Below are 56,882 nucleotides of genomic sequence, written 5' to 3'. Positions count from 1 at the left end.
ATCTGCGCCGGGGGACGGTCGAAGGTGGTCAGGCGTGCCACGCTGGCATTGAGTGCCGACAGCGCATTGCCCTGCTCGTTTTCGGTACAGAGATCCATGGCCTGGCGGCAGGCCAGCAGGATGTGCTCGGCACTCGCCAGATCGCTCTGCTCCTGTTCAAGCGCCTGCAGCTCGCCTTCGGCCAGAGCGAGGTTGTCGAGTTCTTCGAGCTGATAGCTGAGCAGCTGATGACGGGCGCGTTGCTCGTCGCCATTGCGGGTCAGGCGCTCCAGGGTCTGCCGCACCTGGCGCCAGCGCTGGGCGGCGAGCTGCACCTGGCGGACCAGCTCGCCCGCGCCTGCGTATTCGTCCAGCAGGCGGCGGTGGGTGTCGAGGCCGAGCAGCGACTGGTGCTCGTGCTGGTTGTGAATGTCGATCAGCAGACCGCCGAGGGTCTTGAGATCCCCCAGCGGGCAGGGCGAGCCATTGATATAGCCACGCGAACGCCCTTCGCGGGTGATGACGCGGCGCAGCAGACAGGGACCGTCCTGCTCCAGGTCGCGCTCGGCGAGCCACTGGCGGGCCTCAGGGATGTCGGTGGTGTCGAAGCTGGCCAGGACATCGGCCTTGTCGGCACCGGGCCGGACCGCATCGCTGTCGGCGCGATCGCCCAGGGTGAGGCCAAGGGCATCGAGCATGATGGACTTGCCGGCGCCGGTTTCGCCGGTGATCACGGTCATGCCGCGCTCGAGGTCGAGGTCGAGGTGTTCGACGATGGCGTAGTTGCGGACGGACAGATGCACCAGCATGCGACGATCTCCGAAAGCGGTTTCTGGTTGTTTATACAGTGCCTCTCGGGCACTGGCAATCCATACAGCTCTTGAAGCGCCGGCCGGCGGCCCCATATAGGCGCCATCGATCAAGGCGTCGTCCATTGGCGGGCGCGCCTACCGGCATTATTACAGGAGGACTCCATGGCCGACGAACAGAACTCCCAGACCCCCGAGCACGAAGCCACCCAGGGCGACGTCCAGCACGAGGATCTCGCCGCCCGCGTTGCCACGCTCGAAGAGCAGCTTGCCGCCGCCCAGGACCAGTCCCTGCGCAGCGTCGCCGAGCTGCAGAACGTGCGTCGTCGCGCCGAGCAGGATGTGGAGAAGGCGCACAAGTTCGCGCTGGAAAAATTCGCCGGCGATCTCCTGCCGGTGCTCGACAGCCTGGAGCGTGGCCTGGAACTGTCCAACGCTACCGACGAGACCCTCAAGCCCATGCGTGAAGGCATGGAGCTGACCCTGAAGATGCTGCAGGACACCCTCAAGCGCTATCAGGTCGAGGCCGTCGACCCCTACGGCGCGCCCTTCAATCCGGAGCACCACCAGGCCATGGCCATGGAGGAGAGCGCTACCGCCGAGCCGGGCAGCGTGCTCAAGGTGTTTCAAAAGGGCTATCTGCTCAATGGTCGCCTGCTGCGGCCGGCGATGGTGGTAGTCAGCAAGGCACCTGCGGCGCAGCAGCCGAGCATCGACGAAAAGGCTTGAAATTCTTTCGCTCGGCCCCATCTGGTAGGCAAGCGAACATCAAAGGCCCCCTGAGCGGGCCGCGCGGAATCTGAGATTTCTGGAGAAGACTACATGGGCAAGATCATCGGTATCGACCTGGGGACGACCAACTCCTGCGTCGCGATCCTCGAAAATGGTAACGTCAAGGTACTGGAAAACGCCGAAGGCACCCGTACCACGCCGTCCATCATCGCCTACACCAACGATGGCGAGACCCTGGTCGGCCAGCCGGCCAAGCGCCAGGCGGTGACCAATCCGCAGAACACCCTGTACGCGGTCAAGCGTCTGATCGGTCGGCGTTACGAAGAAAACGTCGTGCAGAAAGACATCGAGATGGTCCCCTACAAGATCGTCAAGGCCGACAACGGGGACGCCTGGGTCGAGGCCAAGGGCCAGAAGATGGCTCCGCCGCAGGTGTCTGCCGAAGTTCTGAAGAAGATGAAGAAGACCGCTGAGGACTATCTGGGCGAAGCCGTGACCGAGGCGGTCATCACCGTGCCGGCCTACTTCAACGACAGCCAGCGCCAGGCTACCAAGGATGCCGGTCGCATCGCCGGTCTGGACGTCAAGCGCATCATCAACGAGCCCACCGCGGCTGCCCTGGCCTATGGCCTGGACAAGGCGAAGGGCGACCACACCGTGATCGTCTATGACCTGGGCGGCGGCACCTTCGACGTCTCGGTCATCGAGATCGCCGAGGTCGACGGTGAGCATCAGTTCGAGGTGCTGGCCACCAATGGCGACACCTTCCTGGGTGGCGAAGACTTCGACATCCGCCTGATCGACTATCTCGTCGAGGAGTTCAAGAAAGAAAGCGGCATGAACCTCAAGGGTGATCCGCTGGCCATGCAGCGCCTGAAGGAAGCTGCCGAGAAGGCCAAGATCGAGTTGTCCTCGGCTACCCAGACCGACGTCAACCTGCCGTACATCACCGCCGATGCCAGCGGTCCCAAGCACCTGAACGTCAAGGTCTCCCGCGCCAAGCTGGAGTCCCTGGTGGAAGAACTGGTCGAGCGCACCATCGAGCCGTGCCGCACTGCGCTGAAGGACTCCGGTCTGGACGTGTCCGACATCCACGAGGTCATCCTGGTGGGCGGTCAGACCCGCATGCCGCTGGTGCAGAAGCGTGTGGCCGATTTCTTCGGCAAGGAAGCGCGTAAGGACGTCAACCCGGACGAAGCCGTCGCCATCGGTGCTGCCATCCAGGGCGCCGTGCTGGCCGGTGACGTCAAGGACGTGCTGCTGCTGGACGTCACCCCGCTGACCCTAGGCATCGAGACCATGGGTGGCGTGATGACCGCGCTGATCGAGAAGAACACCACCATCCCGACCAAGAAGTCGCAGGTGTTCTCCACCGCCGACGACAACCAGGGCGCCGTGACCATCCACGTGCTGCAGGGCGAGCGCAAGCAGGCCGCGCAGAACAAGTCGCTGGGCAAGTTCGACCTGGCCGAGATCCCGCCGGCGCCGCGTGGCGTGCCGCAGATCGAGGTGACCTTCGACATCGACGCCAACGGTATCCTCAACGTGTCCGCCAAGGACAAGGCCACCGGCAAGCAGCAGTCCATCGTCATCAAGGCGTCCTCCGGTCTGTCCGAGGACGAGATTCAGCAGATGGTGCGTGACGCCGAGGCCAATGCCGACGAGGATCGCAGGTTCGAAGAGCTGGCTGCGGCCCGCAACCAGGGTGATGCCCTGGTGCACGGCACCCGCAAGATGCTGACCGAGGCCGGCGACAAGGCCACCGCCGAAGAGAAGAGCACCATCGAAAAGGCCATTGGCGAACTGGAAACCGCGGTACGTGGCGACGACAAGGATGCCATCGAAGCCAAGATGAATGCCCTGTCCCAGGCCTCCGCGCCGCTGGCCCAGAAGCTCTACTCCGAGCAGGGCGCTGCCGCGGGTGCCGAAGGCGCCTCGGCCAAGGCGGACGGTGATGCCAAGAAGCCTGGCGACGATGTGGTCGATGCCGAGTTCGAGGAAGTGAAGGACAACAAGTAAGCCGCGTGCTTACCGCACCTGACGGGCTTCGGCTCGTCGGATCCGCCACGCGGGAGCCTGCTCCCGCGTTGGCGTGTCTGGAGGGTGAGAAAATTTAAGGTGCAGAAAGTCTATGGCCAAACGTGATTACTATGAGGTGCTCGGGGTCGAGCGCGGCGCCAGCGAAGCCGAGCTCAAGAAGGCCTACCGACGCCTGGCGATGAAATACCACCCGGATCGCAATCCGGGTGACGCGGCTGCCGAAGAGCAGTTCAAGGAGGCCGCCGAGGCCTACGAAGTGCTGTCCGATGCGGGCAAGCGCTCGGCCTACGACCAGTACGGCCATGCTGGCGTCGATCCGAGCATGGGCGGCGGCGGTTTCGGTGGCGCGGCCGGCGGCGCGAGCTTCTCCGACATCTTCGGCGACGTCTTCAGCGACTTCTTCGGCGGGCGCGGTGGCGCCGGTGGCCGAGGCGGTCCACAGCGCGGCGCCGACCTGCGCTACACCCTGGATCTGGATCTGGAAGAGGCGGTGCGCGGGACCACGGTCACCATTCGCGTGCCCACCCTGGTCGAATGCAAGATCTGCGACGGCAATGGCGCCAAGCCGGGTACCTCGGCTTCCACCTGTCCCACCTGCGGTGGCATCGGTCAGGTGCGCATGCAGCAGGGCTTCTTCTCGGTGCAGCAGACCTGCCCGCGTTGCCACGGCAGCGGCAAGATCATTCCCGAGCCCTGCACGGCCTGTCATGGCCAGGGGCGTGTGGAAGAGCAGAAGACCCTGTCGGTCAAGGTGCCGGCGGGAGTCGACACCGGCGACCGCATCCGCCTGACCGGCGAGGGCGAGGCCGGGACCCTGGGTGGTCCGGGCGGTGATCTCTACGTGGTGGTCAATGTGCGCGAGCACTCGATCTTCCAGCGTGACGGCAAGCATCTTTATTGCGAGGTGCCGATCAACTTCACCGACGCCGCCCTGGGTGGCGAGCTGGAAGTGCCGACCCTGGATGGCCGCGTCAAGCTGAAGATCCCCGAGGGCACCCAGACCGGCAAGATGTTCCGCCTGCGTGGCAAGGGTGTGACGCCCGTGCGTGGTGGTGGTGCCGGCGACCTGATGTGCAAGGTAGTGGTGGAGACCCCGGTCAACCTGAGCCGGCGGCAGCGCGAGCTGCTCGAGGAATTCCGCAACACCCTGCAGAGCGACAGCTCCCATTCGCCCCGGGCCAGTGGCTGGTTCGACGGCATGAAGCGCTTCTTCGACGACCTCTAAACCGGCAGGGGCGTCGTCGCGAGGCGGCGCCCGGCCAGCAGCCTGGAGCTGATGATGCGACGTATAGCTGTAATGGGCGCCGCGGGGCGCATGGGCAAGACCCTGATCGAAGCGGTCCAACAGACCCAGGGCGCTGCCGGCCTGACTGCCGCTGTGGATCGTCCCGAGAGCAGCCTGGTGGGTGCCGACGCGGGCGAGCTCGCCGGCATCGGCCGTAATGGGGTGATGTTGTCGGGTGACCTGGCGCGGGTGCTGGATGATTTCGATGTCGTCATCGACTTCACCCATCCCAGCGTGACCCTGCAGAATCTGGCGCTCTGCCGCAAGGCGAAGAAGGCCATGGTGATCGGCACCACCGGCTTCACCGCCGAGCAGAAGCTGACCCTGCTGGAGGCGGGCAAGGAAATCCCCATCGTCTTCGCGGCCAATTTCAGCGTCGGCGTCAATCTTTGCCTCAAGCTGCTGGATACCGCTGCCCGGGTGCTGGGTGACGAGGTCGATATCGAGATCATCGAGGCGCACCACAGACACAAGGTCGATGCGCCCTCGGGTACCGCCCTGCGCATGGGCGAGGTCGTGGCCCAGGCGCTGGGTCGTGACCTTGAAGAGGTAGCCGTCTATGGCCGGGAAGGCCAGACCGGTGCCCGCGATCGCCAGACCATCGGCTTCGCCACCGTGCGTGCCGGCGATGTGGTGGGCGACCACACGGTGCTGTTCGCCAGTGAAGGCGAGCGGGTCGAGATCACCCACAAGGCGTCCAGTCGCATGACTTTCGCCAAGGGCGCCGTGCGCGCCGCCCTCTGGCTCAAGGACAAACAGCCGGCGCTATATGACATGCAGGACGTACTGGAGTTGCGCTGACCCGCTCGCGGGGGTGCCAGTCGTGATCAATTCGTGTACAATGCAGCTTTAGTGTATCCACTAAAAGCTAGCGCAGAATGAAATCACAACATTAAAACGGGATGACTCTTCGAGATGTCATCCCGTTTTTTTGCACCCTGCGTTTGCCCGCCAAGGCTTGATTTTCGGAGGTCTTCTTGACTAAGCCAGCCATACTCGCACTTGCCGATGGCAGCATCTTTCGCGGTGAATCCATCGGTGCCGACGGCCACACGGTCGGCGAAGTGGTGTTCAACACCGCCATGACCGGCTACCAGGAAATCCTGACCGATCCTTCCTATGCGAAGCAGATCGTCACCCTGACCTATCCGCACATCGGCAACACCGGTACCACGCCACAGGATGGCGAGGCTGCCCAGGTATGGGCTGCCGGGCTGATCATCCGTGATCTGCCGTTGCTGGCCAGCAACTGGCGCAACAAGCAGTCGCTGGCGGACTATCTCAAGGAAAACGGCACCATCGCCATCGCGGGCATCGACACCCGTCGCCTGACCCGCATCCTCCGCGAGAAAGGTGCCCAGGATGGCTGCATCCTCACCGGCGAAGACGCCACCGAAGAGCGCGCCCTGGAACTGGCCCGCGCCTTCCCCGGCCTCAAGGGCATGGACCTGGCCAAGGAAGTCAGCGTCAAGCAGCGCTACGAATGGCGCTCCAGCGTCTGGTCGCTGGAAAGCGACAGCCACGCCGAGATCCCGGCCGAGCAGCTGCCTTACCATGTGGTGGCCTTCGACTACGGCGTCAAGCTGAACATCCTGCGCATGCTGGTGGCCCGCGGCTGCCGCATCACCGTGCTGCCGGCCCAGACCCCGGCCAGCGAAGCCCTGGCGCTGCAGCCCGACGGCATCTTCCTGGCCAACGGGCCGGGCGATCCCGAACCCTGCGACTACGCCATCAAGGCGATCCAGGATGTCCTGGAGACCGAGATTCCGGTATTCGGCATCTGCCTGGGCCATCAACTGCTGGCCCTGGCCTCCGGCGCCAAGACGGTGAAGATGCCCAACGGTCACCACGGCGCCAACCATCCGGTGCAGGATCTCGACAGCGGCGTGGTGATGATCACCAGCCAGAACCACGGTTTCGCCGTGGACGAGGCCAGTCTGCCGGCCACTGTGCGGGCCACCCACAAGTCGCTGTTCGACGGCACCCTGCAGGGCATCGAGCGTACCGACAAGGTCGCCTTCAGCTTCCAGGGTCACCCCGAGGCGAGCCCTGGTCCGCATGATGTGGCACCGCTGTTCGACAAGTTCATCCAGGCCATGGCGGCACGCCGCTAAGACGGAAGGAGGGTAAGGCTCATGCTGGCGAATCTGGGTGTCATCGACTTCTGGACCTACGTGGTCGGGACCCTGTTCGTCATCCTGCTGCCTGGCCCCAACTCCTTCTTCGTGCTCGCCACCAGCGCCCAGCGCGGTATCCGCAGCGGTTACCAGGCGGCTTCCGCGGTGTTCCTCGGTGACGCCGTGCTGATGCTGCTCTCCGCCCTGGGCGTCGCCTCGCTGCTCAAGGCCGAGCCGCTGTTCTTCCAGATCCTCAAGTATCTGGGCGCGGCGTACCTGTTCTACCTCGGCTGGGGCATGTTGCGCGGCGGACTCAAGTCCTGGCGCAGCCCGGCCCAGGGCCAGGCCGAGGCCACCCTGCGTGAGGACGTCCACCAGCCGTTCCGCAAGGCGCTGCTGCTGAGCCTGTCGAACCCGAAGGCGATCCTGTTCTTCGTCTCCTTCTTCATCCAGTTCGTGGACCCCGGTTACGCCCATCCGGCGCTGTCCTTTCTGGTGCTGGGCGCGGTGCTGGAAGCCATCAGCTTCTGCTACCTGTCGTTCCTGATTTTCTGCGGCGTTCGCCTGGCGGCCTGGTTCCGTCAGCGGCGTCGCCTCAGCGCGGGCGCCACCGGTGGCGTCGGCGCCCTGTTCGTGGGGTTCGGTGTGAAGCTGGCCACCGCGACCCTGACCTGATTACCTGCATTCGAGAAGCCCATGCCTAAGCGTACAGACATCAAGAGCATCCTGATCCTCGGGGCCGGCCCCATCGTCATCGGCCAGGCCTGCGAGTTCGACTATTCCGGCGCCCAGGCCTGCAAGGCCCTGCGCGAGGAAGGCTTCCGCGTCATCCTGGTGAACTCCAATCCGGCCACCATCATGACCGACCCGTCGATGGCCGACGCCACCTACATCGAGCCGATCAAGTGGGCCACCGTGGCCAAGATCATCGAGAAGGAGCGCCCCGACGCCCTGCTGCCGACCATGGGTGGCCAGACCGCGCTGAATTGCGCCCTGGATCTGGAGCGTCATGGCGTGCTGGCGAAGTTCGGCGTCGAGATGATCGGCGCCAACGCCGACACCATCGACAAGGCCGAGGATCGCTCGCGCTTCGACAAGGCCATGAAGGACATCGGCCTGGCCTGCCCGGTCTCGGGTATCGCCCACAGCATGGAAGAAGCCTACGGCGTGCTCGAGAAGGTCGGCTTCCCCTGCATCATCCGCCCGTCCTTCACCATGGGCGGCACCGGTGGCGGCATCGCCTACAACCGGGAAGAATTCGAGGAGATCTGCAACCGCGGTCTGGACTTGTCGCCGACCAACGAACTGCTGATCGACGAATCCCTGATCGGCTGGAAGGAATACGAGATGGAGGTGGTCCGTGACAAGAAGGACAACTGCATCATCGTCTGCTCCATCGAGAACTTCGATCCCATGGGCGTGCACACCGGTGACTCCATCACCGTGGCCCCGGCCCAGACGCTGACCGACAAGGAATACCAGATCATGCGCAACGCCTCCCTGGCGGTCCTGCGCGAGATCGGTGTCGAGACCGGCGGCTCCAACGTCCAGTTCGGCATCTGCCCCGATACCGGGCGCATGGTGGTGATCGAGATGAACCCGCGGGTGTCGCGTTCCTCGGCGCTGGCCTCCAAGGCCACCGGCTTCCCCATCGCCAAGATCGCCGCCAAGTTGGCGGTCGGCTACACCCTGGACGAGCTGCAGAACGACATCACCGGCGGTCGTACCCCGGCGTCCTTCGAGCCGGCCATCGACTACGTGGTCACCAAGATCCCGCGCTTCGCCTTCGAGAAATTCCCCAAGGCCGACGCCCGTCTGACCACCCAGATGAAATCCGTGGGCGAGGTCATGTCCATCGGCCGTACCTTCCAGGAATCCCTGCAGAAAGCCCTGCGTGGCTTGGAAGTGGGCGTGGTCGGCTTCGATCCCAAGCTTGACCCGACCGATCCCGAGGCCGACAGCACCCTCAAGCGCGAGCTGACCGTGCCGGGTGCCGATCGTATCTGGTACATCGGCGATGCCTTCCGCCAGGGCTATAGCCTGGACAAGGTCTTCGAGCTGACCCGCATCGATCCCTGGTTCCTGGTGCAGATCGAAGACCTGATCAAGGACGAGGAGCGCATCAAGACCCTGGGTCTGGCCGATCTCGACTACGACCTGATGCGCAAGCTCAAGCGCAAGGGCTTCTCCGATGCGCGCCTGGCCAAGCTGCTGGGCGTCACCGAGAAGAACCTGCGTGCCCATCGCCACAAGCTCAAGGTGCTGCCGGTGTACAAGCGGGTGGACACCTGCGCCGCGGAATTCGCCACCGACACCGCCTACCTCTACTCCACCTACGAGGAGGAGTGCGAGGCCAAGCCCAGCGGTCGCGACAAGATCATGATCCTCGGCGGTGGTCCCAACCGCATCGGTCAGGGCATCGAGTTCGACTACTGCTGCGTGCACGCGGCCCTGGCCATGCGTGAAGACGGCTACGAGACCATCATGGTCAACTGCAATCCGGAAACCGTCTCCACCGACTACGACACCTCCGACCGCCTGTTCTTCGAGCCGGTGACCCTGGAGGACGTGCTGGAGATCGTCCGCGTCGAGCAGCCCAAGGGCGTCATCGTCCAGTACGGCGGCCAGACCCCGCTCAAGCTCTGCCGCGCCCTGGAAGAGGCCGGCGTGCCCATCATCGGCACCAGCCCCGACGCCATCGACCGCGCCGAAGACCGCGAGCGCTTCCAGCAGATGGTGCAGCGTCTGAATCTGCGCCAGCCGGCCAACGCCACCGCGCGCAGCGAAGACGAGGCCCTGGCCCTGTCCAAGAACATCGGCTATCCGATGGTGGTCCGTCCCTCCTACGTGCTGGGCGGCCGGGCGATGGAGATCGTCTACCAGGAGGAAGAGCTCAAGCGCTACATGCGCGAAGCGGTGAAGGTGTCCAACGACAGCCCCGTGCTGCTCGACCACTTCCTCAACTGCGCCATCGAGGTGGACGTGGATGCGGTGTGCGACGGCAAGGCCGTGGTGATCGGCGCCATCATGCAGCACATCGAACAGGCCGGCGTGCACTCCGGTGACTCCGCCTGCTCGCTGCCGCCCTATTCGCTGCCCAAGCACATCCAGGACGAGATCCGCGAGCAGGTCAAGAAGATGGCCCTGGAACTCGGCGTGGTCGGTCTGATGAACGTGCAGATGGCCGTACAGGGCGAAGACATCTACGTGATCGAGGTCAACCCGCGCGCCTCCCGTACCGTGCCCTTCGTCTCCAAGTGCATCGGCGAGTCCCTGGCCAAGGTGGCCGCCCGGGTCATGGCCGGCAAGACCCTGGCCGAGGTGGGCTTCACCGAGGAGATCATCCCGCCGTTCTTCAGCGTCAAGGAAGCGGTGTTCCCCTTCAACAAGTTCCCCGGCGTCGACCCCATCCTCGGCCCGGAGATGAAGTCCACCGGCGAGGTGATGGGTGTCGGCGACAGCTTCGGCGAAGCCTTCGCCAAGGCCCAGCTGGGTGCCAACGAAATCCTGCCGAACTCCGGGTGCGCCTTCATCAGCGTACGTGACGACGACAAGCCCGAAGCCGTGCAGGTCGCCCGCGATCTGGTCGGCCTCGGCTTCGAGGTCGTGGCCACCGCCGGTACCGCACGGGTGATCGAGGCGGCCGGTCTGCCGGTGCGCCGCGTGAACAAGGTGACCGAAGGCCGTCCCCATGTGGTCGACATGATCAAGAACGACGAAGTCACCCTGATCATCAACACCACCGAAGGCCGGCAGTCCATCGCCGATTCCTATTCGATCCGCCGCAACGCGCTACAGCACAAGCTCTGCTGCACCACCACCATTGCCGGCGGCCAGGCCATTTGCGAAGCTTTGAAATTCGGCGCCGAGAAGACTGTGCGTCGTCTGCAAGATCTGCATGCAGGAGTTAAGGCATGACCAAGTACCCGATGACCGTCCAGGGCGCTCGCGCCCTGGAAGACGAACTCAAGCATCTCAAGACCGAGCTGCGCCCGCAGATCACCCAGGCCATCGCCGAAGCGCGTGAACTGGGTGATCTCAAGGAGAACGCCGAATACCATGCCGCCCGCGAACAGCAGGGCATGGTCGAGGCGCGTATCCGCGATATCGAAGGTCGCCTGCAGAACGCCCAGGTGATCGACGTGGCCGCCTTGCCGCACACTGGCAAGGTGATCTTCGGCACCACCGTGGAGATCGCCAACACCGAGACCGACGAGACAGTGACCTACCAGATCGTTGGTGACGACGAGGCGGATATCAAGCAGAGCAAGCTGTCGGTGGGTTCGCCCATCGCGCGCGCGCTGATCGGCAAGGAAGAAGGGGACGTGGTGCTGGTGAAGACCCCGGGTGGCAATGTCGAATACGAAATTGTCGCCGTCCGTCACGTCTGACCACCGCGCTGGCGGCTGGCTCGCCAGGCTGCTCGCCGCCGCCTGGCAGCTGGCCCAGGTGTTCTGGGTCGGCCCGCTGGTCGCCCTGCACCTGTGCATCCCCGTGGCGCTGGCCCAGGCGGGCTGGGCGCCGCTGCTGATCCAGTCAGGACGCGAAGAATTGCTGCGCATGATGCTTAGCGCCGCCGGCGGTGGGGTCTTTACCCAGATCGTGGTGCTGGTGTGGTGGGCAGGTGTGGGCGCCTTGTGGCGTGACCTGCGTGGCCAGTTGCTGCTGGCCAGTGCGCTGGCGGTGCTGCTGCAGAACGAGCTGGCGCGCTTCTGGACCGGGCCGACCGCCTTGGCCGGCTACCTGGTCCTGCTGCTCTGCGGACTGATCCTGGTGCTGCAGCCCGTTCCCGGGCGCGCGCCGGGCAATCAGGCGGTGTAGCGCACCACGTTGGACAGATTGCGATTCTGCTCGCGGGCCTTGCGATAGATCAGCGCCATCTTGCCGATCACCTGCACCAACTCCGCCTTGCTCGACGCGCACAGCTCGTCGATCAGGGCCCGGCGGTCATCACGCTCGGTGACGGCCAGCTTGATCTTGATCAGTTCGTGATCGTTCAGCGCGCGGTCGAGTTCACCCAGCACGCCTTCGCTCAGGCCGTTCTCGCTGATGGTGACCACCGGCTTGAGTTGATGACCGATCGCCTTGAACCGCTTTTTGAGCTCGTTGTTGAGCGCCATAATTCACCCCGGATAAAAGCCGAACAGTTTATCCCAGCTGCCCGGTGCCGCCCAGCGATACGCGACAACTTGACGGTTGCCCCGACAGGACCGGCCCCGCCGGTTCAAGGAACACCGCGACGAGCGTAGGCGTCAAGTCACTGTGAGAAATGGCTGTGGCGGAGGGGCTGGCGGTCGGGAGCAAGCCAGCGGGGGTGACCTGCCCAGGCAGTTCGTTGGGCGAGATGCCGGGTGACCGCCGGGAGGCCTTGTTATTTCCGTCCTGGCCCCCATATGAGCGAGCGGAGTACGGCGAGCTGATCCACGGCTCTCCGTGTCGCGGGACGGGATCGCGCCAGCAATAGCTATTGGGTCGCGGTTTTAGGGGCAATTGAGAGAATTGATGGCCGCAACGTCTGCCTTGCCCTAGAGTCAAAGGCAGAAGACTCATATAGCGTTACAGACGATGTCTGCCGTGGGCCAGGCTTTGTGTAGTAACTTACCGGTCACTGCCGGTTTCGCTTCGAACGGTTTACCCACGAAACCGGCGCAGAGGGTAGTCAATTGAACGACATGGCAAAGAATCTGATCCTGTGGCTGATCATCGCCGCGGTGCTCGTCACCGTGATGAACAATTTCTCCAGCCCCAACGAACCCCAGACGCTCAACTACTCCGACTTCATCCAGCAGGTGAAGGACGGGCAGATCGAGAGCGTGACCGTGGATGGCTATGTCATTACCGGCAAGCATCGTGATGGCGACCCCTTCAAGACCATCCGTCCGGCGATCCAGGACAATGGCCTGATCGGCGACCTGGTCAACAACAGCGTTACCATCACTGGCAAGCAGCCCGAACAGCAGAGCATCTGGACTCAGCTGCTGGTGGCCAGCTTCCCGATCCTGGTGATCATCGCCGTCTTCATGTTCTTCATGCGCCAGATGCAGGGAGGCGCCGGTGGTCGTGGCGGCCCGATGAGCTTTGGCAAGAGCAAGGCACGGCTGTTGTCGGAAGACCAGGTCAAGACCACCTTTGCTGACGTCGCCGGTTGCGACGAAGCCAAGGAAGAGGTCACCGAGCTGGTTGAATTCCTTCGCGACCCGGGCAAGTTCCAGCGCCTGGGTGGCCGCATTCCCCGCGGTGTACTGATGGTCGGCTCGCCGGGTACCGGCAAGACGCTGCTGGCCAAGGCCGTGGCGGGTGAGGCCAAGGTGCCTTTCTTCACCATCTCCGGTTCGGATTTCGTCGAGATGTTCGTCGGTGTTGGCGCCAGCCGTGTCCGTGACATGTTCGACCAGGCCAAGAAGCACGCTCCCTGCATCATCTTCATCGACGAGATCGATGCGGTGGGTCGCCATCGTGGCAACGGCATGGGCGGTGGTCACGACGAGCGCGAGCAGACCCTGAACCAGTTGCTGGTCGAGATGGATGGCTTCGAGATGAACGATGGCATCATCGTCATCGCCGCCACCAACCGCCCTGACGTGCTGGACCCGGCCCTGCTGCGTCCCGGTCGCTTCGACCGCCAGGTGGTGGTCGGCCTGCCGGACATCCGTGGTCGCGAGCAGATTCTCAAGGTGCACATGCGCAAGGTGCCGGTCGGCGAGCGCGTCGACGCCAGCGTGATTGCTCGCGGTACTCCGGGTTTCTCCGGTGCTGACCTTGCCAACCTAGTCAACGAAGCGTCCCTGTTCGCTGCCCGTGCCAACAAGCGCATGGTCGACATGCGTGAGTTCGAGCTGGCTAAGGACAAGATCATGATGGGCGCCGAGCGCAAGACCATGGTCATGTCCGAGAAGGAGAAGCGCAACACCGCTTATCACGAGGCGGGTCATGCCATCGTCGGTCGCCTGGTACCCGAGCACGATCCGGTCTACAAGGTCTCCATCATTCCCCGAGGTCGCGCTTTGGGCGTGACCATGTTCCTGCCCGAGGAGGATCGCTACAGCCTGTCCAAGCGGGCCCTGGAAAGCCAGATCTGTTCGCTGTTCGGCGGCCGTATCGCCGAGGAGATGACCCTGGGCTTCGAAGGCGTGACCACGGGTGCCTCCAACGACATCATGCGAGCGACCTCCCTGGCGCGGAACATGGTGACCAAGTGGGGCCTGTCCGAGAAGCTCGGTCCGCTGCTGTATGGCGAGGAAGAGAACGAAGGCTACCTGGGTCGTTCGGGCGGTGGTGGCGCCGGCAACATGTCGGGCGAGACCGCCAAGCAGATCGATCTGGAGATTCGCCGGATCATCGACGACTGCTATAACACCGCCAAGCGGCTGCTGGACGAGAATCGCGACAAGCTCGAACTCATGGCCGATGCCCTGATGAAGTACGAGACCATCGATTCGGACCAGATCGACGACATCATGGCCGGCAAGGTTCCGCGTGAACCGCGCGATTGGCATGACCGGGGCGGTCCTACCGGTGATTCGCCGGCACCGCAAAGCGGCAGCGATCGTCCTGAAACGCCCATCGGTGGTCCAGCCGGAGAACACTGAAACACCCATGTTCAATCCGTTTCCTCCGACCCGATTGCCTTGCGGCAATCGGGTTCTTGTTTTTGACGCTCCCAAAGTCATGGGTATCCTTAACGTCACGCCCGATTCCTTCTCCGACGGCGGTCGCTATACGGCTGTCGACAGCGCGCTACGCCATGCCGCGGGAATGGTAGCCGCCGGTGCGACCATCATCGACGTGGGTGGAGAGTCCACGCGGCCAGGGGCGCCAGTGGTGTCCGAGGCGGAAGAGCTCGATCGCGTCGTGCCGGTGATCGAGGCGCTCGCCCGAGAGCTGGATGTCGTCATTTCCATGGATACCTCAACGCCCGCGGTCATGCGCGAGGGTGCCAGAGCGGGAGCCGGTCTGATCAATGACGTCCGCTCGCTGCGTCGGCCTGGCGCCCTCGAAGCTGCCGCCACGACCGATCTGGCAGTCTGCCTGATGCACATGCGTGGCGAGCCCAGCACCATGCAGCGGGCGCCCATCTATGCCGATGTCGCAGGCGAGGTCAGTGCCTTTCTCGCTGAGCAGATTGCCCGTTGCGAAGCGGCTGGTATCTCTCGCGAGCGGCTGGTGCTGGACCCGGGGTACGGCTTTGCCAAGACCCTCGAGCACAACCTCGAACTGTTCAAGCGACAAGCTGAACTGCTTACCTTTGGGCTACCCTTGCTGGTGGGCGTCTCGCGCAAGAGCATGATCGGCGCGGTCACCGGGCGACCTGTGGAGGGGCGTCTGGCGGGCGGTCTGGCCCTGGCGGCGCTGGCGCTGGTCAAGGGTGCGCACATCCTCAGGGTCCATGATGTGGCGGAAACGGTGGACGTGGTGAAGATGATCACCGCAGTCGAAGGCTTCAGGCAGGAACAGAACTGATGGCAAGAAAGTATTTTGGAACCGATGGCATTCGCGGCAAGGTCGGGACTTATCCCATCACCCCGGATTTCATGCTCAAGCTGGGCTGGGCGGCAGGCATCGCCTTTCGCAGTCGCGGCGGTTGTCGGGTGCTGGTGGGCAAGGACACGCGCAACTCCGGCTACATGTTCGAATCGGCACTGGAAGCAGGTCTTTCCGCCGCAGGTGCCGACGTCATGCTGCTGGGTCCCATGCCAACACCCGGTATCGCCTATCTGACGCGGACCTTCCAGGCCAGCGCCGGTATCGTCATCAGTGCTTCGCACAATCCCTACTACGACAATGGCATCAAGTTCTTTTCCGGTGCCGGCACCAAGCTGCCCGATGAACTGGAAACCATGATCGAGGAGCTGCTCGACACGCCCATGACCGTGGTCGATTCGGCGCGTATCGGCAAGGTCTCGCGCATCAACGATGCCGCGGGTCGTTACATCGAATTCTGCAAGAGCAGCGTGCCGACCGGGACCAGTTTCGCCGGCATGAAGATCGTGCTGGACTGCGCCAACGGTGCTACCTACAAGATCGCGCCCAGCGTCTTCCGTGAACTCGGGGCGGACGTCAGCCTGCTCGGGGTGCAGCCGGACGGTCTCAATATCAACAAGGATTGCGGTTCCACCCATCTGGAGGGGCTGCAGCAGGCGGTGCTCGACCAGCACGCCGACATCGGCATCGCCTTCGATGGCGACGGTGATCGGGTGCTGATGGTGGATCACACCGGAGCGGCAGTGGATGGCGATGAGCTGCTCTATCTGATCGCCCGTGATCTCAAGCGTCGTGGTCGCCTCGAGGGTGGGGTGGTCGGTACCCTGATGAGCAATCTCGGTCTCGAGCTGGGGCTGGCCGAACTGGATATTCCCTTCGTGCGCGCCAAGGTAGGCGATCGCTATGTGATGGCCGAGCTGCTGGAGCGCAACTGGGTGCTGGGCGGCGAGAATTCCGGGCATGTGGTCTGCTGCCAGTACACCACCACCGGCGACGCCACCATCGCCGCGCTGCAGGTGCTCATCGCCCTGCGCAATGCCGGCCAGACCCTGGCCCAGGCGCGCATGGCACTGCGCAAGTGCCCGCAGGTGCTGATAAACGTAAGGTTCGGTGGCGGCCAGGATCCCTTGGAGAACCCGCGGGTCAAGCAGGCCAGTGCCGAGGTCACCGAGAAGATGGCCGGCAAGGGGCGTGTACTGCTGCGTAAATCCGGTACCGAGCCGCTGCTGCGCGTCATGGTCGAAGGCGAGAACGAGCGCGAGGTGCGGGCCCATGCCGAGGTCCTCGCTGAGCTGATAAGCGAGGTATGTGCTTGATTTGCTTGCATGCCTGTTTTCGATTGAGTAACATCTGCGCCCACTTCGCTCCCTGAGGTAAAACGCATGCGTCGTTCCCTGGTTGCCGGTAACTGGAAAATGCATGGCTCGCTGCAAAGCGTGTCGGCGCTGGTCGCAGGCTTGAAAGGGTTGGATGGCGCAGCGGGTGTCGATGTCGTGGTGATTCCGACGTTGGTGCATCTGCCGGGGGTGGCTGAAGCGTTGGCAGCAACGTCGCTGATGGTGGGGGCTCAGACTTGTGCCTCCGTCGCGGGCGAGAAGGCTCTGACTGGCGAGGTGTCCTCGACCCAGTTGGCAGAATTCGGTTGCCGTTACGTACTGGTGGGGCACTCCGAGCGGCGTGCGCTGCTGGGCGAGGATAATGCGGTGGTGGCGAAGAAATTCGCGGCCATTCAGGAGGGCGGGATGATTCCCGTACTCTGCGTCGGCGAAACCCGTGAAGAGCGGGAGGCCGAGCGCACTTTGGACGTGGTAGGTGGCCAGCTGAAGGCGGTCATCGAGGCGGTTGGAGTGGCGGCTTTTGCCAATGCCGTCGTGGCCTACGAGCCGGTCTGGGCGATAGGTACGGGGCTCACGGCAACGCCGGAGCAGGCGCAAGAGGTTCATGCGGCGATTCGTGCCCTGGTGCGCGAAGCCGATGCTGGGGTCGCTGAAGGCCTTCAGCTGTTGTATGGCGGCAGTGTCAAGGCTGCCAGTGCTGCCGAGTTGTTCGGCATGCCGGATATTGATGGGGGGCTGGTGGGTGGAGCCTCCCTGAATGCTGAAGAGTTCAGTGCGATTTGCCGCGCTGCAGGACGTGGATAATGTTGGAAACTGCAGTAGTTGTGATCCACTTGCTGATGGCGCTTGGCCTGATCGTGCTGGTATTGATGCAGCAGGGCAAGGGTGCCGAAGCCGGTGCATCCTTTGGTGCGGGCGCCTCGGGTACCGTGTTTGGTAGTCAAGGTTCTGCTACCTTTCTGAGTCGTTTTACTGCTATACTGGCCGCGGTTTTTTTCGCGACTAGTTTGGGTCTGGGGTATTACGCCAAAGACCGTGCGCTGGGTCTGCGTGAGGTGGGTTTGCCCACTCAGCCAGTCCAGCAGGCTCCTCAGCCGAAGCAGGATGGTAACGATGTTCCCCTGACTCAGCCACGCGCTGCCCAGGGTGGTACTTCCGGGGACCTGCCCCAGGAGTCCAAGTAGGTTTAAAGGGTTTCATGCCGAAGTGGTGGAATTGGTAGACACGCTATCTTGAGGGGGTAGTGGCCATAGGCTGTATGGGTTCGAGTCCCATCTTCGGCACCAAATAGCAAAGACGTCCTGCAGGACGCGGCGAGAGATAGAGTAGGTTGACTCCTAGAGTTCAGTTGAATATAATCTCGCTCCAGCTTTGACGCGGGGTGGAGCAGTCTGGTAGCTCGTCGGGCTCATAACCCGAAGGTCGTTGGTTCAAATCCAGCCCCCGCAACCAGTTATTTAAAGCCCCTTTTTAGGGGCTTTTTGTTGGCTGGACAGTTCGGGTCGCGCTTTCTTGCGCAGACCTCTTAGGGATGGGCGTAATGCCCATTTTTTATTCTCAAAAAACGCGAGGCAACCAGGTGTCGAGCAAGCTAGAACAGTTGCAGGCCTTGCTGGCCCCCGTCGTCGAGGCGCTTGGCTATGTCTGCTGGGGTGTCGAGTACATCTCCCAAGGGCGGCATTCGCTACTGCGTGTCTACATCGATCATCCCAACGGCATTCTCGTCGAAGACTGCGAGGCTGTCAGTCGCCAGGTAAGTGGCGTACTCGATGTGGAAGATCCGATCACCAATGAATACACCCTTGAGGTGTCTTCCCCCGGTATGGATAGACCGCTGTTCACTCTGGAGCAATTCGCTGCCCACGTCGGTGAACAGGTCAAGGTCAAACTTCGGTCGCCTTTCGAAGGGCGACGTAATTTCCAGGGTTTGCTGCGCGGTGTGGAAGACCAGGACGTCGTGGTGCAGGTGGACGAGCATGAGTATCTGCTGCCCATCGAGATGATCGACAAGGCCAACGTCGTTCCCCGTTTCGAGTGATTTGAGCGCGAGACCGCGGATCCCAAGGATTGCGAATACGAGGCGTAAGATGAGCAAAGAAGTTCTGCTGGTAGTGGAATCTGTTTCGAACGAGAAGGGTGTTCCACCCGGCGTCATCTTCGAGGCACTGGAGTTGGCTCTCGCCACGGCTACCAAGAAACGCTACGAAGAAGATGTGGATCTGCGGGTGTCGATCAACAGACACAACGGCAGCTACGAAACCTTCCGCCGCTGGACCGTGGTGGAAGACGAAGACTATCAGCTGCCCGATTCGCATCTGACGGTGGAAGACGCCCAGGAAGAGCATCCCGGCGTCAAGGCCGGTGAAGTGATCGAAGAGAAGATCGAATCCATCGAGTTCGGTCGGATCGCCGCCCAGACCGCCAAGCAGGTGATCGTGCAGAAGGTGCGCGAGGCCGAGCGGGCTCAGGTGGTGGACGCCTATCGCGAGAAGGTCGGTGAGATCATCTCGGGTACCGTCAAGAAGGTCACCCGTGACAGCGTGATCGTCGACCTCGGCAACAATGCCGAGGCGCTGCTGCCGCGCGAGCACATCATTCCCCGCGAGACCTTCCGCATGGGCGTGCGTCTGCGTGCCCTGCTCAAGGAAATCCGCACGGAAAACCGCGGTCCGCAGCTGATGCTGTCGCGCACCGATCCGCAGATGCTGATCGAGCTGTTCCGCATCGAAGTACCGGAGATTTCCGAACAACTGATCGATGTCATGGCGGCTGCCCGGGATCCGGGTTCGCGGGCCAAGATCGCCGTCCGTTCCAAGGACAAGCGCATCGATCCCCAGGGTGCCTGCATCGGCATGCGCGGTTCGCGTGTCCAGGCGGTATCCGGTGAACTGGGTGGCGAGCGGGTCGACATCGTCCTCTGGGACGACAATCCGGCGCAGTTCGTCATCAATGCCATGGCCCCGGCCGAAGTCGCTTCGATCATCGTCGACGAAGACAGCCGTACCATGGACATCGCCGTCGCCGAGGACAACCTGGCCCAGGCCATCGGTCGTGGCGGTCAGAACGTGCGCCTGGCCAGTCAGTTGACCGGCTGGACGCTCAACGTGATGACCGAGGCGGACATCAACGCCAAGCAGCAGGCGGAGACCGGCGACATCATCCAGCGCTTCATCGACGAGCTGGATGTCGACGAGGAGCTGGCGCAGGTGCTGGTGGAAGAAGGCTTCACCTCCCTCGAGGAAGTGGCCTACGTGCCCATGGAAGAGATGCTCAACATCGATGGCTTCGACGAAGACATCGTCAACGAGCTGCGTACCCGGGCCAAGGATCGCCTGCTGACCCGGGCCATCGCGACCGAAGAACAGAAGAGCCCCAGCGAAGATCTGCTGACCCTCGACGGCATGGATCCCCAGCTCGCCAGCGCGCTGGCCCAGCGTGGCGTGGTCAATCGCGAAGAGCTCGCCGAGCAGTCGATCGACGACCTGCTCGACATCAACGGCATGACCGAAGAGCGTGCCGGCAAGCTGATCATGGCTGCCCGTGCCCATTGGTTCGAGTAAGCGGCGCAGTCTGAGGAGAGAAGTGCATGACGCAAGTCACGGTGAAAGAACTGGCCCAAACGGTCAACACGCCGGTGGAACGTCTGCTACAGCAGATGCGCGAGGCAGGTCTGACGCACAGCAGTGCTGAGCAGTTGGTGAGCGATGCGGAAAAGCAGGCCCTGCTGACGCACCTGAAGGGGACGGCGCAGCTCGACGAGCCCAGCAAGATCACCCTGCAGCGCAAGACCCAGACCACGCTGAAGGTGGCCGGCAGCAAGACAGTCAGCGTCGAAGTGCGCAAGAAGAAGACCTTCGTCAAGCGCAGCACCGCTGAGCTCGAGGCCGAACAGCGCCGCGAGCAGGAAGCCCAGCGTGCCGCCGAAGAGGCCGCTGTCCAGGCACGTGCCGAGGAAGAAGCCCAGCGTGCTGCCGAGGCCGCTGCTCAGCAGCAGGCCGAAGCCGCGACTCTGGCCGCGCAGCAGGCGGTCCCCGCCGAGGCTGTAGCCCCTGCCGCGCCGGAAGCCCCGGCCGTGGTGGCCGAGCAGCAACCCGCTGCCGCGCCGGCCGCCGAGGTCAAGAAGGCCGATCCGGCTGGTGAGCGCAAGCGCGAAGAACCGCGTCGTCCCGTGCATCCTGCCCCGAGCAGCAAGCGCGAAGAAGACGAGCGTCGTGAGCGCAAGAATGCCCAGCATCGCCCGTCGATCAAGGACAAGGTCGCAGCTCCCCGTACCGTGCGCAGTGGCGACGACGAGGAAGAGGGCTTTGGCCGGCGTGGCGGTCGCGGTGGCAAGTCGCGACTCAAGAAGCGAAACCAACACGGGTTCCAGAGCCCGACAGGACCTGTAGTGCGCGAAGTCAATCTAGGTGAGACCATTACCGTCTCTGAGCTTGCTCAGCAGATGTCGGTGAAGGCCGCCGAAGTCATCAAGTTCATGTTCAAGATGGGGTCTCCCGCCACCATCAACCAGGTGCTCGACCGCGAGACGGCGCAGCTGGTGGCCGAAGAGCTGGGCCACAAGGTCAAGCTGGTCAACGAAAACGCCCTGGAAGACCAGCTGGCCGAATCCCTCAAGTTCGAGGGTGGCAAGGCCCTGCACCGCGCGCCGGTGGTGACCGTCATGGGTCACGTCGACCACGGCAAGACCTCGCTGCTGGACTACATCCGTCGCGCCAAGGTCGCGTCGGGCGAAGCCGGTGGCATCACCCAGCACATCGGTGCCTACCACGTGGAAACCGAGCGCGGCATGGTGACCTTCCTGGATACCCCTGGTCACGCCGCGTTCACCGCGATGCGTGCCCGTGGTGCCAAGGCCACCGACATCGTCATCCTGGTCGTCGCGGCCGATGACGGCGTCATGCCGCAGACCGAGGAAGCCATCCAGCACGCCAAGGCGGCGGGTGTTCCCATCGTCGTGGCGGTCAACAAGATCGACAAGCCCGACGCCGATCCGGATCGCGTCAAGCACGATCTGGCCGGTCGTCAGGTGATCCCGGAAGAGTGGGGCGGCGACACCCAGTTCGTGCACGTCTCGGCCAAGGCCGGTACCGGCGTGGACGAGCTGCTCGAAGCCATCCTGCTGCAGGCCGAAGTCCTGGAGCTGACCGCTACGCCGGAAGCCCCCGGTCGCGGTGTGGTCATCGAATCGCGCCTGGACAAGGGTCGTGGTCCGGTCGCTACCGTGCTGGTACAGAACGGTACCCTGCGCCAGGGCGACATGGCGCTGGTCGGCGTCAACTTCGGCCGCATCCGTGCCATGCTCGACGAGAACGGCAAGCCGATCAAGGAAGCCGGCCCGTCCATCCCGGTCGAGATTCTCGGCCTGGACGGCACCCCGGATGCCGGTGACGAACTCACCGTGCTGACCGACGAGAAGAAGGCCCGCGAAGTGGCACTGTTCCGTCAGGGCAAGTTCCGCGAGATCAAGCTGGCCCGTGCTCACGCCGGCAAGCTCGAGAACATCTTCGAGAACATGGGCCAGGACGAGAAGAAGACCCTCAACATCGTGCTCAAGTCCGATGTGCGTGGCTCCCTCGAGGCGCTGCAGGGTTCGCTGTCCGGTCTGGGCAACGACGAAGTCCAGGTGCGTGTGGTCGGCGGTGGCGTCGGTGGTATCACCGAGAGCGATGCCAACCTGGCGCTGGCGTCCAATGCCGTGCTGTTCGGCTTCAACGTCCGGGCCGATGCCGGGGCGCGGAAGATCGTCGAGCAGGAAGGCCTCGACATGCGCTACTACAACGTCATCTACGACATCATCGAAGATGTGAAGAAGGCGCTGACGGGCATGCTGGGCAGTGACGTCCGGGAGAACATCCTGGGCATCGCCGAGGTGCGTGACGTCTTCCGTTCGCCCAAGTTCGGCGCCGTCGCCGGCTGCATGGTCACCGAGGGCATGGTGCACCGCAACCGTCCGATCCGCGTCCTGCGCGAAGACGTGGTCATCTTCGAAGGCGAGCTGGAATCCCTGCGTCGCTTCAAGGACGACGTGGCCGAAGTGCGTGCCGGCATGGAATGCGGTATCGGCGTGAAGAGCTACAACGACGTCCGCGTCGGCGACAAGATCGAAGTGTTCGAGAAGGTTCAGGTCGCCCGTTCGCTGTAACGACGACTCTGCACCGGGACGGCAGGTCGCGGACCTGGCAGAACCCTGCCAGGTCCGGACTTGCCGTTCGCGTTTCCAAGGTTCATGGCTGGCAGGCCTGACGTCTGCGGCCTTTTGTACGAGAGTTTCGACATGGCCAAAGAATTCAGCCGTACCCAGCGCATCGGTGATCAGATACAGCGCGAACTGGCGCTGTTGATCCACCGCGAAATCAAAGATCCTCGGCTGGGTATGGTGACCATCACCGGCGTGGACGTAGCCCGGGATCTGTCCCATGCCAAGGTGCACATCACCGTGCTGGGCAAGGACGATGACGCCGAGGCGATCAAGCAGAATATCGCTATCCTCAAGGATGCCTCTGGCTTCCTGCGGCAGCAGTTGGGTCGGGCGATGAAGCTGCGGACCGTTCCGCAACTGGGTTTCCAGTACGACGAGAGCATCCGTCGCGGCGCCCAGCTGTCGGCGCTGATCGAGCGGGCGGTCGCCGAAGACCGTCGGCAGGAAGGGGAGGAGTAGGGTGGCCCAGGTCAAGCGTGTTCGCCGGCAGGTGCATGGCGTGCTGGTGCTGGACAAGCCACGCGGCTTTTCCTCCAACGCGGCCCTGCAAAAGGTCCGCTGGCTGCTCAATGCCGAGAAGGCCGGGCACACCGGTAGCCTGGATCCCCTGGCCACCGGCGTACTGCCGCTGTGCTTTGGCGAGGCGACCAAGTTTTCCCAGTACCTGCTGGATGCCGACAAGGGCTACAGCACCGTGGCGCAACTCGGCGTCACCACCACCACCGGCGATGCCGAGGGTGAGGTGCTGGAGCGACGGGCGGTCGCGGTCGACGCAGCGGCGATCCAGGCGGCGCTGCCGGCCTTCCGTGGCCAGATAGAGCAGATTCCGCCGATGTATTCGGCGCTGAAGCGCGACGGTCAGCCGCTCTACAAGCTGGCGCGTGCGGGCGAAGTAGTGGAGCGCGAGCCGCGTTCTGTTACTATTGCCCGTCTGGAACTGCTGGCGTTGCAAGAAGATCGCGCGACATTGGAAGTGGCCTGCAGCAAGGGCACCTATGTGCGCACCCTGGTCGAAGACCTCGGCGCCCTGCTCGGCTGCGGTGCCCATGTGGCGGAGTTGCGCCGTACCCAGGCCGGTCCCTTCGGTCTGGCGCAGGTCATCAGCCTGGAAGAGCTGGAGGCGGTGCACGCCGAAGGCGGTTCCGCAGCGCTGGATCGCTTCCTGCTGCCGGTCGACAGTGGCCTGGAGCACTGGCCGCTGGTGCAGTTGACTCAGCACAGCGCCTACTACTGGTTGCACGGTCAGCCCGTCCGGGCGGCCAATGCACCGAAATTCGGCTTGATGCGGGTGCAGGACGACCAGGGTCGTTTCATCGGCATCGGCGAGATTGATGACGAGGGGCAGGTTGCTCCCCGTAGACTGATTCGGTCCTAGACCGATACCGAGGGTGGCTGTCAGCAGGCACGGTCACACCTCTTTCCTTAAGCACGGGACCTGTCCCGGCCTGTTCCTCAGAGGAGCCCTATCATGGCACTGAGCGTTGAAGACAAAGCCCAGATCGTAAACGAGTTCAAGCGCGCCGAAGGCGACACCGGTTCGCCGGAAGTGCAGGTTGCCCTGCTGTCCGCCAACATCGACAAGCTGCAAGGTCACTTCAAGATCAACGGCAAGGATCACCACAGCCGTCGCGGTCTGATCCGCATGGTCAACCAGCGTCGTAAGCTGCTGGACTACCTGAAGTCCAAAGACACCTCTCGTTACAGCGCACTGATCGCTCGCCTGGGCCTGCGTCGTTAATACGATGCAGACCTGCTGCAAGCAGTCTGAAGCTGGAGGTCGGCTCGCGCCGGCCTCCGGCTTTTTTGCTTGAAAGGCCGGCAGAATCGGCCTGCGTCACCCCGGAGATCAGCGAGGGTCCGAATCCCTCTGGTCGCCCCTGTTTCCCCCAAGGCAATAAAGAGAAGGAAAGACTGTGAATCCAGTAATCAAGCAATTCAAGTTCGGTGAGCAGAACTTCACCCTGGAAACCGGCCGCATCGCGCGCCAGGCGACCGGTGCCGTGCTGGTCTCCACCGATGACGTCAGCGTACTGGTCACCGTGGTCGGTGCCAAGCAGCCCGCCGTCGGCAAGGACTTCTTCCCGCTGTCCGTGCACTACCAGGAGAAGACCTACGCCGCGGGTCGCATCCCCGGTGGTTACTTCAAGCGTGAAGGCCGTCCTTCCGAGAAGGAAACCCTGACCTCGCGCCTGATCGATCGCCCGATCCGTCCGCTGTTCCCCGAAGGCTTCCTCAACGAAGTCCAGGTGGTCTGCACCGTGGTCAGCACCAACAAGAAGTCCGATCCGGACATCGCCGCCATGATCGGCACCTCCGCCGCCCTGGCTATTTCCGGCATCCCCTTCGCCGGTCCGATCGCCGCTGCCCGCGTCGGCTACCACACCGAACTGGGCTACCTGCTGAACCCCAGCTACGAGCAGTTGCAGAGCTCCAGCCTGGACATGGTCGTGGCCGGTACCCGTGACGCCGTGCTGATGGTGGAATCCGAAGCCGACGAGCTGACCGAAGACCAGATGCTGGGCGGCGTGCTGTTCGCTCACGAAGAGTTCCAGGTGGCCATCGAGGCCATCAGCCAGTTCGCTGCCGAAGCCGGCAAGCCGACCTGGAACTGGCAGGCGCCTGCCGAGAACACCGCCCTGATCGAAGCCGTCAAGGCCGAAGTCGGCGAAGCCGTGTCCCGTGCCTACACCATCACCATCAAGCAGGATCGCTATGCGGCCCTGGGTGCCCTGCGTGACCAGGCCATCGCCAAGCTGGCCGGCGAGAACGGTCAGTACAGCGAAGCCGAGGTCAAGGAGACCTTCGGTCTGCTGGAATACCGCACCGTGCGCCAGAACATCGTCGACGGCAAGCCGCGTATCGACGGTCGCGACACCCGCACCGTTCGCCCGCTGCAGATCGAAGTCGGCCCGCTGAAGAAGACCCACGGTTCGGCACTGTTCACCCGTGGCGAAACCCAGGCCCTGGTCACCGCGACTCTGGGTACCGCCCGTGACTCACAGCTGCTGGACACCCTGGAAGGCGAACGTCGTGACAGCTTCATGCTGCACTACAACTTCCCGCCCTTCTCGGTCGGCGAGTGCGGTCGCATGGGCAGCCCGGGCCGTCGCGAGATCGGTCACGGCCGTCTGGCTCGTCGTGGCATCCAGGCCATGCTGCCGACCCAGGACGCCTTCCCCTACAGCATCCGGGTGGTCTCCGAGATCACCGAGTCCAACGGCTCCAGCTCCATGGCGTCGGTCTGCGGTGCCTCTCTGGCGCTGATGGACGCCGGTGTGCCGGTCAAGGCCCCGGTTGCCGGTATCGCCATGGGTCTGGTCAAGGAAGGCGAGAAGTTCGCTGTCCTGACCGACATCCTGGGTGATGAAGATCACTTGGGCGACATGGACTTCAAGGTGGCCGGTACTGCCAAGGGCGTTACCGCCCTGCAGATGGACATCAAGATCAACGGCATCACCGAAGAGATCATGGAGATCGCCCTGGAGCAGGCGCTGGAAGCGCGTCTGAACATCCTGGGGCAGATGAACCAGGTGATCTCCGAGTCGCGTGCCGAGCTGTCCGAAAACGCCCCGACCATGCTGGCGATGAAGATCGACCAGGACAAGATCCGCGACGTGATCGGCAAGGGTGGCGCCACTATCCGTGGTATCTGCGAAGAGACCAAGGCGTCGATCGACATCGAAGACGACGGCACCATCAAGATCTACGGCGAGACCCGTGAAGCGGCTGAAGCGGCCAAGCAGCGCGTCCTGGGCATCACTGCCGAGGCCGAGATCGGCAAGATCTACGTCGGCAAGGTGGAGCGCATCGTCGACTTCGGCGCCTTCGTCAACATCCTGCCCGGCAAGGACGGTCTGGTGCACATCTCGCAGCTGAGCGATCAGCGTATCGAGAAGGTCACCGATGTCCTCAAGGAAGGTCAGGAAGTGAAGGTGCTGGTGCTGGACGTGGACAACCGTGGCCGCATCAAGCTGTCGATCAAGGACGTGGCGGCGGCGGAAGCCTCCGGCGTCTGAGACGACCCCTGCTAGGAAAACCCGGCTTCGGCCGGGTTTTTTTATGGCCGATGCGTCGAGGCCGTAGGTTGGGTTGAGCGCAGCGAAGCCCAACGCGGTGACGGGGTAAAGGGCTCAGGCGAGAAAGATGGGGTCGAGCCGAGATCTGTTGGGCTTCGCTGCGCTCAGCCGCAACCTACGGGCGCTAGGCCTTCTCGCGGATCCATTCGATGAAGCTGCGCACCTTGGGCACCTCGGCCATTTGTTCCGGATAGGCCAGCCAGTAGGCATGGGGGCTGGCCAGGCGATGGGGCCAGGCGAGCACCAGGCGACCGGAGGCCAGTTCTTCGACGACCAGGAATTCCGGGAGCAGGGCCACCCCGCAGCCTTCCTGGGCGGCGCGGGCGCAGAGGGTGAAGGTGTCGAAGCGCGGGCCGTGATGGCTATGCACCTCGTCGCGCGCGAGGCTGGCGTACCAGTCGTGCCAGGATTCCGGGCGGGTGGTGTTCTGCAGCAGGACGAAGTCCACCAGCTGCTCCGGTCCGGCGATGCCCTCGGGGGGGAGCAGGTCGGGCGCGCAGACCGCGACCATGTGCTCGTGCAGCAGCAGTTCACACTCGGCGCCCGGCCAGCTGCCGTGGCCATAGAACAGCGCCACATCATGGCGTGGATCGCGGAAGTCCACCGGTTCCAGCGCGCTGGAGACATCCAGGTGGATGTTGGGAAAGCGCAGGCGCCAACCCTTGAGCCGCGGCACCAGCCAGCGCTCGCCAAAGGTCGGCGGGGTGGCCACGCGCAGCACCTCGGTCTCGCCGCCATAGGACCTCAGGTAGCGCGCCGACATCTCCAGCTGGTTGAGGATCTTGTCCACCTCGGCCAGGTAGAGGGCACCGGCCGGGGTCAACTGCAGGCGCCGCCGGACCCGGCGAAACAGGCTGTGCTGCAGGAGGTCCTCGAGCTGGGCGACCTGTTTGCTGACGGCGCTCTGGGTCAGCGCCAGTTCGTCGGCCGCGCGGGTAAAGCTCAGATGACGCGCGACCGCCTCGAAGCACTGCATGGCGGTGATGGACGGCAGGTGGCGGCGTTGCATGAGCGGACTCGCGGTATGAAAAAAGGGAATGATATGCCGAGCAAAGGTCGGTTGTCCGGCGCCGCTGGGCTGACCATACTCAGGGACGATTCCCTTTCCGCGGAGACCTCAGCATGAGCAAGGCCCTCTTGGAACGCCTCGGCGTTTCTGCCCAGCACTACACCCAAGGCGAGCACCGGGTGCATTCCCCCATCGATGGCAGCCAACTGGGCAGCGTCGCTCTGGAAAGCGCCGCCGAAGTGGAGCAGAAGATCTCCCGTGCCGAGCGCGCCTTCCAGGCCTGGCGCGCGGTACCGGCGCCGCGCCGGGGCGAACTGGTGCGGCTGCTGGGTGAAGAATTGCGCGCCCACAAGGCCGATCTCGGCGAGCTGGTGTCCTGGGAAGCCGGCAAGATCACCCAGGAGGGCCTGGGCGAAGTCCAGGAGATGATCGACATCTGTGACTTCGCCGTTGGCCTGTCGCGCCAGCTCTACGGTCTGACCATTGCTTCCGAGCGACCCGGTCACCACATGCGCGAATCCTGGCAGCCGCTGGGCGTGGTAGGCATCATCAGTGCTTTCAACTTCCCGGTAGCGGTCTGGTCGTGGAACGCCGCCCTGGCCCTGGTCTGTGGCAATCCGGTGATCTGGAAGCCCTCGGAAAAGACGCCGCTGACCGCCCTGGCCTGCCAGGCGCTGTTCGAGAAGGCCCTGGCGCGCTTTGGCGATGCCCCGGCCGATCTGAGCCAGGTCATCGTCGGCGATCGCGCTGCCGGTGAGGCTTTGGTGGATGATCCGCGGGTGGCGCTGGTGAGCGCCACGGGTAGCACCCGCATGGGTCGCGAGGTAGGACCGCGGGTTGCGGCGCGCTTCGGCCGCAGCATCCTCGAACTGGGCGGCAACAATGCCATGATCCTTGCGCCGAGCGCCGATCTGGACATGGCGGTACGCGCCATCCTGTTCAGCGCCGTGGGTACCGCCGGCCAGCGCTGCACCACCCTGCGCCGCCTGATCGCCCATCGTTCGGTCAAGGACGAGATCGTCGCCCGGCTCAAGACCGCCTATGCCAAAGTCCGCATCGGCCATCCACTGGAAGGCAATCTGATCGGCCCGCTGATCGACGCGGCCAGCTTCCAGGCCATGCAGGGTGCGCTGGAACAGGCGCGCGGCGAGGGCGGCGTGGTCTACGGCGGCGGGCGCCAGCTGGCAGAGCAGTATCCCGAGGCCTACTACGTGGCGCCGGCCATCGTCGAGATGCCCGAGCAGAGCGAGGCGGTGCGCCACGAGACCTTCGCCCCCATTCTCTATGTGCTGACCTACGACGATTTCGACGAGGCGGTAGCGCTGAACAACGCCGTGCCCCAGGGCCTGTCGTCCTGCATCTTCACCACCGACGTGCGCGAGGCCGAGGCCTTCATGTCGGCGACCGGCAGCGACTGCGGCATCGCCAACGTCAACATCGGACCGAGCGGCGCCGAGATTGGTGGTGCCTTCGGTGGCGAGAAGGAAACCGGTGGCGGTCGCGAATCCGGTTCCGACGCCTGGAAGGCCTACATGCGCCGCCAGACCAACACCGTCAACTATTCCCGCGAATTGCCGCTGGCCCAGGGCATCGTCTTCGACTGAGTGGGTCCGCCAGGAGCGCAGAGAATGCAGTTGCGTGAGGAGTGCCTGTGGGAGCGGCTGTATCCGGCGGTGCCGGGCGCCCAGTTGCAGGGCGAGCGTGACACCGAGGTCTGCGTTATCGGCGGTGGCTATACCGGCCTGTCCACCGGCCTGCACCTGGCGCAGGCCGGGCGGCGGGTGGTGGTGCTGGAAGCCCATGGCGTCGGCCATGGCGGCTCCGGACGCAATGTCGGGCTGGTCAATGCCGGCATGTGGATTCCGCCGGACGAAGCCGTGGCGACCCTGGGACCGGCGGTCGGAGAGCGTCTGCTGGGCGTGATGGGCGATGCGCCGAGTCAGGTGTTCGGTCTCATCGAACGCTATGGCATCGATTGCCAGCCGCGCCGCGCCGGCACCCTGCACATGGCGCACAGCGCCAAGGGCCTGGCCGATCTGGGGCAGCGTGCCGAACAATGGCAGCGGCGCGGTGCCCGGGTCGAACTGCTGGAAGGGGAGGCTTGCTACAGCGCCTGCGGCACACGCGACATCAGTGGCGCGCTGCTCGATCATCGTGCCGGCACCCTGGTGCCCATGGGTTATGCCCTGGGCCTGGCCAGGGCGCTGCGCCAGGAAGGCGGTGAGCTGTTCGAGCAGAGCGCGGTACACCGGCTGCAGCGGGTCGGTGAACGCTGGCAGGTGGAAACCCCGCAGGGGCGAGCCATCGCCGACCAGGTGGTGATCGCCTCCAACGCCTACACCGAAGGCGAGTGGACCACGCTGCGTACGCAATTCTTCCCGGGCTACTACTACCAGGTGGCCTCGCGGCCGCTCGGTCCGGAAGCGGATTTCATCCTGCCCCAGGGCCGCGGCTCCTGGGATACCCGTACGGTGCTCAGCAGCATCCGCCGCGATGCCGATGGTCGTCTGCTGCTGGGCAGTCTCGGCAACATGGCGGGGCGACCGGCCGGCTTCATCCGCGCCTGGGCCAACCGTATCCAGCGGCACTATTTCCCTGCGCTCGGACAGGTCGAGTGGGAGTGCAGCTGGACGGGCCGTATCGGCTTCACACCCGATCATTTGCTGCGGCTGTTCGAGCCGGCGCCGGGCTTGCTGGCGGTGTCCGGCTACAACGGTCGCGGGGTTACCACGGGCACGGTGGTGGGGCAGTCCTTTGCCCGCTATCTGTGCAGTGGCGATCGCCACGACCTGCCAATGCCCCTGTCGTCGCTGGATGCCAATCCGGTCGGCCAGTGGCGCAGCCTGATGTACGAAGCTGGCTTCACCCTCTATCACGCGGGGCAATGCCTGCGCGTGGTGCTCTAGCGACCCCGCCATACCCGCTGTCACCGGCCCTCGGGCCGGGCGATAACGCTCCTAAGCGGCCGATTTGCGCATCTCGACCTGTGCAAGTCGGCCGTTTTTGCCATGGCTACCCGTGGTCGCACGTTCGCACAGATCGAGGCGGATCCACCACGGGCCTGTCCCTGCAGGATCATGGTTACTTTGGTGGCACAGTGTGGGGGCGGTGTTACGTTTTGGTGCGAAACAGGTGCAACCGGGTTGCTATCTGGTAACAAACCGCTGCGTTTTGCCTTTCCCGCTGCTACCGCTTTGCAGAATTATCCAGACTAATGAGCCCGTCGAGACAAAAGTCTAAAGGGTGGTCCGGTCCACTGGCTGCGGCCCTTGCCGCAGGCAATCTGGGGTTTCGGCTTGTCGCGGTGGCGGCAGATGGCCTTTGCGCCCGGTACACAACTGGGTGATGGCACAGGCTTTGCTCCGGCGAAAAGGCCAACCACCCTCTGGAGCAAACCTCCCATGTCGAAGATTTACAGAAAAGGCATTCTGGCTCTCGCTATCGGTTCTGCGTTCACTCTCTCCTCCCTGGCGCATGCCGACATTGTGATCGGTGTGGCGGGTCCCTACACCGGGGCCAGTGCCGCCTATGGCGAGCAGTTCTGGAAGGGGGCTACCCAGGCCGCGGAGGACATCAACGCCGCCGGTGGCATCAATGGCGAGAAGATCAAGCTGGTGCAGGGCGACGATGCCTGCGAGCCCAAGCAGGCCGTGGCCGTAGCCAACCGCCTGGTGGACTCCGAGAAGGTCAAGGCCGTGATCGGCCACTTCTGCTCCTCCAACACCATGCCTGCTTCGGAGATCTACGACGAAGCCGGCATCATCTCCATCACCCCGGCGTCCACCAACCCCAAGATCACCGAGCGTGGCCTGACGGGCGTATTCCGCATGTGTGGGCGTGACGACCAGCAGGGCATCGTGGCCGGCGACTACATCGTCGATACCCTCAAGGCCAAGAAGGTCGCCATCATCCACGACAAGGACACCTACGGTCAGGGCCTGGCCGACGCCACCAAGGCGCAGCTCAACAAGCGCGGCGTGAAAGAGGTGCTCTACGAGGGCCTGACCCGCGGCGAGAAGGACTTCAACTCCCTGGTCACCAAGATCCGCGCCTCCGGCGCCGACGTGGTGTACTTCGGCGGCCTGCACCCCGAAGCGGGTCCGCTGGTCCGCCAGATGCGCGAGCAGGGCGTGACCGCCAAGTTCGTCTCCGGCGACGGCATCGTCTCCGCCGACCTGGTCACCACCGCCGGTGGCGCCCAGTACACCAAGGGCGTGCTGATGACCTTTGGCGCCGATCCGCTGCAGAACCCGGCCGGCAAGACCGTGGTGGAAACCCTGCGCAAGTCCGGCTACGAGCCCGAGGGCTACACCCTCTACTCCTACGCCTCGCTGCAGGCCGTGGCCGCCGCCTTCAACGGCATCAAGGGCACCGACGGCGCCAAGGCCGCCGAGTGGCTGAAGTCCCACAGCGTCAACACCGTTCTGGGTGAGAAGAGCTGGGACAGCAAGGGCGACCTCAAGGTCTCCGACTACGTGATGTACGAATGGGACGACAAGGGCAAGTACCACCAGCTGCCCTGATCCTCGCGTGAATCCGCCAGCCGCCACCTCGTCTCCGCCCCAGGACGAGGCGGCGGCCGGCGGCCCTCGTCATCCATCCAGCGCGAGACTGCAATCGTGGACGGTATCTTCCTGCAACAACTGGTCAACGGCCTGACCCTGGGCTCGGTCTACGGACTCATCGCCATCGGCTACACCATGGTCTATGGCATCATCGGCATGATCAACTTCGCCCACGGCGACGTGTACATGGTGTCGGCCTATCTCGCCGCCATCGGCATCGCCCTGCTGAGCGTGTTCGGCCTGCATTCCTTTCCCGTGCTGATCCTTGGCACCCTGATCTTCACCGTGGTGGTCACCTCCGTGTACGGCTGGGCCATCGAACGCATCGCCTACAAGCCGCTGCGCAACTCCACGCGCCTGGCGCCGCTGATCTCGGCCATCGGCATGTCGCTGATCCTGCAGAACTACGTGCAGCTCGCCCAGGGCGCGCGGCAGCAGGGCGTACCGACGCTGCTCGACGGCGCCCTGCGCCTGCACATCGGCGAAGGCTTCGTGATCATCACCTACACCAAGATCTTCATCATCCTGGCCTCCATCATCGGCATGGGCCTGCTCACCTACGTGATCCAGAAGACCACCCTCGGCCGCATGTGCCGGGCCACCCAGCAGGATCGCAAGATGGCGCAGATCCTCGGCATCAACACCGACCGGGTGATCTCCTACGTCTTCATCATCGGCGCGGCCATGGCGGCGCTGGCCGGGGTGCTGATCACCCTCAACTACGGCACCTTCGACTTCTATGCCGGCTTCATCATCGGCATCAAGGCCTTCACCGCGGCGGTGCTCGGCGGCATCGGCTCGCTGCCCGGCGCCATGCTCGGCGGCATCATCCTCGGCATCTCCGAAGCCCAGTTCGCCAGCCTGGTGAACTCGGACTACAAGGACGTCTTCAGCTTTTCGCTGCTGGTGGCGATCCTGATCTTTAGGCCCCAGGGGCTGCTCGGCAAACCCCAGGTCACGAAGGTGTGAATCCATGAGTCAGACGTCATCCTCCTTCGATCTCAAGGTCGTGCTGCGCGACACCCTCATGGTCGGCCTGGTCTCGCTGATCCTGTTCGGGCCCATCGTCGGCATCGTGCTCGACGGCTATGGCTACAACGTCCAACCCGGCCGCGTCGGCATCATGGTCGCGGTGGTCATGGCCGGCCGCTTCCTGCTCAGCCTGTTCGGCCAGACCGCCCAGGGCCGTGACTGGATCGAGTCCTTCAAGCGCAACGACGGCGGCGTCCACGTACTGCCGCCGGGACATAAATCCAACCTCAGATTCATCCTGCCCATCATCATCCTGGTGGCCATCGCCTTTCCCTTCCTGGCCACCAAGTACTGGCTGACGGTGATCATCCTCTGCCTGATCTACGTGCTGCTGGGCCTGGGCCTGAACATCGTGGTGGGCCTGGCCGGTCTGCTCGACCTCGGCTACGTCGGCTTCTATGCCATCGGCGCCTATGGCCTGGCGCTGGGCTACCAGTACCTGGGGCTGGGCTTCTGGACCATGCTGCCGCTCGCCGCGGTGCTGGCCGCGGTAGCGGGGGCGATACTGGGATTCCCGGTCTTGCGCATGCACGGGGACTACCTGGCCATCGTCACCCTCGGCTTCGGCGAGATCATCCGCCTGGTGCTCAACAACTGGCTGGAAGTGACCAAGGGCCCCAACGGCATCGCCGCGCCTTCGCCGACCTTCTTCGGCATCGAATTCGGGCGTCGGGCGAAGGAGGGCGGGGTGCCCATCCATGAGCTGCTGGGTATCAGCTACAACCCCAACGCGACCATGATCTTCATCTACACCGTGCTGTTCCTGGTGGTGCTGCTGGTGCTCTACATCAAGCACCGGCTGACCCGCATGCCGGTCGGCCGGGCCTGGGAAGCCCTGCGCGAAGACGAGATCGCCTGCCGCGCCATGGGCCTCAACCACGTGCTGGTCAAGCTCTCGGCCTTCATGATCGGTGCCTCCACCGCCGGCCTCGCCGGGGTGTTCTTCGCCACCTACCAGGGCTTCATCAACCCGGCCTCGTTCAACTTCTTCGAGTCGGTGCTGGTGCTGGCCATCGTGGTGCTGGGCGGCCTGGGCTCCACCGTCGGTGTGGTGGTCTCGGCCTTCGTCATGACCCTGCTGTTCGAGCTGCTGCGTGAATTCGGCGACATCCGCATGCTGGTGTTCGGCGTGCTCATGGTGGTGATGATGATGTGGCGGCCGCGTGGCCTGATCCGTATCGCCCGCAGTGGCTTCGCGATTCGCAAGGGAGTGGCGCCGTGAGCGATAACATTCTGACCGTAAAGGGTCTGGGCATGAGATTCGGCGGCATCAAGGCCCTCTCGGACGTGAGCTTCGAGATCCAGCGCCAGTCCATCACCGCGCTGATCGGTCCCAACGGGGCCGGCAAGACCACGGTGTTCAACTGCCTGACCGGCTTCTACAAGGCCACCGATGGCGAGATCCGCCTGGACACCGCCGACGGTCGCTCGACCCGCGTCGGCAAGATCATGGGCGAGCGCTTCCAGGCCACCGACTTCGTCAATCCGGTGCAGTTCGGCAGCCGACTCTGGTACAAGATGTTCGGCGGCACCCACCTGGTGAACCGCGCCGGTCTCGCCCGCACCTTCCAGAACATCCGCCTGTTCAAGGAGATGTCGGTGGTGGAGAACCTGCTGGTGGCGCAGCACATGCAGTGCAACCGCAATCTCATCACCGGCATCCTCAACACCCCCGGCTATCGCCGCGCCGAGGAAAAGGCGCTGGACACGGCCTTCTACTGGCTCGAAGTGGTGGACCTGGTGGATCACGCCAACCGCTTGGCCGGCGAACTCTCCTACGGCCAGCAGCGCCGCCTGGAAATCGCCCGCGCCATGTGCACCCGTCCGGAGATCGTCTGCCTGGACGAACCCGCCGCCGGCCTCAACCCGGCCGAGACCGAGGCCCTGGCCGGGATGATCCGCCTGTTGCGCGACCAGCACCGCATCACCGTGGTGCTGATCGAGCACGACATGGGCATGGTGATGAACATCTCCGACCACATCGTGGTGCTGGACCATGGCCAGGTCATCGCCCGCGGCCTGCCGGCCGACATCCGCAACGATCCCAAGGTCATCGCCGCCTACCTCGGCGCCGAAGAGGAGGAGGTGGCATGACCACGCCGATCCTGGAATTTCGCAACGTCGACGTCTTCTACGGGCCGATCCAGGCCCTGAAGAGTGTCTCCCTGTCCATCAACGAGGGGGAAACGGTGAGCCTGATCGGCTCCAATGGTGCCGGCAAGTCCACCCTGCTGATGTCCATCTTCAGCCAGCCCCAGGCGCGCAACGGGCAGATCCTCTACCGTGGCGAGGACATCACCCGCAAGAACGCCCACTACGTCGCCTCCAACGGCATCGCCCAGTCGCCGGAGGGGCGCCATGTGTTCCCCGACATGACGGTCGAGGAGAATCTGCTGATGGGTACCATCCCTATCGGTACCCGCTGGGTGGACGAGGACATGCAGCGCATGTTCGACCTCTTCCCGCGCCTCAAGGAGCGTCGCAACCAGCGCGCCATGACCATGTCCGGCGGCGAGCAGCAGATGCTGGCCATCGCCCGGGCGCTGATGGCGCGACCCAAGCTGCTGCTGCTCGACGAACCCAGCCTGGGCCTGGCACCCATCGTGGTGAAGCAGATCTTCCAGATCCTGCGCGAGCTGGCGCAGAGCGGCATGACCATCTTCCTGGTGGAGCAGAACGCCAACCATGCCCTGCGCCTGTCCGACCGCGCCTATGTGATGGTCACCGGCGAGATCCGCATGACCGGCAGCGGCCAGGAGTTGCTGGCCAATCCCCAGGTGCGCGAAGCCTACCTGGGCGGCCACTAGCGATGGCGGCGGTCCGCGGTCGCTGTCTGGTCGCGGGCCATGCCCGGGGACGCCTGGCCTGGGCGCCCCTGGGCCTGAGTTTCTGGGGTGGCGTCGATCCGGCCAGCGGCCGGGTGATCGATCGCCACCATCCCCTGCACGGCCTGGAACTGGCCGGACGCATCCTGGCCATTCCCAGTGGCCGCGGCTCCTGCACCGGCAGCGCCGTGCTGCTGGAGCTGTTGCTGGCGGGACGCGGGCCGGCGGCCTTGCTGCTGGCCGAGCCGGACGAGATTCTCAGCCTGGGCGCCATCGTCGCGGAGGAACTCTTCGGTCGCTCCCTGCCGGTCATCAGCCTGGGCGCCGAGGCCTTCGCGGCCCTCGCCGAGCAGGACGAGATCGCGGTAAACGATGGGTGGGTCGGTGCGCCCGGAGACCTCTTTCCCCGCACCTCTACCGAGACCCCTGCCGAATTGCAGCTCAGCGCGACCGACCAGGCCAAGCTGGCGGGCGCCGAGGGCCAGGCCGTCCAGGCGGCGATGAAGATCCTGGTGCGCATGGCGCACCTGCAGGGTGCCCGCGAGCTGCTCGACATCACCCAGGCCCATATCGACGGCTGCATCTACACCGGCCCGGCCAGCCTGGCCTTCGCCCAGCGACTGGTGGAGTGGGGCGGTCGAGTGCGGGTGTCCACCAGCCTCAATGCGGTGTCGGTGGATCAGCGCCGCTGGCGCGAGCAGGGTGTGGCGCCAGCGCTGGGTGAACCGGCCAGTGCCCTGGCCGAGGCCTATGTGGCCCTCGGCTGCCGTCCCACCTTCACTTGCGCGCCCTATCTGCTGGACAGCGCCCCGACCCTGGGCGAGCAGGTGGTCTGGGCCGAATCCAATGCCGTGGTCTTCGCCAACAGCGTGCTGGGCGCGCGTACCCAGAAATACGCTGATTTCCTCGATATCTGCACCGCCCTGACCGGTCGGGCGCCCCTGGCCGGCTGCCATCTGGACAGCGGTCGCCGCGCGGCCAAGGTCTTCCAGGTCACCGTACCCGAGGGCCATGACGACGCCTTCTACCCGCTGCTCGGCTACTGGATCGGGCTGCGCTCGCCCACCCGGATCCCCGCGGTGCTGGGTCTGGAACATGCCCAGCCCAGTCGCGACGATCTCAAGGCCTTTGGCGCCGCCTTCGCCACCACCTCGGCGGCGCCGCTGTTCCATCTGGTCGGGGTGACGCCCGAGGCGCCGACCCTGGCCGCGGTCGCTGCGCCCGAGCTGGAGGGCGAGGACATAGACCTGGCCGACCTGCGCCAGGCCTGGGCCGAACTGGACAGCGCCGCCGCGCGTGAGGTGCAACTGGTGGCCCTGGGCAATCCACATTTTTCCGCCGAGGAATGCCGGCGCCTGGCTGAGCTCTGCCGCGGGCGGCAGCGGCATCCCGAGGTGGCCCTGGTGATCACCTTGGGGCGAGACGTGCGCGCAGCGGCCGAACGGGCCGGTAGTCTGGCCGAGCTGGAAGCCTTCGGCGCCCAGCTGGTAGGGGACACCTGCTGGTGCATGCTCGGCGAGCCCCTGGTGCCGCCCGAGGCCCGTACCTTGCTGACCAATTCCGGCAAGTTCGCCCATTACGGCCCGGGCCTCACGGGTCGCGAGTTGCGCTTCGCCGGCCTCGCCGCCTGTGTGGAGGCGGCCTGCACCGGACTGGCGCCGGCCGAACCGCCCGCCTGGCTCGCCCAGGCGGACTTATCCTCCTGAACCCCCGTCCCAGTTCTGTACAGGAATTCCGTGGATCGTCCTGTGGATAAGCTTGGCACAGCCGGGCGTGGGGCCCAGGGCGCCTGGCCTGGCGAGAACTGTTCAAGAATTCGCCAGTGCGCGGCAAACCTCGCAATACCAGGGCGTTATAACTGATCCGCTGGATTCCCGGCGATCTGAGTATTCGCCTGACCAATGCCCCTGAGCTATCGTGGGCCTCGGCCAAACTCCCTCGCAGAAGGAATCTTTCATGTCTTCGATCTTCATCACCGGCGCCACCTCCGGCTTCGGCGCCGCCACCGCTCGCCGCTTCGCCAAGGACGGCTGGTCGATCGTCATCACCGGCCGCCGCGAGGATCGCCTGCACGCCCTGGCCGAAGAATTGTCCGGGCAGGCCAAGGTGCTGCCGCTGGTGCTGGACGTCCAGGATCGCGCTGCCGTGGAAGCCGCGGTCGCCGGCCTGCCGGAGGAATTCAACCAGTTGCGCGCCCTGGTCAACAATGCCGGTCTGGCGCTGGGCAACACGCCGGCGCAGAGCTGCGACCTGGACGACTGGGACACCATGGTCGATACCAACATCAAGGGCATGCTCTATTGCACCCGCCTGTTGTTGCCGCGACTGATCGCCCATGGCGCCGGTGCCGGCATCGTCAACCTGGGCTCGGTGGCGGGCGACTATCCCTATCCGGGCAGCCACGTCTATGGCGCCACCAAGGCCTTCCTCAAGCAATTCAGCCTGAGCCTGAGATCCGACCTGCTGGGCACGGGCGTGCGGGTGACCAACATCGAGCCGGGCCTGTCCGAAAGCGAGTTCTCGGTGGTGCGCTTCGGTGGCGACAAGGCCAAGGCCGATGCCGTCTATGCCGGCACCGAACCCCTGACGCCGGACGACATCGCCGAATCCATCCACTGGACGCTGAACCAGCCCAAGCACGTCAACATCAACCGCATCCAGCTCATGGCGACCTGCCAGGCGTTCAGCAACTTCAACATCCACCGCCAGAGTTAAGGGCGCTCGCTAGAGCACCTTCACCGCCCGGCCGATGAACTGGATCGGCCCGGTGGGTCGACCGGTGGGCGAGCCGCCCTGGTCTTCCAGGGTGAGTTCGAACAGCTGGTTGGCTTCCAGCGGCGGCAGCCGGTCCAGCGGCACCTGCAGGGTACGCCCGGGCTGGACCAGACCCAGCGACACCGGACCCTGCCAGGCATCGGCCTTGGTCCAGAATTGCAGGGTCTTGCCGCTCGGCACGGCATCGCGCCCCAGCGGAATCAGCTGCAGGTCATGGGCGCTGGCGGTCTGGATCACCCAGCCAGGCGTCCGATCGCTGGGCGCCGCCAGCACCACCAGGTAGCTTGGCGTGGGGACCGGACGCATCAGCAACAGCGACGCGAGCACCAGGCTGGCGGCCAGTCCTGCCGCACTCAGACCCTGCCAGAGCGCCAGCCGTTGCCACAGCGACTCGCGCCGGATGATGACCCGCGTGTCGGCCTCACCCAGACTGCGCTCGATGCGCGGCCACAGATTCGCGCCGGGCTCGACGGGTGGCACTCGCTCGGCCAGCGGCTGCAGCCGCGCCTCCCAGCGCGCCACCGCGGCGGCCAACAAGGCGTCCGTCGCCAGCGCACCTTCCACCCGACGGCGCTCCTCGGCGTCCAGGGTACCGAGCACGTATTCGCCGGCCCGGCGTTCGCGTTCTTCGTCCGGGGGCAGGGTGGTGTCGCCGTTCATGTCATGCACTCCCTGAGCGCCTTGAGGCCCCGCGTGATCCAACTCTTCACCGTGCCCAGCGGCGCCTGCAGGCGCTGGGCGATCTCGCCATGGGAGCAGCCGTCCAGGTAGGCGGCCAGGATCGCCTCCCGCCGTGGCGCTTCCAGGTTCTGCAGGCAGCCCTCCAGGCGGCGGCCGTCGGCCTCTCGCGCCGGATCGGCAGACTCGGCCAGGGGCTCCCAGCCGTCTGCCAGGGGCACCAGGCGCTGGCGATCGCGCAAGGCGTTGAGCGCGAGGTTGCGTGCCACGCTGCACATCCAGCCACGCGCCGAACCGCGCTCCGGGGCGAACCCGGCGGCGCCGCGCCAGATGCGCAGAAAGGCATCGTGGAGGATGTCCTCGGCCAGCCCGCGATCGCGCACCAGGCGCAGGACGATACCCAGCAACAGCGGCGCCTCGCTCTGGTAGAGGCGCTGCAGGGCGGCGCGCTCGCCCCGGGCACAGGCGGCGAGCAGGGCGGCTGGATCAGGGGAGCGGTCGGTCACGAGGGCGCGCCAGGCTGGGTACGCCAGGGTGGCGACCGGATCAGCCGAGCCTAGCCGATCCGGTACGGGCTGTCCCCCGTACCTCAGCCCTTCTTCCAGAACAGATAGTCGGCCTGGTAGTTCACGGTCCGCTGTTCGCCCTTGTTGGCCGAGGTGCAGGCCTTGGCCGGGGCGACGCCACCCTCGAGCGCGGTGCGCTGGATGTAGGTGGTGCCCTGGAAGGCGCCCTTGCCCTCGGCGGGCGCGGCCTCCACCAGCTGATAGGGCAGGTTGCCAGCGCCGGCGGGAGCGACGGCCAGTTGCTTGCCGACCACCTTGGAACCGTCGGCGGCTTCCCAGGTCGCCGGCGGACCGTAGTAGCGACCCACCTGCTTGCCCTTTCGATCATGCAAGTCGGCCTTGGGACCGACGAAGAACCACTCGGTCTGGCCGGGCATGTCCTTCTTGTCGCGGCATTCGTAGACGATGGTGCCCTTGCCCACGGTTTCCAGCATCAGGCTGTTGCCGGCGGGGACGCGGACGGCCTCGGGCAACTCGCCTTGGGCCAGCAACGGGGTGCTCAGCAGGGCGGTCAGGGCCAGGATGCTGCAACGGCTAGAGGTGTTGTTCATGCGCTTGCTCCGGATTGTGAGGGGTACAGTCGGCTGGACTGTAGGGGCTATACCCGGCAGCCGGCGCTTTGGATGCAGCTGTCATGAAAAATATTCAATTCAGCGGCATAGTCGCGACCGCCTCGCAGCCGAACCGCTCTGTCCTGCGGCTCCTGTCAGCCTGCCGTCAGCCTGGTTTCAGCGATCCCTAAGGTTGTTGGGCGATAGTGGCGCCGAGGCGCGAGCCCGTCCTTCCCAGCCTGCCGGAGTCCTGCCGCGTGTCGTCCATCCCGAGTCTGGCGCGCCTGCGCCTCGAAAGTCTGGCGCTGTGTCTGCTGGCGGTGCCCCTGTTCACCCTGGGGCTGTGGGAGCAGCCCTTCATCGGCTTCGACGGTCGCTTCGCGCTATTCGCCCAGGAGATGTTTCGCCACGGGGCCAGTGCCTTTCCGACCAGCTACGGGCAGCCTTACCCCGACTATCCCGCCACCTCCACCCTGCTGATAGACGTCTTCGCCCAGCTGTTCGGCGAGGTCAATCGCCTGGCCACGGTGATTCCCACCGCCCTGGCCTCGGCGGCCATCGTCGGTCTGCTCTATCGCCTGCTGGCCGAGCGGTCCCGCACCTGGGGCCTGCTGGCGGTGCTGGTGCTGCTGCTCACCAATGGCTTCCTCGCCAAGGCCCGCTCCATCTGCCTCGATCAATTCGTCACCCTGGCGGCGCTGGGCTGCTTCTATCTGCTGTGGAGCGCCGACCAGCGTGGCCTGTCCCGGCGGCGCGCCCTGGTGTTCCTGTGCATGGCCGCCGGCTTCGCCGTGCGCGGGCCGCTGGGGTTGATCGAGCCCTGTGGCGTGGTCTGCGTCTACTGGCTGGTGCAGGGCGACTGGCGGCGCAGCGTCGGCTACGGCCTGGTAGGGGCCGTGGTGCTGGCGCTGTGCTCCGCCCTGCTGTTCGGCCTGGCCTGGCGTACCGGCGGCCCGGTCTTCGTCGAAGACGTGCTGCGCATGCAGGTCTCCGGACGGCTGGACGACACCGACGGTGCCGGCTATCCCTGGTGGTACTTCCTGCAACTGGGTCTCTACCGCTACGCCCCGGCCTTTCCCCTGGCACTGCTGGCCCTGCCGACGCTGAGGTACCACTGGCGGCTGCGCCAGGCCCAGGCGGACAGTCGCCTGCTGCTCCAGCTGGCCGGCTTCGCCACGCTGATCCTGGTGGCCCTGTCCATCCCCACCTTCAAGAAACCCTATTACATCCTGCCGGCCATTCCGGCCTGCGCCGCCCTCGGCGCCTGGGTGCTGCTGCAGGGGCAAGGTGCCCTGGCCTGGGTACGGCGGCTGTTCCTGCCGTTGCTGGTGATCTTTCCGGTTGTGCTCGGGGTGCTGGTCAAGCTGCAGCAACCCCGGCTGCAGGCCGCGGGCTGGTGGCCCGAGCTGGACCTGCGCTTCCTGCTGGGCGCCTTCGCCATCCTGACGCTGTTCGCCCTGGTGGCCGCCTGGCGCGAGCGCGGTGCCTTCCGCCTGGGCATGCCCCTCGCTGCGGCGGCCCTGGCACAATGGCTGCTGGTGGTGCTGGCGCTGGATCCGATGCAGGCGCTGCGCTACGACACCCGCGCCTTCGTCACCCGCCTGGAAAGCCTGCGCCAGGGCGAGCCCGGGCAACTGGTGTTCTTTGGCCTGGGCCAGGACACCAAGGCCTTCCGCTACCTGATGAACCTCGACTACGACGTGCCGCTGCCGACCTTCCTCGATGTCGGCCAGGCGGCGCAGCTCGCCCAGGTCACCCGACCCGCCTATGTGCTGCTCGACGTCGACAACCAGGCGGCCCTGGCCGGTACCCCGCTGGCCAGTCGCCGACCGGTGCTGGAAGGCCGCTTCAACGACAATCGCTGGCAGGCCTACTACCTGCCCTGAGGCCGCTGTGATGACCGATTCGCCCGATTTCAAACGGCGCCGGCTGTGCCTGGCGCTGGCCGGTCTGCCGCTGCTGGCCGCCTGCAAGCCGACCCAGCGCTACGGCCTGCCGGAACGCCGTGCCCACTGGTTCGAGCGGCATGCCTTCGCACCGCTGGCGCCGCTGCCGTCGCGCACCAGCTTCGTGCTCGGCGTCCTCCCCGATACCCAGTACTACAGCGAGAACAACCACGAGATGCTGCCCAATGCCCGCCGGGTGGAGCGCTATGGCCACCTGGGCTATCCGCCGGCGCTGGCCTTTCATGCCCAGACCCATTGGCTGGCGCACAACGCCGCGGCGCTGAACCTGCCCTTCGTGGTGCACCTGGGCGATCTGGTGGAAAACGCCGAGCAGCGCGGCGAGTGGGCCCTGGCCAGTCACGCCATGGCACGACTGGAGCAGGCCGGGGTGCCCTACAGCGTCATGACCGGCGACCATGATGTCGTCGAACTCTACACCGAGGATCGCCTGCGTGACGGTCGCGAACTCTTCACCCAGTATTTCGGCCGCGAACGGGCGGCGCGCCAGGCCACCTTCATCGAGCGCGATGTCACCGGTCTCAACGAGGCCCATCGTTTCTCGGCGCTGGGACAGGGCTTCCTGCTGCTGACCCTGGACTGGTGCCCCTCGGACCAGAGTCTGGACTGGGCCCAGGGCGTGCTGGATCGCTATCCGCACCTGCCGACCATCCTGGCCTCGCACAACATCGTCGACCTGGTGAACGGCCAGGCGGTGCTCTCCACCCGGCGCAACGACACCGGGGTGCGGCTATGGAATCGGCTGATCCGCCGCAACGACCAGATATTCCTGACCCTCAATGGCCACAACCACGGCAGCGGTCATCTGCGGATGGTCAATGACCTGGGCCATCCGGTGGATCTCCTGCTGATCAACTACCAGACCGAATATGCCGGCGGCAACGGCCTGCTGCGCCTGCTGGAGCTGGACCTGGCGCGGGGCCGGCTGGAGGCCTTCACCTATTCGCCCTGGGTCGCCTATCGCCAGCAAAGCGGCGACCTGCCCGTGCGCCTGGGCAGCGATCCGCGCGACACCTATTCGGCCGAGGTGCTGGCACCCGTGGCCTCGCCGCAGTTCGACAACAGATTCGTGCTCGAGGTGGATTTCGCCAGTCGCTTCGCCGGCTTTGGCGGCTATACCGCGCAACTGCCGGCGGTGGCGGACGAGGGCGTGCTGGCGCGGTTGCGCCAGCAGCTGGGGATCGCCTGACGGATCAGGCGGCGAGCAGCCAACCCCCGGCCACGGCCGTGGCGACACCGGCGAGCCGCACCAGCGGCGTGGCCGCCTGGGGCAGGTAGCGCACCACGGCATAGCCCAGGCCGTGCAGGGTCGCGGTGGCGGCGACGAAGCCCAGGGCATAGGCCCAGGGATTGCCCATCTCCGGCAATTCCAGACCGTGGGCCACGCCGTGGAACAGGGCGAAGGCGGCGGTCAGGCCGACGGCGGCGGCCACTGGCGGACGGGCGGCCAGGGCCACCAGCAGACCCAGGGCCAGCACCGAGGCGGCGATGCCGGTCTCCAGCAAGGGCAGCTCCAGCCCGGCGAAGCCCAGCAGGCCGCCGATCAGCATGGTGCCGACAAAGGTGCAGGGCAGCGCCAGGCGCGCCTTGCCTTGCTGCTGGGCGGCCCAGAGGCCCACGGCGAGCATGGCCAGCAGGTGGTCGAGACCGGTCAGGGGGTGCAGCACCCCGGCGGCCAGGCCGTTCTCGGCATGACCCGGGTGGGCGAAGGCCAGGGCCGGGGCGAGCAGCAGGGCGGCGGTGGCGAGGATCTTGGCATGTTTCATGGGGGCTCCTTGAGGATGGTTTCCTGGACTCAGGCGGCGGTCAGCAGACCCTGCTTCTCGATGAAGGCGATGATCTCTTCCAGGCCCAGACCGGTCTTCTGGTTGCTGAAGACGAAGGGCTTGTCGCCGCGCATCTTGCGGGTATCGCGATCCATCACCTCCAGGGAGGCACCGACCTGCTCCGCCAGGTCGATCTTGTTGATCACCAGCAGATCCGACTTGCAGATGCCGGGGCCGCCCTTGCGCGGCAGCTTGTCGCCGGCCGAGACGTCGATGACATAGAGGGTCAGGTCGGACAGCTCCGGGCTGAAGGTGGCGGACAGGTTGTCGCCGCCGGATTCCACCAGGATCAGGTCCAGGCCAGGAAAGCGGCGGTTGAGCTGGTCCACCGCTTCCAGGTTGATGGAGGCGTCTTCGCGGATGGCGGTGTGCGGACAGCCGCCGGTTTCGACGCCCAGGATGCGCTCGGGCGCCAGGGCTTCGTTGCGCACCAGGAAATCGGCGTCTTCGCGGGTGTAGATGTCGTTGGTCACCACCGCCAGGTTGTAGCGCTCGCGCAGGGCGCGGCAGAGGGCCAGGGTGAGGGCGGTCTTGCCGGAGCCGACCGGTCCGCCGATACCGACGCGCAGGGGTTGGGTAGTCATCAGGAGATCTCCTAGGAACGGAACAGGCGGCTGTACTGCCGCTCGTGGGCCATGCTGCTGAGGGCCAGGCCGAAGGGGGCGCCGCCCCAGGTCGCTTCGGGCAGGGTCGCGGCCTGCTCGGCCACGGCGGTCAGGGTCGGCAGCAGAAGGGAGGTGAGACGCTGGGCGGCTTGCTGGCCCAGCGGCAGGGTTTTCATCAGTACTGCCAGCTGATTTTCCAGCCAGGTCCACAGCCAGGCGTCCAGGGCGGCCCGGGGGGCGATCGCCCAGGCGCGGGCGGCCAGCGCCCAACCCAGGGCGAAGGTCGGGGCCAGCTCGCCGAGCAGGCGGCGGCTGGCGCCATCCAGTTCCGGCAGGCCGAGCAGCAGTTGCGCCAGGGAATAGCCGGTCTGGCGACTTTCCAGCTGGAATTCCGCGGTCTCGCGACTGGCACGGTGACGCTCGGCCAGTTCGCCCAGGCGCGGCCAGTCTCCAGCCGCCGCAGCCTCGCAATGAGCCAGCAGCAGCGGTGCCTCGAAGCGCGCCAGATTGAGTTCGAGATTGTCGCGCAGCCAGGTCTCGGCCTCCACCGCGCTGCGGATCACGCCGCTGTCGATGGCCAGTTCCAGTCCCTGGGAATAGCTGTAGCCGCCAATCGGCAACTGGGGACTGGCCAGGCGCAGCAGGGCGAAAGGCGAATTCACATGCGCACGCCGAAGTGGTGCAGCTTGGGTGCGTAGTTGAAGCCTTCCTCGCCATGATGCGAGTGATGGTGACCACCGCCGTAGGCACCATGCTCGGGCTGGAAGCCGGCCTCGATCTCGCTGACCCGGGCGCCGAGCTGCTCCAGCATGGCCTTGAGCACATAGTCGTCCAGCAGCCGCAGCCAGCCATCGCCGATCTGCAGGGCGACGTGGCGATTGCCCAGGTGGTAGGCGGCGCGGGTCAGTTCGAAGGCGCTGGCACAGGTCACGTGCAGCAGTTTTTCCGGCCGGGCAACGACCCGCACGATACGGCCATCGCGGGATTCGAGACAGTCGCCATCGGCCAGCGGCGGTTGCCCGCGTTCGAGGAACAGGCCGACGTCTTCGCCAGCGCTGGTGGTGGCTCTCAGGCGACTCTTGCTGCGGGCGTCGTAGGTGAGGTGGAGTTCGGCGTCCCAGGTATCCCGGGGCGCGCAGCGGCTTTGGACGACCAGCATGGCAGGACTCTTGGCAGTTTTGCCCAGCTCTACAGCAAGGGGCCTGCCAAGGCGTGCAAGTCGCCTGGTTCTGGGGCACTGTAAGTTGACCTGGCGTTCAGGTTGCTCTTATTTGGTGCGCCATTGCATCGGCCAGCAGGGCCACGCCCTCCTTTGGGGCGTTGACGCGCTCGCCGCGTCGCCAGTGCTTGCTGCCGATCAGGATCAGCTTGAGTTGCTGCACCATCTTTGCCGCCGGCCACAGCGGCGGCGGTGTGGTCAGGGGTGGCGGATCGATCAGCTCCGGCAGGGTGGCGAACACCGTCTTGACCACCAGGTCGGCCAGGACATCGATCTGCGACGGAACTAGATGGGGCAGCCGACCCAGGGCGAGCAGGTCACGGGCCAGGTCCTGGGTGATGCGCTGACGCAACTCGGCGATGGCCTGGCGCACGGCCTGGGAGCCGCCGTATTGCTCGCGGGCGAGAAAGAGGAACTGATCGCGGTTGTCGCTCACGGCGCCGAGAAAGATCTCCACCGAGGCCTCGATCATGCCGCGCTGCTGCAATTCGTGATGACGCACCTGGCGCAGGGCGTCGCGAAAGGTGTCGCCCACCTCGGCCACCAGTGCCAGGCCGAAGGTCTCCATGTCGCTGAAATGGCGATAGAAGCCTGCCGGTACGATCCCGGCCTGGCGACTCACCTCACGCAGGCTGAGACTGCCGAAGCCGCGGCCGCTGTTCATCAGCAGGCGTGCCGATTCCAGCAGCGCCTGGCGCGTTTGCAGCTTCTGCTTGGCACGGATCGACATGGAGGACTCCGGAAGACAAGGCGGCACTGTAGCAAAGGATGCCCCTGCTGACTCCAAGGGTTTTCCGTGAACGCCGGGTGGTAGTCTCTGGCCCGAGCCTTGCCTTGAGAGCGTCATGAATCTCGACAACCGTATCAAGTTTCGCCACCTGCTGTGCTTTCTGGAGATCGCCCAGCAGCGCAGCTTCGCCAAGGCAGCCGATGCCATCGCCGTGTCCCAGCCGGCCATCTCCAAGACCATCCGCGAACTCGAGGAGATCCTCGAGGTGCGCCTGTTCGAGCGCGGCAAGGGCGAGGTGACCCTGACCGAGGCGGGCCTGCTGTTCCTGCGCCACGCCGGTCCCTGCGTCCAGGCCCTGCGCGAGGGCATGCAACTGGTACGCGGTGGCGAGGCCGGCGGCCTGGTGCGGGTCGGGGTCCTGTCGACGGTGGAAAGCCAGGTGCTGCCCGAGGTCCTGATGCGCCTGCATGACCGTCATCGCCAGCTCATCATCAACGTCGCCACCGGTCCCAGCGCCTACCTGCTCGGGCAATTGCGCGTCGGCGACCTGGATCTGGTGGTCGGCCGCATGACCGACAGTCCCGACATCCACGGCCTGGATTTCGAACACCTCTACACCGAGGCCCTGACCCTGGTGGTGCGTCCGGGGCATCCGCTGAGCCAGGCACTGCCGGCGGACCTGACGACCCTGGCGCGCTATCCCCTGGTGCTGCCCTTGCCCGGTACCACCATCCGTCGCCACGCCGAGAGTCTCTTCGTCCAGTGCGGCATTCCCCTCAGTCCGCAACGGCTGGAAACCCTGTCGCCGACCCTCAGCCGCCAGTACGTCCGCCAGAGCGAGGCCCTGTGGATCGCCCCGCTGGATGCGGTACGCCGCGACCTGGCCAGTGGCGAACTGGTGGAGGTAGAGCTGGGTGTCCGCGAAGCCGGTGGTTCGGTCGGCATCTGCCGCAATGGCAGCGTGCCCCTGTCGCTGGCCACCCAGAGATTCTGCGACGTCCTGCGGGAGGTAGCCAACGAGCTGACCCATAACCACTAGGTTATGGGGGAGGGCGCAGCTTTCAATTCAGCCAGGTGGCGCCCTGGGCCACACTGGGATCAGCCAGCCCTTGGCCCCGATCCTTCCGTGGAGCATTCCAATGCATAACAAGCCCCACGACGTTCGCTACGTCGCCCGTGATCGCACCTGGCATCCCCAGGCCTATACGCCTACCTACAAATCCTCGATTCCCCGCTCGCCGCGCCAGGCCCTGGTCAGCCTGCAGCACCAGACCGCGTCCGAGCGCAGCGGCCCGGACTTCTCGCAGCTGCCGCTGGGGCCGCACGACAACGACCTGCTGCTCAACTTTGGCACCGGCCAGTTGCCCCAGGGCGAGCGCATCATTCTGTTCGGCACCCTGCGCGACCAGTTCGGCAAGCCGGTGCCCAATTCCCTGGTGGAGATCTGGCAAGCCAACGCCGGGGGTCGCTACCGGCACAAGAACGACGTCTACCTGGCGCCGCTCGATCCCAACTTCGGCGGCGTCGGTCGCACCCGTACCGACAGCCAGGGCAACTATGTCTTCCGTACCGTCCGCCCGGGTCCCTATCCCTGGCGCAACGGCAGCAACGACTGGCGCCCGGCGCACATCCACGTCTCGGTCATGGGGCCGGCCATCGCCACCCGGCTGATCACCCAGCTCTACTTCGAGGGCGATCCGCTGATCCCGCTGTGCCCCATCGTCAAATCCATCGCCGATCCCGACGCGGTGCAGACCCTCATCGCCCGCCTGGACATGAGCATGGCCAATCCCATGGACTGCCTGGCCTATCGCTTCGACATCGTCACCCGCGGCGCGCGGCAGACGTTCTTCGAACATCACTGAGGACGCCGACATGACCCCCAACCGCCACGACCTGCTGCCGGAAACCCCCTCCCAGACCGCCGGCCCCTACGTGCACATCGGCCTGGCCCTGGCCGCCGCCGGCAACCCCACCCGCGCGGTCGAGATCTGGAACCAGCTGGCCAAGCCCGGTGCCCCCGGCGAGCACATCCTGCTCACCGGCCAGGTGTTCGACGGCAACGGCAACCTGGTACGCGATTCCTTCCTGGAGTTCTGGCAGGCCGATCACGCCGGCCAGTACGACCCGGTCTACGACGTGGAAAAGGCCTTCAACGGCTTCGGTCGTACCGCCACCACCTTCGATGCCGGCGACTGGACGCTGCACACCATCAAGCCCGGCCAGGTCGCCGACCAGCGCGGCCAGCCCATGGCGCCGCACATCAACGTCACCCTGTTCGCCCGCGGCATCAACATCCACCTGCAGACTCGCCTCTACTTCGACGATGAAGCCGAGGCCAACGCCCGCTGCCCGGTCTACAACCTGCCGGAGCCGGAACGCCGGGCCACCCTGCTGGCACGCCGCTGCGAAATCGATGGCCGCCTGGCCTATCGTTTCGACATCCATCTGCAGGGCCCGCAGGAAACCGTCTTCTTCGACATCTAGCCATCCGGATAGCGAAAAGCCCTGCCAAGGCAGGGCTTTTTCGTGGGCGCCAGCCGCAGGTCAGATGCGGTAGGTGGTCTTGGTCATCACCTTGGACACCAGGCTCATGCCGTATTTGACCGGCGTGGGGAAGCGCCAGCCACCGGCCGCCAGGGCGTGCTCGGCGTGCTGTTCTTCGTCTATGCGCATCTGTTCCAGCACCGCGCGGGACTTGGCGTCGGCCGCCGGCAGTTTGTCCAGGTGCTCGTCCAGATGACGGCAGACCTGATCCTCGGTGGCGGCGACGAAACCCAGACTCAGGCGATCGCTGATCAGGCCGGCACCCGCGCCGATACCGAAGGACAGGCCATAGAACAGCGGATTGAGCAGACTGGGACGCTCACCCAGGGCACGGATGCGCTGCTCGCACCAGGCCAGGTGATCGATCTCTTCGTCGGCCGCCTTTTCCATTTCTTCGCGCACTTCCGGCAATTTGGCGGTCAGCGCCTGACCCTGGTACAGCGCCTGGGCGCAGACCTCGCCGGTGTGGTTGATGCGCATGAGGCCGGCCGCGTGACCGCGTTCCTCGTCGCTCAGCTCGGCATCCTTCAGCGGAATGGCCGGCGAACTGCGGGTGGGGGCGCCACTGAAGGGCGTCAGGGTACGCAAGGCGGTATCGGCTTGGATCAGCAATCGATCGAGGGGGGAGTAGAGGCGCTTGGAGCGCATGGTGATCTCCTTGGCGGGCGAAGGGAGGACAGGGCGTGGCTCAGCCCGGAGGCCAGGTCATCTGCCGCTTGCCCAGCACATGCATATGGATGTGATAGACCGTCTGGCCACCCAGGGCGTTGCAATTCATCGCCACGCGGAAGCCTTCCTCGCAACCCTGCTCCTGCGCCAGGCGCTGGGCGGTGAAGAGAATATGGCCGGCGAGCTGCTTGTCATCGGCCTCGCTGAGGTCATGCAGGGTCGCGATGTGCTTCTTGGGGATGACCAGAAAGTGCACGGGCGCCTGCGGGGCGATGTCATGGAAGGCCATGACCTGATCGTCCTCGTAGAGCACCTTGGCCGGAATGTCCCCGGCGACGATCTTGCAGAACAGACAATCCACGTCGATCTCCTGCTGGCTGAATAGACCCCGAGTGTACCAGCGGCTACCGCCCGCAGGCAGGTACCGCTGGCGGGATCACCCTGACGCGGGTTGAAAGAGTTTGCCGATCCGCACCGCGGCCGAACGTACCAGGGCGCGCGGGAAGAAGCGGGGCAGCAGACTGCCCAGGCGATTACGCCAGCCCGGGACGATCACCGCCTGGCGTCTTTCCAGTCCGCGCACCGCGGCCAGGGCGACCTCTTCGGCGGACATCAGCAGCTTGCTCTGCTCCATGCGCCCGGTGTGCAGCCCGGCATTCTTGAAGAAGGCGGTACGGGTCGGCCCGGGGCAGAGCACCGAAACCGACACCCCCCGCTTCTTGAGTTCCTCGCGCAGCCCTTCGGAGAAGTGCAGCACATAGGCCTTGGTCGCCGCATAGCTGCTCATGTAGGGAATGGGCTGGAAGGCCGCGGTCGAGGCGACGTTGAGAATCTGACCGCCACCCTGGATCGCCATGTGCTGGCCCAGGGCATGGCACAGGCGGGTGAGCGCCAGGATGTTCAGCTCCAGTTGCTCCTGCACCCGCGGCCAGTCGGCGGCGAGAAAATCCCCGCCGCTGCCGATCCCGGCGCAATTCACCAGCAGGCCGATGGCTCTCTCGCTCTGCTCCAGCTCGTGCAGCAGACCGGTCAGGTGCAGCGGCTCCGCCAGGTCGCAGACCCGGTACAGCACCTCCACGTCGAAGCGCTGGGCCAGTTCGGCGGCGATGCTCTCCAGCTTGTCCTTGCGCCGCGCCAGCAGGATCAGCGGCTGACCCCGCCGCGCCAGGGCCTCGGCCAGGGCCAGACCGATCCCGCACGAGGCACCGGTTACCAGGGCATAACGCTGCATACTGCTTTCTCCAGGAAACGCCGGTCGCCGGCGGATTCGCCGCGCACCTAGTAGGGTTTGACCACCACCAGGATGACGATGGCGATGAGCACCAGTACCGGCACCTCGTTGAACCAACGATAGAACACATGACCGCGCTTGTTCTCGCCGCGCTCGAATCTCTTGCGCATGGCGCCGCAGACATGGTGATAGCCGATCAGCACCACCACCAGCGCCAGCTTGGTGTGCATCCAGCCCTGGGTCAGCCAGCTCGGATTGATCACCAGCAGGCCGATGCCGAACAGTAGCGTCAGGATCATCGCCGGCAGCATGATGCCGCGGTACAGCTTGCGCTCCATCAGGCAGAAGCGCTCATGGCTCACGGCGTCGCTGCTCTGGGCGTGATAGACGAACAAGCGCGGCAGATAGAACAGGCCGGCGAACCAGCAGACCAGGGCAATCAGGTGGAAGGCTTTCAACCAAAGATAGAGCATCGGGGCGTTCTCCTTATCAGGCGGCGCGATATTAGAGTGGCGCTGCCGGCAAGTCATTCACTCCGGTCATCTCGGCCAGGCTCCCGTGGTCGCGCAATAGTTGACCCTTTTGCTCGGGCAAGCGGATAATTTCCTGACTGAATTGTGTTCGGCGCAAGCCGGGAGACTACGGCAATGACCATTGAAACCTTCACCCCGACCCCCCTGCAGTTCACCCTGGGCGCGGCCAGCAAGGTGAAGAACCTGATCGAGGAAGAGGGCAATCCCCGCCTGAAGCTGCGCGTCTTCGTCACGGGTGGCGGCTGCTCGGGCTTCCAGTACGGCTTCACCTTCGATGAAGACTCCGCCGACGACGACACCGTCATCGAGCGCGATGGCGTGCACCTGGTGGTGGACCCCATGAGCTTCCAGTACCTGGCCGGCGCCGAGGTGGACTACCAGGAAGGCCTGGAAGGCTCGCGCTTCGTCATCAAGAACCCTAACGCCGCCACCACCTGTGGCTGCGGTCAGTCCTTCTCCATCTGACCTGGCAGCCCCTTCGGCCCAGCGAGCTGGCTAGTGCGGGTAGAGCGCACCCAGCACGCGAAGGCCACGGGCGCCGGTGACTTCCGGGCAGTTGCCGGGCAGGCGTTCGCAGAAGCGCTGGGCCAGCCAGGCAAAGGCCATGGCTTCCATCCAGTCCGGCGAGACGTCATAGGCCGCGGTGCTCTGCACCACGGCTGGCGCTAGTTGCCGCGCCAGACGCGCCATCAGATCCCGGTTGTGCGCCCCGCCGCCACAGACCAGCACCTCGTCCACCGCCTGGGCCGCCAGGATGCTATCGGCAATGCTGCGGGCGCTCAGTTCGGCCAGGGTGGCCTGGACATCCGCCGGGTCCAACGCCTCATGCTGGGCGAGATGCTCCTGCAGCCAGGACAGATTGAAGTGCTCGCGCCCGGTGCTCTTCGGTCCGCTCTTCATGAAGAAGGGATCGCCCAGCAGCCGTTGCAGCAGCGCCGGCACGACCTGTCCCTGCGCCGCCCAGGCGCCATCGGCATCGAAGAGCCGCCCCTGGCTGTGGTGGATCCAGGCATCCAGCAGCACATTGCCCGGCCCGCAATCGAAGCCCCGTACCGGCAGACCCGGTGCCAGCAGGGTCACATTGCTGAAGCCACCGATGTTGAGCACCGCGCGCGGGCGGTCCAGGCCGAAGAGATCGGCATGGAAGGCCGGGACCAGGGGTGCGCCCTGGCCACCGGCGGCCAGGTCGCGGCGGCGGAAGTCGGCGACTACGTCGATACCGCTCAACTCGGCCAGCAGGGCGGCATCGCCGATCTGCAGGGTGTAGCCCTGTGCCGGCAGATGGCGGATGGTCTGGCCGTGGCTACCCACGGCGCGGATACCCGCGGGCGTCAGTCCCTGCTGAGCCAACAGTTCGGCGATACCCTGGGCGGCCAGCCTGACCCAGGCCTGTTCGGCCCGGGCGATGCGCTCGATCTCGTTGTCGCCGGGCGCGCACAGCGCCAGCAGCTCGTGGCGTAGCGCGTCCGGCATGGGCACGCCCAGGGCGGCGACGAAACGGGTCCGCTCGTCCTGTTCGATCAGGGCGATATCCAGTCCATCCAGACTGGTGCCGGACATCACCCCTAGGTAGCGCTCCATCTCAGCGCTTGTTCATCGCGAGCAGAGAGGCACGCTCCTGGTCCATGCGGGCCATGAGCGGCTGGCTCTGCGCCAGGAAACGCGAGATCTCGTTCTTGGCGATGGGATCGGCCATGGGCAGCTTCACCCCCAGCGGATCGACGTGGTTGCCATTGATACGGAATTCATAGTGCAGGTGCGGACCGGTCGCCAGGCCCGTCATGCCCACGTAACCGATCACCTGACCCTGTTTCACCGAGGCGCCGGCCTGCATGCCCTTGGCGATCCGGCTCATGTGGCCATAGACGGTGGTGTAGGTCTTGCCGTGCTGGATCATCACCACGTTGCCGTAGCCATTCTCGCGACCGGACTTGGCGATCTTGCCGTCGCCGGTGGCATGGATCGGCGTACCGGTAGGCGCGGCATAGTCGACGCCCTTGTGCGCGCGCATCTTGTTCAGCACCGGGTGGAAACGGCCCATGGTGAAACGCGAGCTGATCCGCGAGAACTCCACCGGGGTACGGATGAAGGCCTTGCGCATGCTGCCGCCTTCCGCCGTGTAGTAGTTGGTAGTGCCGTTCTTGGCGGTATAGCGCACGGCCGTGTAGGCCTTGCCCTTGTTGACGAAACGAGCGGCCAGGATGTTGCCGTAGCCGACGTGCTTGCCGTTGACCACCTTGTCCTCGTAGACCACCTCGAATTCGTCGCCTTCCTGGATGTCCAGCGCGAAGTCGATGTCGTAGCCGAAGATGGTGGCCAGCGCCATGGTCATGTCATGGGACAGTCCGGCCTTCTGCGCCGAGGCGAACAGCGAGCTGCTGATCCGACCCTGGGCATAGGCCTTGCGGATGTCCGGGGTGACGGTCTTGTGCTCGACCTCGTAGCCCTGGTCGGCCTTGACCAGCGACAGGGTCTGCAGTGCGGTGAGCTTGGTGCGCACTGCCAGCAGGTCACCCGAAGGGTCACGCTGGAATTCGATCTTCTGGCCCACCCGCAGGCGAGTCAGCTTCTTGGCTTCCTTGCTGCTGGCCAGCACCTCGTGCACCACGGCCGCGGCAAGGCCGGCCCGCTCGAACAGGGTCGAGAGGGTGTCGCCCTTGCGCACGGTTTCGGTCTTCCACTGCGGCTCGACACGCTCCGTGGCGGCAACTTCTTCTTCGGCAGGCGCTTCCTCGGCGGTCTGCGCTTCCGTCTGCTCCGGGGCTACCTGGGCAAAGGGGGAGGGGGACTGGGTGTCCGCGGCTTGAGTATCTGCGAGCACTTGCTCCTTCAGGTCATCCTGACCCTGCACGACGCTTCGGGCGTCCTGTTCAACATCCAGATTGATGGAAGTGCGTTTCGCCTCGACCTGCTGAGAGGGAAACACGAGCAAGGCCAGACTCAAGAGTGCGGCCACCCCGCTGGCGGCCACGAGGTGGCTTTTGGGGTAGAACGGACTTTTGGGGATTGGCTTCGTCATTTAGCTAAAGTGATGATCTGACGTTAAAAGAAGTGAATAACTGCCTAAAATATAATCAAAATCTGGCTGTCACAACCCTTTGGGATGGTGATCCGACGTGCCGGCTGGCGGCTACCAGGGGCATCTTGATAAGGTTCACGCTTTCGAAATTCAGAGGCGAAGCCCCAATGAAAACGGTCCAGGAGCAGCTGGCGGTCATCAAGCGTGGAGCAGATGAGCTGCTTGTCGAGTCAGAGCTTGTAACAAAACTGGAGCGCGGCACCCCACTGCGCATCAAGGCAGGCTTCGATCCGACCGCTCCGGATCTGCACCTCGGCCACACCGTGCTGATCAACAAGCTGCGCCAGTTCCAGGAGCTGGGCCATCAGGTCATCTTCCTGATCGGCGACTTCACCGGCATGATCGGCGACCCCAGTGGCAAGAGCGCCACTCGCCCGCCGCTGACCCGCGAGCAGGTGCTGGAGAATGCCGAGACCTACAAGGCCCAGGTGTTCAAGATCCTCGATCCGGCACGTACCGAAGTGGCCTTCAACGCCACCTGGATGGATCAGCTGTCGCCGGCCGACTTCATTCGCCTCTCTTCCCAGTACACCGTGGCGCGCATGCTCGAGCGCGACGACTTCAGCAAGAGATACGCCGGCAACCAGCCCATCGCCATCCACGAGTTCCTCTATCCCCTGGTTCAGGGCTACGACTCCGTTGCCCTGCGCGCCGATGTCGAGCTGGGCGGTACCGACCAGAAATTCAACCTGCTCATGGGCCGCGAACTGCAGCGCGCCTACGGCCAGGAAGCCCAGTGCATTCTCACCATGCCGCTGCTCGAAGGTCTGGACGGCGTGAAGAAGATGTCCAAGTCCCTGGGCAACTACGTCGGCATCCAGGAAGCACCGGGTGTCATGTACAACAAGCTGGTGTCCATTCCCGACACCCTCATGTGGCGCTACTTCGAGTTGCTCAGCTTCCGCAGCCTGGAAGAGATCGCCCAGTTCCGCAGCGACGTGGAGCAGGGCGCCAATCCCCGCGACATCAAGATCAAGCTGGCTGAAGAGATCGTGGCGCGCTTCCATGGGGAAGAAGCCGCCCAGAGCGCCCACCGCTCCGCGGGCAACCGCATGAAGGATGGCGAACTGCCGGAAGACCTGCCGGAAGTCGAGCTGGAGGCCGAGGCAGCACTGCCTGTCGCTGCCGTTCTCAACAAGGCCGGGTTGGTAAAGAACGCCGCGGCAGCCCGCGATCTGCTGGCGGCGGGTAGCGTCAAGGTGGATGGCGAGGTGGTCGATCGTGGCTTCCTGTTCGAGATCGGCCGTACCTATATATGTCAGGCCGGCAAGAAGGCCTTTGCCCGCATCAGCGTCCGCCAGCAATAAATTTGAAATAACTGTTGACCTGTTCCGAAACTCCCCTATAATGCGCCCCACTTCCGGCGCAGACGCTGAAGCGGCTTGAAAATCAAGCACTTAGGTCTGAGCCGGGCGAGGGGTCC

General features: G+C 65.0%; 54 protein-coding genes and 2 tRNA genes (1 of these 56 running past the window's edge). 39 read left to right on the top strand and 17 right to left on the bottom strand.

Features of this window, described 5'->3' with window-relative positions; all coding sequences use genetic code 11:
• A protein-coding gene (gene recN / locus RCF34_RS22085; protein WP_308710103.1) for a DNA repair protein RecN crosses the window boundary here: on the bottom strand, positions 1-788 show its 5' portion. Its footprint begins 880 nt before the window's first position; the window shows 788 of its 1,668 coding nt (coding positions 1-788); the start codon lies at positions 786-788; the stop codon falls past the left edge of the window.
• A gap of 165 nt (positions 789-953) precedes the next feature.
• On the opposite strand from recN, the gene grpE reads away from it, so the two are divergent.
• The 9 genes from grpE to RCF34_RS22040 all read left to right on the top strand — a co-directional run bounded on the left by grpE (position 954) and on the right by RCF34_RS22040 (position 11,783).
• Positions 954-1,517, top strand: coding sequence for a nucleotide exchange factor GrpE (grpE, locus tag RCF34_RS22080; protein ID WP_308710102.1), 564 nt, complete (start codon positions 954-956; stop codon positions 1,515-1,517).
• A gap of 93 nt (positions 1,518-1,610) precedes the next feature.
• On the top strand, positions 1,611-3,539 hold the full coding sequence (gene dnaK, locus RCF34_RS22075) for a molecular chaperone DnaK (RefSeq protein WP_308710101.1): 1,929 nt from the start codon (positions 1,611-1,613) through the stop codon (positions 3,537-3,539).
• A gap of 112 nt (positions 3,540-3,651) precedes the next feature.
• On the top strand, positions 3,652-4,785 hold the full coding sequence (dnaJ, locus tag RCF34_RS22070; protein WP_308710100.1) for a molecular chaperone DnaJ: 1,134 nt from the start codon (positions 3,652-3,654) through the stop codon (positions 4,783-4,785).
• Positions 4,786-4,839: 54 nt separating this feature from the next.
• Positions 4,840-5,646, top strand: coding sequence for a 4-hydroxy-tetrahydrodipicolinate reductase (gene dapB / locus RCF34_RS22065; protein ID WP_308710099.1), 807 nt, complete (start codon positions 4,840-4,842; stop codon positions 5,644-5,646).
• Between the two features lie 176 nt (positions 5,647-5,822).
• Complete coding sequence (gene carA, locus RCF34_RS22060; RefSeq protein ID WP_308710098.1) at positions 5,823-6,959, top strand: glutamine-hydrolyzing carbamoyl-phosphate synthase small subunit; 1,137 nt, start codon at positions 5,823-5,825, stop codon at positions 6,957-6,959.
• Between the two features lie 21 nt (positions 6,960-6,980).
• Positions 6,981-7,637: a leucine efflux protein LeuE gene (gene leuE / locus RCF34_RS22055; RefSeq protein WP_007162660.1), complete on the top strand. Its 657-nt coding sequence runs from the start codon at positions 6,981-6,983 to the stop codon at positions 7,635-7,637.
• A gap of 21 nt (positions 7,638-7,658) precedes the next feature.
• Positions 7,659-10,880, top strand: coding sequence for a carbamoyl-phosphate synthase large subunit (gene carB / locus RCF34_RS22050; protein WP_308710097.1), 3,222 nt, complete (start codon positions 7,659-7,661; stop codon positions 10,878-10,880).
• A complete protein-coding gene (gene greA, locus RCF34_RS22045) occupies positions 10,877-11,353 on the top strand; it encodes a transcription elongation factor GreA (protein ID WP_183634022.1) in 477 nt (158 codons plus the stop codon). Before carB ends, greA begins: the two co-directional genes overlap by 4 nt.
• Positions 11,331-11,783: a hypothetical protein gene (locus RCF34_RS22040; protein ID WP_133863038.1), complete on the top strand. Its 453-nt coding sequence runs from the start codon at positions 11,331-11,333 to the stop codon at positions 11,781-11,783. The genes greA and RCF34_RS22040 overlap by 23 nt, the downstream gene beginning before the upstream one ends.
• Here the strand turns inward: RCF34_RS22040 and RCF34_RS22035 are convergent.
• Positions 11,771-12,082: a YhbY family RNA-binding protein gene (locus RCF34_RS22035; protein WP_133863039.1), complete on the bottom strand. Its 312-nt coding sequence runs from the start codon at positions 12,080-12,082 to the stop codon at positions 11,771-11,773. The two genes, RCF34_RS22040 and RCF34_RS22035, sit on opposite strands and share 13 nt — an antisense overlap.
• A gap of 552 nt (positions 12,083-12,634) precedes the next feature.
• Between RCF34_RS22035 and ftsH the strand changes: the two genes are divergently transcribed.
• From ftsH to pnp, 14 genes are all read left to right on the top strand, one after another.
• A complete protein-coding gene (ftsH, locus tag RCF34_RS22030) occupies positions 12,635-14,551 on the top strand; it encodes an ATP-dependent zinc metalloprotease FtsH (RefSeq protein WP_308710096.1) in 1,917 nt (638 codons plus the stop codon).
• Positions 14,552-14,558: 7 nt separating this feature from the next.
• A complete protein-coding gene (gene folP, locus RCF34_RS22025) occupies positions 14,559-15,422 on the top strand; it encodes a dihydropteroate synthase (RefSeq protein ID WP_308710095.1) in 864 nt (287 codons plus the stop codon).
• A complete protein-coding gene (gene glmM, locus RCF34_RS22020; protein ID WP_308710094.1) occupies positions 15,422-16,759 on the top strand; it encodes a phosphoglucosamine mutase in 1,338 nt (445 codons plus the stop codon). Before folP ends, glmM begins: the two co-directional genes overlap by 1 nt.
• 66 nt (positions 16,760-16,825) lie before the next feature.
• Entirely contained in the window at positions 16,826-17,584 is a 759-nt protein-coding gene (gene tpiA / locus RCF34_RS22015) for a triose-phosphate isomerase (protein WP_308710093.1), read from the top strand.
• The gene (gene secG, locus RCF34_RS22010) at positions 17,584-17,964 is read left to right on the top strand and encodes a preprotein translocase subunit SecG (RefSeq protein ID WP_308710092.1); all 381 of its coding nucleotides are present in this window, start codon (positions 17,584-17,586) and stop codon (positions 17,962-17,964) included. The genes tpiA and secG overlap by 1 nt, the downstream gene beginning before the upstream one ends.
• Positions 17,965-17,980: 16 nt before the next feature.
• Positions 17,981-18,066, top strand: a tRNA-Leu gene (locus RCF34_RS22005).
• Positions 18,067-18,155: 89 nt separating this feature from the next.
• Positions 18,156-18,232: transfer RNA gene (locus tag RCF34_RS22000), tRNA-Met, on the top strand.
• A gap of 127 nt (positions 18,233-18,359) precedes the next feature.
• Positions 18,360-18,818: a ribosome maturation factor RimP gene (rimP, locus tag RCF34_RS21995; protein ID WP_133863045.1), complete on the top strand. Its 459-nt coding sequence runs from the start codon at positions 18,360-18,362 to the stop codon at positions 18,816-18,818.
• A 49-nt stretch (positions 18,819-18,867) separates the two neighbouring features.
• Entirely contained in the window at positions 18,868-20,340 is a 1,473-nt protein-coding gene (nusA, locus tag RCF34_RS21990; RefSeq protein WP_007162649.1) for a transcription termination factor NusA, read from the top strand.
• A gap of 26 nt (positions 20,341-20,366) precedes the next feature.
• Positions 20,367-22,922 carry a translation initiation factor IF-2 gene (infB, locus tag RCF34_RS21985; protein WP_308710091.1) on the top strand — a complete coding sequence of 852 codons (2,556 nt, stop codon included), beginning with the start codon at positions 20,367-20,369 and terminating at the stop codon, positions 22,920-22,922.
• 132 nt (positions 22,923-23,054) lie between these two features.
• Positions 23,055-23,438, top strand: a complete 384-nt coding sequence (gene rbfA, locus RCF34_RS21980; protein ID WP_183634029.1) for a 30S ribosome-binding factor RbfA — start codon at positions 23,055-23,057, stop codon at positions 23,436-23,438.
• Position 23,439: 1 nt separating this feature from the next.
• A complete protein-coding gene (truB, locus tag RCF34_RS21975) occupies positions 23,440-24,354 on the top strand; it encodes a tRNA pseudouridine(55) synthase TruB (protein ID WP_308710090.1) in 915 nt (304 codons plus the stop codon).
• Between the two features lie 93 nt (positions 24,355-24,447).
• On the top strand, positions 24,448-24,717 hold the full coding sequence (gene rpsO, locus RCF34_RS21970) for a 30S ribosomal protein S15 (RefSeq protein ID WP_133863049.1): 270 nt from the start codon (positions 24,448-24,450) through the stop codon (positions 24,715-24,717).
• A gap of 175 nt (positions 24,718-24,892) precedes the next feature.
• Positions 24,893-26,995: a polyribonucleotide nucleotidyltransferase gene (gene pnp, locus RCF34_RS21965; RefSeq protein WP_183634031.1), complete on the top strand. Its 2,103-nt coding sequence runs from the start codon at positions 24,893-24,895 to the stop codon at positions 26,993-26,995.
• A 184-nt stretch (positions 26,996-27,179) separates the two neighbouring features.
• On the opposite strand, the gene RCF34_RS21960 is transcribed toward pnp, so the two are convergent.
• Positions 27,180-28,064: a LysR substrate-binding domain-containing protein gene (locus RCF34_RS21960; protein WP_308710089.1), complete on the bottom strand. Its 885-nt coding sequence runs from the start codon at positions 28,062-28,064 to the stop codon at positions 27,180-27,182.
• A gap of 113 nt (positions 28,065-28,177) precedes the next feature.
• On the opposite strand from RCF34_RS21960, the gene RCF34_RS21955 reads away from it, so the two are divergent.
• The 9 genes from RCF34_RS21955 to RCF34_RS21915 all read left to right on the top strand — a co-directional run bounded on the left by RCF34_RS21955 (position 28,178) and on the right by RCF34_RS21915 (position 39,201).
• Positions 28,178-29,668, top strand: coding sequence for an aldehyde dehydrogenase family protein (locus RCF34_RS21955; RefSeq protein ID WP_308710088.1), 1,491 nt, complete (start codon positions 28,178-28,180; stop codon positions 29,666-29,668).
• Positions 29,669-29,692: 24 nt separating this feature from the next.
• Positions 29,693-30,970 (top strand): FAD-binding oxidoreductase, encoded by a 1,278-nt coding sequence (locus RCF34_RS21950; protein WP_308710087.1) that lies wholly within the window; start codon positions 29,693-29,695, stop codon positions 30,968-30,970.
• 495 nt (positions 30,971-31,465) lie between these two features.
• Entirely contained in the window at positions 31,466-32,587 is a 1,122-nt protein-coding gene (locus RCF34_RS21945) for a branched-chain amino acid ABC transporter substrate-binding protein (RefSeq protein WP_308710086.1), read from the top strand.
• A 96-nt stretch (positions 32,588-32,683) separates the two neighbouring features.
• On the top strand, positions 32,684-33,598 hold the full coding sequence (locus RCF34_RS21940) for a branched-chain amino acid ABC transporter permease (RefSeq protein WP_007162639.1): 915 nt from the start codon (positions 32,684-32,686) through the stop codon (positions 33,596-33,598).
• Positions 33,599-33,602: 4 nt separating this feature from the next.
• On the top strand, positions 33,603-34,883 hold the full coding sequence (gene livM, locus RCF34_RS21935) for a high-affinity branched-chain amino acid ABC transporter permease LivM (RefSeq protein ID WP_308710085.1): 1,281 nt from the start codon (positions 33,603-33,605) through the stop codon (positions 34,881-34,883).
• The gene (locus tag RCF34_RS21930; protein WP_017640612.1) at positions 34,880-35,755 is read left to right on the top strand and encodes an ABC transporter ATP-binding protein; all 876 of its coding nucleotides are present in this window, start codon (positions 34,880-34,882) and stop codon (positions 35,753-35,755) included. Before livM ends, RCF34_RS21930 begins: the two co-directional genes overlap by 4 nt.
• Positions 35,752-36,468, top strand: coding sequence for an ABC transporter ATP-binding protein (locus RCF34_RS21925; protein WP_308710084.1), 717 nt, complete (start codon positions 35,752-35,754; stop codon positions 36,466-36,468). Before RCF34_RS21930 ends, RCF34_RS21925 begins: the two co-directional genes overlap by 4 nt.
• A gap of 2 nt (positions 36,469-36,470) precedes the next feature.
• Entirely contained in the window at positions 36,471-38,192 is a 1,722-nt protein-coding gene (locus RCF34_RS21920) for an aconitase family protein (protein WP_308710083.1), read from the top strand.
• Positions 38,193-38,442: 250 nt separating this feature from the next.
• Positions 38,443-39,201 carry an SDR family oxidoreductase gene (locus RCF34_RS21915; RefSeq protein WP_093257140.1) on the top strand — a complete coding sequence of 253 codons (759 nt, stop codon included), beginning with the start codon at positions 38,443-38,445 and terminating at the stop codon, positions 39,199-39,201.
• A 9-nt stretch (positions 39,202-39,210) separates the two neighbouring features.
• Here the strand turns inward: RCF34_RS21915 and RCF34_RS21910 are convergent, their stop codons facing one another.
• The 3 genes from RCF34_RS21910 to RCF34_RS21900 form a co-directional block, all read right to left on the bottom strand.
• Positions 39,211-39,921, bottom strand: coding sequence for an anti-sigma factor domain-containing protein (locus RCF34_RS21910; RefSeq protein WP_308710082.1), 711 nt, complete (start codon positions 39,919-39,921; stop codon positions 39,211-39,213).
• Positions 39,918-40,445, bottom strand: coding sequence for a sigma-70 family RNA polymerase sigma factor (locus RCF34_RS21905; protein WP_308710081.1), 528 nt, complete (start codon positions 40,443-40,445; stop codon positions 39,918-39,920). Before RCF34_RS21905 ends, RCF34_RS21910 begins: the two co-directional genes overlap by 4 nt.
• Positions 40,446-40,528: 83 nt before the next feature.
• Complete coding sequence (locus tag RCF34_RS21900; RefSeq protein ID WP_308710080.1) at positions 40,529-41,056, bottom strand: DUF3455 domain-containing protein; 528 nt, start codon at positions 41,054-41,056, stop codon at positions 40,529-40,531.
• A 257-nt stretch (positions 41,057-41,313) separates the two neighbouring features.
• Between RCF34_RS21900 and RCF34_RS21895 the strand changes: the two genes are divergently transcribed.
• Both RCF34_RS21895 and RCF34_RS21890 read left to right on the top strand, forming a co-directional pair.
• Positions 41,314-42,942: a glycosyltransferase family 39 protein gene (locus RCF34_RS21895; RefSeq protein ID WP_308710079.1), complete on the top strand. Its 1,629-nt coding sequence runs from the start codon at positions 41,314-41,316 to the stop codon at positions 42,940-42,942.
• 10 nt (positions 42,943-42,952) lie between these two features.
• Positions 42,953-44,209 (top strand): metallophosphoesterase, encoded by a 1,257-nt coding sequence (locus RCF34_RS21890; RefSeq protein WP_308710078.1) that lies wholly within the window; start codon positions 42,953-42,955, stop codon positions 44,207-44,209.
• A 4-nt stretch (positions 44,210-44,213) separates the two neighbouring features.
• Here RCF34_RS21890 and RCF34_RS21885 read toward each other — a convergent pair whose 3' ends face one another.
• From RCF34_RS21885 to RCF34_RS21865, 5 genes are all read right to left on the bottom strand, one after another.
• Positions 44,214-44,786 carry a HupE/UreJ family protein gene (locus RCF34_RS21885; RefSeq protein WP_282282985.1) on the bottom strand — a complete coding sequence of 191 codons (573 nt, stop codon included), beginning with the start codon at positions 44,784-44,786 and terminating at the stop codon, positions 44,214-44,216.
• A 29-nt stretch (positions 44,787-44,815) separates the two neighbouring features.
• Complete coding sequence (ureG, locus tag RCF34_RS21880) at positions 44,816-45,430, bottom strand: urease accessory protein UreG (RefSeq protein ID WP_007162627.1); 615 nt, start codon at positions 45,428-45,430, stop codon at positions 44,816-44,818.
• Between the two features lie 11 nt (positions 45,431-45,441).
• Positions 45,442-46,113, bottom strand: a complete 672-nt coding sequence (locus tag RCF34_RS21875; RefSeq protein WP_308710077.1) for an urease accessory UreF family protein — start codon at positions 46,111-46,113, stop codon at positions 45,442-45,444.
• Positions 46,110-46,610, bottom strand: a complete 501-nt coding sequence (ureE, locus tag RCF34_RS21870) for an urease accessory protein UreE (protein ID WP_308710076.1) — start codon at positions 46,608-46,610, stop codon at positions 46,110-46,112. The genes RCF34_RS21875 and ureE overlap by 4 nt, the downstream gene beginning before the upstream one ends.
• 97 nt (positions 46,611-46,707) lie before the next feature.
• A complete protein-coding gene (locus tag RCF34_RS21865; RefSeq protein WP_308710075.1) occupies positions 46,708-47,400 on the bottom strand; it encodes a TetR family transcriptional regulator in 693 nt (230 codons plus the stop codon).
• A gap of 115 nt (positions 47,401-47,515) precedes the next feature.
• On the opposite strand from RCF34_RS21865, the gene pcaQ reads away from it, so the two are divergent.
• The 3 genes from pcaQ to pcaG all read left to right on the top strand — a co-directional run bounded on the left by pcaQ (position 47,516) and on the right by pcaG (position 49,887).
• Complete coding sequence (gene pcaQ, locus RCF34_RS21860; protein WP_308710074.1) at positions 47,516-48,439, top strand: pca operon transcription factor PcaQ; 924 nt, start codon at positions 47,516-47,518, stop codon at positions 48,437-48,439.
• A 100-nt stretch (positions 48,440-48,539) separates the two neighbouring features.
• Positions 48,540-49,265 (top strand): protocatechuate 3,4-dioxygenase subunit beta, encoded by a 726-nt coding sequence (pcaH, locus tag RCF34_RS21855; RefSeq protein ID WP_308710073.1) that lies wholly within the window; start codon positions 48,540-48,542, stop codon positions 49,263-49,265.
• 10 nt (positions 49,266-49,275) lie between these two features.
• Entirely contained in the window at positions 49,276-49,887 is a 612-nt protein-coding gene (gene pcaG, locus RCF34_RS21850; RefSeq protein ID WP_308710072.1) for a protocatechuate 3,4-dioxygenase subunit alpha, read from the top strand.
• Between the two features lie 60 nt (positions 49,888-49,947).
• Here the strand turns inward: pcaG and coq7 are convergent, their stop codons facing one another.
• The 4 genes from coq7 to hemJ all read right to left on the bottom strand — a co-directional run bounded on the left by coq7 (position 49,948) and on the right by hemJ (position 52,320).
• Complete coding sequence (gene coq7, locus RCF34_RS21845; protein WP_308710071.1) at positions 49,948-50,595, bottom strand: 2-polyprenyl-3-methyl-6-methoxy-1,4-benzoquinone monooxygenase; 648 nt, start codon at positions 50,593-50,595, stop codon at positions 49,948-49,950.
• A 40-nt stretch (positions 50,596-50,635) separates the two neighbouring features.
• Complete coding sequence (locus RCF34_RS21840) at positions 50,636-50,977, bottom strand: histidine triad nucleotide-binding protein (RefSeq protein ID WP_017642985.1); 342 nt, start codon at positions 50,975-50,977, stop codon at positions 50,636-50,638.
• A gap of 75 nt (positions 50,978-51,052) precedes the next feature.
• Positions 51,053-51,847 (bottom strand): SDR family oxidoreductase, encoded by a 795-nt coding sequence (locus RCF34_RS21835; RefSeq protein ID WP_308710070.1) that lies wholly within the window; start codon positions 51,845-51,847, stop codon positions 51,053-51,055.
• Positions 51,848-51,894: 47 nt separating this feature from the next.
• On the bottom strand, positions 51,895-52,320 hold the full coding sequence (hemJ, locus tag RCF34_RS21830; RefSeq protein ID WP_308710069.1) for a protoporphyrinogen oxidase HemJ: 426 nt from the start codon (positions 52,318-52,320) through the stop codon (positions 51,895-51,897).
• Between the two features lie 174 nt (positions 52,321-52,494).
• On the opposite strand from hemJ, the gene erpA reads away from it, so the two are divergent.
• On the top strand, positions 52,495-52,845 hold the full coding sequence (gene erpA / locus RCF34_RS21825) for an iron-sulfur cluster insertion protein ErpA (protein WP_007162616.1): 351 nt from the start codon (positions 52,495-52,497) through the stop codon (positions 52,843-52,845).
• Between the two features lie 30 nt (positions 52,846-52,875).
• Here the strand turns inward: erpA and RCF34_RS21820 are convergent, their stop codons facing one another.
• Together RCF34_RS21820 and RCF34_RS21815 are read right to left on the bottom strand one after the other, a co-directional pair.
• On the bottom strand, positions 52,876-53,961 hold the full coding sequence (locus RCF34_RS21820) for an anhydro-N-acetylmuramic acid kinase (RefSeq protein ID WP_308710068.1): 1,086 nt from the start codon (positions 53,959-53,961) through the stop codon (positions 52,876-52,878).
• Position 53,962: 1 nt separating this feature from the next.
• Positions 53,963-55,399, bottom strand: coding sequence for a peptidoglycan DD-metalloendopeptidase family protein (locus RCF34_RS21815; RefSeq protein ID WP_308710067.1), 1,437 nt, complete (start codon positions 55,397-55,399; stop codon positions 53,963-53,965).
• Between the two features lie 167 nt (positions 55,400-55,566).
• Between RCF34_RS21815 and tyrS the strand changes: the two genes are divergently transcribed.
• On the top strand, positions 55,567-56,766 hold the full coding sequence (gene tyrS, locus RCF34_RS21810; protein WP_308710066.1) for a tyrosine--tRNA ligase: 1,200 nt from the start codon (positions 55,567-55,569) through the stop codon (positions 56,764-56,766).
• Positions 56,767-56,882 lie beyond the last annotated feature (116 nt).

Source organism: Pseudomonas sp. 102515 (assembly GCF_031085165.1).
In the GTDB taxonomy this organism is placed as follows: Bacteria; Pseudomonadota; Gammaproteobacteria; order Pseudomonadales; family Pseudomonadaceae; genus Chryseomonas.
Note: the sequence above shows the minus strand (reverse complement) of the source record. Positions and strands in the feature narration are given on the sequence as shown.

Coding starts and splice junctions, on each gene's coding strand:
- dapB (WP_308710099.1), top strand. CDS start 4,840: ATGCGACGTATAGCTGTAATGGGCGCCGCGGGGCGCATGGGCAAGACC.
- pcaH (WP_308710073.1), top strand. CDS start 48,540: ATGCATAACAAGCCCCACGACGTTCGCTACGTCGCCCGTGATCGCACC.
- ftsH (WP_308710096.1), top strand. CDS start 12,635: ATGGCAAAGAATCTGATCCTGTGGCTGATCATCGCCGCGGTGCTCGTC.
- livM (WP_308710085.1), top strand. CDS start 33,603: ATGAGTCAGACGTCATCCTCCTTCGATCTCAAGGTCGTGCTGCGCGAC.
- nusA (WP_007162649.1), top strand. CDS start 18,868: ATGAGCAAAGAAGTTCTGCTGGTAGTGGAATCTGTTTCGAACGAGAAG.
- tpiA (WP_308710093.1), top strand. CDS start 16,826: ATGCGTCGTTCCCTGGTTGCCGGTAACTGGAAAATGCATGGCTCGCTG.
- rbfA (WP_183634029.1), top strand. CDS start 23,055: ATGGCCAAAGAATTCAGCCGTACCCAGCGCATCGGTGATCAGATACAG.
- RCF34_RS22035 (WP_133863039.1), bottom strand. CDS start 12,082: ATGGCGCTCAACAACGAGCTCAAAAAGCGGTTCAAGGCGATCGGTCAT.
- tyrS (WP_308710066.1), top strand. CDS start 55,567: ATGAAAACGGTCCAGGAGCAGCTGGCGGTCATCAAGCGTGGAGCAGAT.
- infB (WP_308710091.1), top strand. CDS start 20,367: ATGACGCAAGTCACGGTGAAAGAACTGGCCCAAACGGTCAACACGCCG.
- RCF34_RS21890 (WP_308710078.1), top strand. CDS start 42,953: ATGACCGATTCGCCCGATTTCAAACGGCGCCGGCTGTGCCTGGCGCTG.
- RCF34_RS21925 (WP_308710084.1), top strand. CDS start 35,752: ATGACCACGCCGATCCTGGAATTTCGCAACGTCGACGTCTTCTACGGG.
- pcaQ (WP_308710074.1), top strand. CDS start 47,516: ATGAATCTCGACAACCGTATCAAGTTTCGCCACCTGCTGTGCTTTCTG.
- RCF34_RS21815 (WP_308710067.1), bottom strand. CDS start 55,399: ATGACGAAGCCAATCCCCAAAAGTCCGTTCTACCCCAAAAGCCACCTC.
- RCF34_RS21865 (WP_308710075.1), bottom strand. CDS start 47,400: ATGTCGATCCGTGCCAAGCAGAAGCTGCAAACGCGCCAGGCGCTGCTG.
- RCF34_RS21945 (WP_308710086.1), top strand. CDS start 31,466: ATGTCGAAGATTTACAGAAAAGGCATTCTGGCTCTCGCTATCGGTTCT.
- RCF34_RS21885 (WP_282282985.1), bottom strand. CDS start 44,786: ATGAAACATGCCAAGATCCTCGCCACCGCCGCCCTGCTGCTCGCCCCG.
- RCF34_RS21955 (WP_308710088.1), top strand. CDS start 28,178: ATGAGCAAGGCCCTCTTGGAACGCCTCGGCGTTTCTGCCCAGCACTAC.
- RCF34_RS21915 (WP_093257140.1), top strand. CDS start 38,443: ATGTCTTCGATCTTCATCACCGGCGCCACCTCCGGCTTCGGCGCCGCC.
- RCF34_RS21900 (WP_308710080.1), bottom strand. CDS start 41,056: ATGAACAACACCTCTAGCCGTTGCAGCATCCTGGCCCTGACCGCCCTG.
- dnaK (WP_308710101.1), top strand. CDS start 1,611: ATGGGCAAGATCATCGGTATCGACCTGGGGACGACCAACTCCTGCGTC.
- RCF34_RS21960 (WP_308710089.1), bottom strand. CDS start 28,064: ATGCAACGCCGCCACCTGCCGTCCATCACCGCCATGCAGTGCTTCGAG.
- RCF34_RS21910 (WP_308710082.1), bottom strand. CDS start 39,921: ATGAACGGCGACACCACCCTGCCCCCGGACGAAGAACGCGAACGCCGG.
- ureG (WP_007162627.1), bottom strand. CDS start 45,430: ATGACTACCCAACCCCTGCGCGTCGGTATCGGCGGACCGGTCGGCTCC.
- leuE (WP_007162660.1), top strand. CDS start 6,981: ATGCTGGCGAATCTGGGTGTCATCGACTTCTGGACCTACGTGGTCGGG.
- erpA (WP_007162616.1), top strand. CDS start 52,495: ATGACCATTGAAACCTTCACCCCGACCCCCCTGCAGTTCACCCTGGGC.
- hemJ (WP_308710069.1), bottom strand. CDS start 52,320: ATGCTCTATCTTTGGTTGAAAGCCTTCCACCTGATTGCCCTGGTCTGC.
- folP (WP_308710095.1), top strand. CDS start 14,559: ATGTTCAATCCGTTTCCTCCGACCCGATTGCCTTGCGGCAATCGGGTT.
- RCF34_RS21820 (WP_308710068.1), bottom strand. CDS start 53,961: ATGGAGCGCTACCTAGGGGTGATGTCCGGCACCAGTCTGGATGGACTG.
- RCF34_RS21950 (WP_308710087.1), top strand. CDS start 29,693: ATGCAGTTGCGTGAGGAGTGCCTGTGGGAGCGGCTGTATCCGGCGGTG.
- rpsO (WP_133863049.1), top strand. CDS start 24,448: ATGGCACTGAGCGTTGAAGACAAAGCCCAGATCGTAAACGAGTTCAAG.
- ureE (WP_308710076.1), bottom strand. CDS start 46,610: ATGCTGGTCGTCCAAAGCCGCTGCGCGCCCCGGGATACCTGGGACGCC.
- RCF34_RS21835 (WP_308710070.1), bottom strand. CDS start 51,847: ATGCAGCGTTATGCCCTGGTAACCGGTGCCTCGTGCGGGATCGGTCTG.
- carB (WP_308710097.1), top strand. CDS start 7,659: ATGCCTAAGCGTACAGACATCAAGAGCATCCTGATCCTCGGGGCCGGC.
- secG (WP_308710092.1), top strand. CDS start 17,584: ATGTTGGAAACTGCAGTAGTTGTGATCCACTTGCTGATGGCGCTTGGC.
- grpE (WP_308710102.1), top strand. CDS start 954: ATGGCCGACGAACAGAACTCCCAGACCCCCGAGCACGAAGCCACCCAG.
- glmM (WP_308710094.1), top strand. CDS start 15,422: ATGGCAAGAAAGTATTTTGGAACCGATGGCATTCGCGGCAAGGTCGGG.
- RCF34_RS21920 (WP_308710083.1), top strand. CDS start 36,471: ATGGCGGCGGTCCGCGGTCGCTGTCTGGTCGCGGGCCATGCCCGGGGA.
- coq7 (WP_308710071.1), bottom strand. CDS start 50,595: ATGCGCTCCAAGCGCCTCTACTCCCCCCTCGATCGATTGCTGATCCAA.
- dnaJ (WP_308710100.1), top strand. CDS start 3,652: ATGGCCAAACGTGATTACTATGAGGTGCTCGGGGTCGAGCGCGGCGCC.
- greA (WP_183634022.1), top strand. CDS start 10,877: ATGACCAAGTACCCGATGACCGTCCAGGGCGCTCGCGCCCTGGAAGAC.
- pcaG (WP_308710072.1), top strand. CDS start 49,276: ATGACCCCCAACCGCCACGACCTGCTGCCGGAAACCCCCTCCCAGACC.